Annotated in this window: 54 protein-coding genes (2 of these 54 running past the window's edge); 29 read left to right on the top strand and 25 right to left on the bottom strand. The window is 66.3% G+C overall.

Annotated features, from left to right (window positions below; genetic code table 11):
* Nucleotides 1-310: the 5' portion of a CAF17-like 4Fe-4S cluster assembly/insertion protein YgfZ gene (gene ygfZ / locus BHK69_RS27765; protein ID WP_069692929.1), read on the bottom strand. Its footprint begins 575 nt before the window's first position; only the first 310 of its 885 coding nucleotides appear in the window; its start codon is at nt 308-310; the stop codon falls past the left edge of the window.
* A gap of 151 nt (nt 311-461) precedes the next feature.
* On the opposite strand from ygfZ, the gene BHK69_RS27760 reads away from it, so the two are divergent.
* The gene (locus BHK69_RS27760) at nt 462-1796 is read left to right on the top strand and encodes a dihydroorotase (RefSeq protein ID WP_069692928.1); all 1335 of its coding nucleotides are present in this window, start codon (nt 462-464) and stop codon (nt 1794-1796) included.
* Nucleotides 1797-1867: 71 nt separating this feature from the next.
* Here the strand turns inward: BHK69_RS27760 and BHK69_RS27755 are convergent, their stop codons facing one another.
* A complete protein-coding gene (locus tag BHK69_RS27755) occupies nt 1868-2782 on the bottom strand; it encodes a LysR family transcriptional regulator (RefSeq protein WP_069692927.1) in 915 nt (304 codons plus the stop codon).
* A 112-nt stretch (nt 2783-2894) separates the two neighbouring features.
* Here BHK69_RS27755 and BHK69_RS27750 point away from each other — a divergent pair, with 112 nt between their 5' ends.
* From BHK69_RS27750 to BHK69_RS27735, 4 genes are all read left to right on the top strand, one after another.
* Nucleotides 2895-3893 carry an NAD(P)H-dependent flavin oxidoreductase gene (locus BHK69_RS27750; RefSeq protein WP_069692926.1) on the top strand — a complete coding sequence of 333 codons (999 nt, stop codon included), beginning with the start codon at nt 2895-2897 and terminating at the stop codon, nt 3891-3893.
* 132 nt (nt 3894-4025) lie between these two features.
* Complete coding sequence (locus BHK69_RS27745) at nt 4026-4454, top strand: YciI family protein (RefSeq protein ID WP_069692925.1); 429 nt, start codon at nt 4026-4028, stop codon at nt 4452-4454.
* Between the two features lie 98 nt (nt 4455-4552).
* Nucleotides 4553-4978 carry a YciI family protein gene (locus tag BHK69_RS27740; RefSeq protein ID WP_069692924.1) on the top strand — a complete coding sequence of 142 codons (426 nt, stop codon included), beginning with the start codon at nt 4553-4555 and terminating at the stop codon, nt 4976-4978.
* A gap of 66 nt (nt 4979-5044) precedes the next feature.
* Nucleotides 5045-6322 carry an RNA polymerase sigma factor gene (locus tag BHK69_RS27735; RefSeq protein WP_069692923.1) on the top strand — a complete coding sequence of 426 codons (1278 nt, stop codon included), beginning with the start codon at nt 5045-5047 and terminating at the stop codon, nt 6320-6322.
* On the opposite strand, the gene BHK69_RS27730 is transcribed toward BHK69_RS27735, so the two are convergent.
* The 3 genes from BHK69_RS27730 to BHK69_RS27720 all read right to left on the bottom strand — a co-directional run bounded on the left by BHK69_RS27730 (nt 6319) and on the right by BHK69_RS27720 (nt 8509).
* On the bottom strand, nt 6319-6909 hold the full coding sequence (locus BHK69_RS27730) for an acyloxyacyl hydrolase (protein ID WP_069692922.1): 591 nt from the start codon (nt 6907-6909) through the stop codon (nt 6319-6321). The genes BHK69_RS27735 and BHK69_RS27730 overlap by 4 nt on opposite strands.
* 259 nt (nt 6910-7168) lie before the next feature.
* Nucleotides 7169-7591 carry a GFA family protein gene (locus BHK69_RS27725; protein WP_083269723.1) on the bottom strand — a complete coding sequence of 141 codons (423 nt, stop codon included), beginning with the start codon at nt 7589-7591 and terminating at the stop codon, nt 7169-7171.
* Between the two features lie 9 nt (nt 7592-7600).
* The gene (locus tag BHK69_RS27720) at nt 7601-8509 is read right to left on the bottom strand and encodes an NAD(P)-dependent oxidoreductase (RefSeq protein ID WP_199579310.1); all 909 of its coding nucleotides are present in this window, start codon (nt 8507-8509) and stop codon (nt 7601-7603) included.
* A 121-nt stretch (nt 8510-8630) separates the two neighbouring features.
* Here BHK69_RS27720 and BHK69_RS27715 point away from each other — a divergent pair, with 121 nt between their 5' ends.
* A complete protein-coding gene (locus BHK69_RS27715; protein WP_069692921.1) occupies nt 8631-8978 on the top strand; it encodes a winged helix-turn-helix transcriptional regulator in 348 nt (115 codons plus the stop codon).
* Here BHK69_RS27715 and BHK69_RS27710 read toward each other — a convergent pair whose 3' ends face one another.
* From BHK69_RS27710 to pdxH, 5 genes are all read right to left on the bottom strand, one after another.
* Nucleotides 8979-9248 carry a hypothetical protein gene (locus BHK69_RS27710; protein ID WP_069692920.1) on the bottom strand — a complete coding sequence of 90 codons (270 nt, stop codon included), beginning with the start codon at nt 9246-9248 and terminating at the stop codon, nt 8979-8981.
* A gap of 181 nt (nt 9249-9429) precedes the next feature.
* On the bottom strand, nt 9430-9858 hold the full coding sequence (locus BHK69_RS27705; protein WP_244548346.1) for a TIGR02301 family protein: 429 nt from the start codon (nt 9856-9858) through the stop codon (nt 9430-9432).
* A complete protein-coding gene (locus BHK69_RS27700) occupies nt 9855-10352 on the bottom strand; it encodes an NUDIX hydrolase (RefSeq protein ID WP_244548345.1) in 498 nt (165 codons plus the stop codon). The genes BHK69_RS27705 and BHK69_RS27700 overlap by 4 nt, the downstream gene beginning before the upstream one ends.
* Nucleotides 10349-11071 carry an SDR family NAD(P)-dependent oxidoreductase gene (locus BHK69_RS27695; RefSeq protein WP_083269918.1) on the bottom strand — a complete coding sequence of 241 codons (723 nt, stop codon included), beginning with the start codon at nt 11069-11071 and terminating at the stop codon, nt 10349-10351. Before BHK69_RS27695 ends, BHK69_RS27700 begins: the two co-directional genes overlap by 4 nt.
* Before the next feature lie 65 nt (nt 11072-11136).
* Entirely contained in the window at nt 11137-11751 is a 615-nt protein-coding gene (pdxH, locus tag BHK69_RS27690) for a pyridoxamine 5'-phosphate oxidase (RefSeq protein ID WP_069692918.1), read from the bottom strand.
* A 126-nt stretch (nt 11752-11877) separates the two neighbouring features.
* Here pdxH and BHK69_RS27685 point away from each other — a divergent pair, with 126 nt between their 5' ends.
* The 3 genes from BHK69_RS27685 (at nt 11878) to fabI (ending at nt 14382) form a co-directional block, all read left to right on the top strand.
* Nucleotides 11878-12339 (top strand): RT0821/Lpp0805 family surface protein, encoded by a 462-nt coding sequence (locus BHK69_RS27685; protein WP_069692917.1) that lies wholly within the window; start codon nt 11878-11880, stop codon nt 12337-12339.
* A gap of 146 nt (nt 12340-12485) precedes the next feature.
* Nucleotides 12486-13400, top strand: a complete 915-nt coding sequence (locus BHK69_RS27680) for a DnaJ C-terminal domain-containing protein (RefSeq protein ID WP_069692916.1) — start codon at nt 12486-12488, stop codon at nt 13398-13400.
* Nucleotides 13401-13539: 139 nt separating this feature from the next.
* Nucleotides 13540-14382: an enoyl-ACP reductase FabI gene (gene fabI / locus BHK69_RS27675; protein WP_069692915.1), complete on the top strand. Its 843-nt coding sequence runs from the start codon at nt 13540-13542 to the stop codon at nt 14380-14382.
* Between the two features lie 100 nt (nt 14383-14482).
* On the opposite strand, the gene BHK69_RS27670 is transcribed toward fabI, so the two are convergent.
* From BHK69_RS27670 to folP, 4 genes are all read right to left on the bottom strand, one after another.
* Complete coding sequence (locus tag BHK69_RS27670; RefSeq protein WP_069692914.1) at nt 14483-14974, bottom strand: hypothetical protein; 492 nt, start codon at nt 14972-14974, stop codon at nt 14483-14485.
* Nucleotides 14975-15138: 164 nt separating this feature from the next.
* Nucleotides 15139-15651 carry a 2-amino-4-hydroxy-6-hydroxymethyldihydropteridine diphosphokinase gene (gene folK, locus BHK69_RS27665; protein WP_069692913.1) on the bottom strand — a complete coding sequence of 171 codons (513 nt, stop codon included), beginning with the start codon at nt 15649-15651 and terminating at the stop codon, nt 15139-15141.
* Nucleotides 15641-16015: a dihydroneopterin aldolase gene (folB, locus tag BHK69_RS27660; RefSeq protein ID WP_069692912.1), complete on the bottom strand. Its 375-nt coding sequence runs from the start codon at nt 16013-16015 to the stop codon at nt 15641-15643. The genes folK and folB overlap by 11 nt, the downstream gene beginning before the upstream one ends.
* Complete coding sequence (folP, locus tag BHK69_RS27655; protein WP_069692911.1) at nt 16012-16869, bottom strand: dihydropteroate synthase; 858 nt, start codon at nt 16867-16869, stop codon at nt 16012-16014. Before folP ends, folB begins: the two co-directional genes overlap by 4 nt.
* Before the next feature lie 151 nt (nt 16870-17020).
* On the opposite strand from folP, the gene BHK69_RS27650 reads away from it, so the two are divergent.
* From BHK69_RS27650 to ribB, 4 genes are all read left to right on the top strand, one after another.
* Nucleotides 17021-17617: a histidine phosphatase family protein gene (locus BHK69_RS27650; RefSeq protein WP_069692910.1), complete on the top strand. Its 597-nt coding sequence runs from the start codon at nt 17021-17023 to the stop codon at nt 17615-17617.
* Nucleotides 17618-17888: 271 nt separating this feature from the next.
* The gene (locus BHK69_RS27645) at nt 17889-21902 is read left to right on the top strand and encodes a Pls/PosA family non-ribosomal peptide synthetase (RefSeq protein WP_069692909.1); all 4014 of its coding nucleotides are present in this window, start codon (nt 17889-17891) and stop codon (nt 21900-21902) included.
* A gap of 73 nt (nt 21903-21975) precedes the next feature.
* On the top strand, nt 21976-23094 hold the full coding sequence (aroC, locus tag BHK69_RS27640) for a chorismate synthase (RefSeq protein WP_069692908.1): 1119 nt from the start codon (nt 21976-21978) through the stop codon (nt 23092-23094).
* Between the two features lie 180 nt (nt 23095-23274).
* Nucleotides 23275-24552, top strand: coding sequence for a 3,4-dihydroxy-2-butanone-4-phosphate synthase (gene ribB / locus BHK69_RS27635; protein WP_083269721.1), 1278 nt, complete (start codon nt 23275-23277; stop codon nt 24550-24552).
* A gap of 155 nt (nt 24553-24707) precedes the next feature.
* Here the strand turns inward: ribB and BHK69_RS27630 are convergent, their stop codons facing one another.
* The gene (locus BHK69_RS27630; RefSeq protein WP_069692907.1) at nt 24708-25697 is read right to left on the bottom strand and encodes a zinc-dependent alcohol dehydrogenase family protein; all 990 of its coding nucleotides are present in this window, start codon (nt 25695-25697) and stop codon (nt 24708-24710) included.
* A gap of 105 nt (nt 25698-25802) precedes the next feature.
* Between BHK69_RS27630 and BHK69_RS27625 the strand changes: the two genes are divergently transcribed.
* Nucleotides 25803-26702 (top strand): LysR family transcriptional regulator, encoded by a 900-nt coding sequence (locus BHK69_RS27625; RefSeq protein ID WP_069692906.1) that lies wholly within the window; start codon nt 25803-25805, stop codon nt 26700-26702.
* Between the two features lie 23 nt (nt 26703-26725).
* On the opposite strand, the gene BHK69_RS27620 is transcribed toward BHK69_RS27625, so the two are convergent.
* Complete coding sequence (locus tag BHK69_RS27620; protein ID WP_069692905.1) at nt 26726-27655, bottom strand: histone deacetylase family protein; 930 nt, start codon at nt 27653-27655, stop codon at nt 26726-26728.
* Nucleotides 27656-27884: 229 nt separating this feature from the next.
* On the opposite strand from BHK69_RS27620, the gene BHK69_RS27615 reads away from it, so the two are divergent.
* A complete protein-coding gene (locus BHK69_RS27615; RefSeq protein WP_069692904.1) occupies nt 27885-28481 on the top strand; it encodes a L,D-transpeptidase in 597 nt (198 codons plus the stop codon).
* Between the two features lie 312 nt (nt 28482-28793).
* Here BHK69_RS27615 and BHK69_RS27610 read toward each other — a convergent pair whose 3' ends face one another.
* The 4 genes from BHK69_RS27610 to BHK69_RS27595 all read right to left on the bottom strand — a co-directional run bounded on the left by BHK69_RS27610 (nt 28794) and on the right by BHK69_RS27595 (nt 33502).
* Nucleotides 28794-29690 (bottom strand): metallophosphoesterase, encoded by an 897-nt coding sequence (locus BHK69_RS27610; RefSeq protein ID WP_069692903.1) that lies wholly within the window; start codon nt 29688-29690, stop codon nt 28794-28796.
* 399 nt (nt 29691-30089) lie between these two features.
* Complete coding sequence (locus tag BHK69_RS27605) at nt 30090-31469, bottom strand: aspartate aminotransferase family protein (RefSeq protein WP_069692902.1); 1380 nt, start codon at nt 31467-31469, stop codon at nt 30090-30092.
* Between the two features lie 117 nt (nt 31470-31586).
* Entirely contained in the window at nt 31587-33059 is a 1473-nt protein-coding gene (locus BHK69_RS27600) for an amidase family protein (protein WP_069692901.1), read from the bottom strand.
* Between the two features lie 41 nt (nt 33060-33100).
* Nucleotides 33101-33502, bottom strand: a complete 402-nt coding sequence (locus BHK69_RS27595) for a MarR family winged helix-turn-helix transcriptional regulator (RefSeq protein WP_083269917.1) — start codon at nt 33500-33502, stop codon at nt 33101-33103.
* A 199-nt stretch (nt 33503-33701) separates the two neighbouring features.
* Here BHK69_RS27595 and BHK69_RS27590 point away from each other — a divergent pair, with 199 nt between their 5' ends.
* Both BHK69_RS27590 and BHK69_RS27585 read left to right on the top strand, forming a co-directional pair.
* Nucleotides 33702-35333, top strand: a complete 1632-nt coding sequence (locus BHK69_RS27590; RefSeq protein WP_069694017.1) for a long-chain-fatty-acid--CoA ligase — start codon at nt 33702-33704, stop codon at nt 35331-35333.
* Between the two features lie 289 nt (nt 35334-35622).
* On the top strand, nt 35623-36132 hold the full coding sequence (locus tag BHK69_RS27585) for a hypothetical protein (RefSeq protein ID WP_244548344.1): 510 nt from the start codon (nt 35623-35625) through the stop codon (nt 36130-36132).
* 252 nt (nt 36133-36384) lie between these two features.
* On the opposite strand, the gene BHK69_RS27580 is transcribed toward BHK69_RS27585, so the two are convergent.
* The gene (locus BHK69_RS27580) at nt 36385-36627 is read right to left on the bottom strand and encodes a hypothetical protein (protein ID WP_069692899.1); all 243 of its coding nucleotides are present in this window, start codon (nt 36625-36627) and stop codon (nt 36385-36387) included.
* A gap of 426 nt (nt 36628-37053) precedes the next feature.
* Between BHK69_RS27580 and BHK69_RS27575 the strand changes: the two genes are divergently transcribed.
* A complete protein-coding gene (locus BHK69_RS27575; protein WP_069694015.1) occupies nt 37054-38691 on the top strand; it encodes an alpha-D-glucose phosphate-specific phosphoglucomutase in 1638 nt (545 codons plus the stop codon).
* Nucleotides 38692-38833: 142 nt separating this feature from the next.
* Here the strand turns inward: BHK69_RS27575 and BHK69_RS27570 are convergent, their stop codons facing one another.
* Nucleotides 38834-39649 (bottom strand): GntR family transcriptional regulator, encoded by an 816-nt coding sequence (locus tag BHK69_RS27570; protein WP_083269719.1) that lies wholly within the window; start codon nt 39647-39649, stop codon nt 38834-38836.
* A gap of 199 nt (nt 39650-39848) precedes the next feature.
* On the opposite strand from BHK69_RS27570, the gene BHK69_RS27565 reads away from it, so the two are divergent.
* Genes BHK69_RS27565 through BHK69_RS27535 form a run of 7 tightly spaced genes read left to right on the top strand, consistent with a single transcriptional unit; the run spans nt 39849 to nt 48486 of the window.
* Nucleotides 39849-41123 (top strand): M20 family metallopeptidase, encoded by a 1275-nt coding sequence (locus BHK69_RS27565; RefSeq protein WP_244548343.1) that lies wholly within the window; start codon nt 39849-39851, stop codon nt 41121-41123.
* Between the two features lie 11 nt (nt 41124-41134).
* Complete coding sequence (locus tag BHK69_RS27560) at nt 41135-42694, top strand: ABC transporter substrate-binding protein (RefSeq protein WP_069692898.1); 1560 nt, start codon at nt 41135-41137, stop codon at nt 42692-42694.
* Between the two features lie 13 nt (nt 42695-42707).
* Complete coding sequence (locus BHK69_RS27555) at nt 42708-43655, top strand: ABC transporter permease (RefSeq protein WP_069692897.1); 948 nt, start codon at nt 42708-42710, stop codon at nt 43653-43655.
* On the top strand, nt 43648-44472 hold the full coding sequence (locus tag BHK69_RS27550; RefSeq protein ID WP_069692896.1) for an ABC transporter permease: 825 nt from the start codon (nt 43648-43650) through the stop codon (nt 44470-44472). Before BHK69_RS27555 ends, BHK69_RS27550 begins: the two co-directional genes overlap by 8 nt.
* A 22-nt stretch (nt 44473-44494) precedes the next feature.
* Entirely contained in the window at nt 44495-46129 is a 1635-nt protein-coding gene (locus BHK69_RS27545) for a dipeptide ABC transporter ATP-binding protein (RefSeq protein ID WP_069692895.1), read from the top strand.
* A gap of 2 nt (nt 46130-46131) precedes the next feature.
* Entirely contained in the window at nt 46132-47349 is a 1218-nt protein-coding gene (locus BHK69_RS27540) for a M20 family metallopeptidase (protein WP_069692894.1), read from the top strand.
* 3 nt (nt 47350-47352) lie between these two features.
* Nucleotides 47353-48486, top strand: coding sequence for a M24 family metallopeptidase (locus BHK69_RS27535; RefSeq protein ID WP_069692893.1), 1134 nt, complete (start codon nt 47353-47355; stop codon nt 48484-48486).
* A 12-nt stretch (nt 48487-48498) separates the two neighbouring features.
* Here BHK69_RS27535 and aptA read toward each other — a convergent pair whose 3' ends face one another.
* The gene (gene aptA, locus BHK69_RS27530; protein ID WP_069694012.1) at nt 48499-49839 is read right to left on the bottom strand and encodes an omega-aminotransferase AptA; all 1341 of its coding nucleotides are present in this window, start codon (nt 49837-49839) and stop codon (nt 48499-48501) included.
* An 85-nt stretch (nt 49840-49924) separates the two neighbouring features.
* Entirely contained in the window at nt 49925-50806 is an 882-nt protein-coding gene (locus BHK69_RS27525) for a GntR family transcriptional regulator (RefSeq protein ID WP_069692892.1), read from the bottom strand.
* 82 nt (nt 50807-50888) lie between these two features.
* Between BHK69_RS27525 and BHK69_RS27520 the strand changes: the two genes are divergently transcribed.
* The gene (locus BHK69_RS27520) at nt 50889-52031 is read left to right on the top strand and encodes a C45 family autoproteolytic acyltransferase/hydrolase (RefSeq protein ID WP_069692891.1); all 1143 of its coding nucleotides are present in this window, start codon (nt 50889-50891) and stop codon (nt 52029-52031) included.
* 48 nt (nt 52032-52079) lie between these two features.
* Entirely contained in the window at nt 52080-53672 is a 1593-nt protein-coding gene (locus BHK69_RS27515; protein ID WP_244548342.1) for an ABC transporter substrate-binding protein, read from the top strand.
* On the opposite strand, the gene BHK69_RS27510 is transcribed toward BHK69_RS27515, so the two are convergent.
* On the bottom strand, nt 53615-54316 hold the full coding sequence (locus BHK69_RS27510; protein WP_069692889.1) for a GntR family transcriptional regulator: 702 nt from the start codon (nt 54314-54316) through the stop codon (nt 53615-53617). The genes BHK69_RS27515 and BHK69_RS27510 overlap by 58 nt on opposite strands.
* Nucleotides 54317-54423: 107 nt before the next feature.
* Between BHK69_RS27510 and BHK69_RS27505 the strand changes: the two genes are divergently transcribed.
* Together BHK69_RS27505 and BHK69_RS27500 are read left to right on the top strand one after the other, a co-directional pair.
* Nucleotides 54424-55308 (top strand): alpha/beta hydrolase family protein, encoded by an 885-nt coding sequence (locus tag BHK69_RS27505; RefSeq protein ID WP_069692888.1) that lies wholly within the window; start codon nt 54424-54426, stop codon nt 55306-55308.
* 39 nt (nt 55309-55347) lie between these two features.
* On the top strand, nt 55348-55392 hold the 5' portion of the coding sequence (locus BHK69_RS27500) for an ABC transporter substrate-binding protein (RefSeq protein ID WP_069692887.1). 1497 nt of this gene lie beyond the right edge of the window; 45 of the gene's 1542 nt are visible here — the first part of the coding sequence; it begins with the start codon at nt 55348-55350; its stop codon lies off the right edge, out of view.

Below are 55392 nucleotides of genomic sequence, written 5' to 3'. Positions count from 1 at the left end.
CGGCGCTGGCCTCGCTCAGATCGTCGAGCGCGACCTTGGCACGCAGCTTGTAGAGTTTCAGGCGTTTCATCAGATCAGTGGCCTGGAGCAGCGGAACGTCGAGCAGGAAGCCGCCGCCATCCTCATGTGACAGCGCGACGATGAAGAAGTCGCAGATGATCTTGCCTTGCGGTGTCAGCAGCGCGCCGTAGCCGGCTCGCTCCGGCGTGACCGGATCGAGATCGTTGGTCACGAGGTTCTGCAGGAAATCGCGGGCATCCTCGCCGCTGACGCGGATGACGCCGCGATCGACCAATCGGGTTGCGGACATGGGCAGCCGTTCCAGTTCTGAATTCCCTACCGGGGCTCGTCCGCCGAAAGGGATCATTGTGCCACCCGAAAGCTGTTTCCGCTTCCGAGATGGCGAGTCTGTGGATAGGTAGGCCGCATCCGCCCTTTGCTCAACTGCCCGGAGACAAGCCATGCCGCAGACCTACGATGTCATCCTCAAGGGCGGCACTGTGGTGAACCAGGATGGCCGCGTCGCGCGCGACCTCGGCATCACCGGCGGCAAGATCGTCGCGCTCGGCGATCTCTCCCGCGCCTCTGCGGCTGAGATCGTCGATTGCACCGGCCTGCATATCCTGCCCGGCGTGATCGACTCGCAGGTGCATTTCCGCGAGCCGGGGCTCGACCACAAGGAGGATCTGGAGACCGGTTCGCGTGCCGCCGTGCTGGGCGGCGTCACCACCGTCTTCGAGATGCCCAACACCATTCCCCAGACCACGGACGAGGCGGCGCTCGCCGACAAGATCCGGCGCGGGCGCCACCGCATGCATTGCGACTTCGCCTTCTGGGTCGGCGGCACGCATGAGAACGCCAAGCATGTCGCCGAGCTGGAGCGCTTGCCCGGCGCCGCCGGTATCAAGGTGTTCATGGGTTCCTCGACCGGCGACCTCCTGGTCGAGGACGACAACGGCGTCGCCGAGATCCTGAAGCGCACGCGCCGGCGCGCCGCCTTCCACTCCGAGGACGAGACCATGCTGCGCGAGCGCATGGGCCTGCGCGTCGCGGGCGATCCGTCGAGCCACCCGGTCTGGCGCTCGCCGGAGGTGGCGCTGACCTGCACGCAGCGGCTGGTGCGGATTGCGCGCGAGACCGGCGCGCGCGTCCACATCCTGCACATCTCGACCGCCGAGGAGATGGTCTTCCTGAAAGACCACAAGGATGTCGCCACCGTCGAGGTGCTGCCGAATCACCTGACGCTGGTCGCGCCCGATTGCTATGAGCGGCTCGGTACCTATGCCCAGATGAACCCGCCGATCCGCGACGACAGCCATCGCCAGCGCATCTGGTGGGGCGTGGAGCAGGGCATTGTCGATGTGCTCGGCTCCGACCATGCGCCCCATACCCATGAGGAGAAGCACCACGCCTATCCCGCCAGCCATTCCGGCATGCCGGGCGTGCAGACGCTGGTTCCGATCATGCTCGACCATGTCAATGCCGGCAGGCTCACGCTCGAGCGCTTCGTCGATCTCTCGAGCCATGGCCCGCAGCGCATCTTCGGGCTCGAAGGCAAGGGCCGGATCGCCGCCGGCTACGACGCCGATCTCACCATCGTCGATCTCAAGCGCCGGGAGACGATCACCAATGAGTGGGCCGCCTCGAAATGTGGCTGGACGCCCTATGACGGCGTTACCGTCACCGGCTGGCCGGTCGGCACCTATGTGCGCGGGCAGAAGGTGATGTGGGAGAGCGAGATCGTCACACCAGCTCAGGGTGAGCCGGCGCGCTTCCTGGAGGCGCTGCCGCGCTAGAGCAGGATGCGAAAAAGTGGGAACCGGTTTTTCGCATTGATCCTGCTGTCACTCTTTGATGAGAGGCGGATTCAGATTTCAGACCGGATCACTTTATGATCCGGTCTGAAATCATCCGGCTCTCGTCGCATGAGGCCGAGGAAGCGCTGCAAGGCGCGGCTCTCATAGGCGTCGCGGCGGCGGATGAAGAGCGTCGTCACGGCGCCTTCATCGCCGTCGATGGCGTGCCAGCGCAGAGCGTCGCGCTGGGCCGACTGCATGAACACCGCCTTGGGCAGCAAGGTGATGCCGACGCCGGCGGCGACGCAGCCGAGAATGCCGTCCAGCGTGCCGAATTCGAGCCGGGCATAGGAGGGCAGCCCGAGGCGCGCCAGCACCTGTTCCAGGCGCTGGCGATAGGAGCAGCCGGGGCGGAAGGTCAGTACGCTCAGCCCGGTCGAGGCGCTGCGCCTGAGGGCGTCGAGATCGTCGATCGCCGCCGGCGTCACCAGCCCCAGCATCTCCTCGAAGACCGGCAGGGCCGCGATCTCGTCATGCTGGATCGGGCCGGCCACGAAGGCGCCGTCGATCTCGCGGCGCAGGACGCCCTCGACGAGCTGTGCGGTCGGCCCGGTCTGGAGGCTCAGGCGCACGGCGGGGCAGGCCTGGTGGAACGCCGCCAGCAGCGGCGGCAGGCGGATCGCGGCGGTCGTCTCCATCGAGCCGAGCTGCAGCACGCCCTGCTCGGCGGCATTGTCGCGCGCCGCGACCTTCGCCTCCCGCAGCAGCGAGAGCACGCGCTCGGCATAGGGCAGCAGGCGCTGGCCGGCTTCCGTCAGCGCCATGCCACGGCTGTGGCGCTCGAACAGTGCAAGACCGATCTCGTCCTCGAGCGCCTTGATCCGCATCGTGACATTGGACTGGACCGTATGGATTTCCCGCGCTGCCGCGGAGATGCCGCCGGAGCGCGCCACGGCGGTGAAAGTGGTCAGTTCGTTGAGATCCATCGATCGGCGTTCTTATTTCCAGATGCCTACAATCTTGATAATTCATTTAAACAGAACGATAGGATGATCTAGCGTCGCTGTCGACCGGAAGCCTGCGGCGAGGACCAATATCATGACGATCACGACTCTTCTGACCCGGATGCTAGGCGTCAGGCATCCCATCCTGCTCGCAGCTATGGATCTCGTAGCTGATGCTGGGCTGACGCGCGTGGTCTCGGAGGCCGGTGGTTTCGGCATATTGGGCGGCGGTTATGGCGATGCCGCCTGGCTAGGCAGGGAGCTTCCCAAGCTGGTGGAGGCCCGCGAGGCGTCGCCCTTTCGTTTCGGCGTCGGCTTCATCACCTGGGGCCTGGCCAGGCAGCCGGAACTGCTCGACCTCACGCTCGCTGCCAAGCCCGACGCGGTCTGGCTCTCCTTCGGTGATCCTGAACCTTTTGCCGACAAGATCAAGGCTGCCGGAGCGCGCCTGATCTGCCAGGTGCAGTCGGTCGAGATGGCGCGCGACGCGGTGGCGAAGGGGGCCGACATCATCGTGGCGCAAGGGTCGGAAGCCGGCGGGCACGGCGCATCGCGCGGCACCTTCGCGCTGGTGCCGGCGGTCGTCGATGCGGTCGCTGACCGCGCGATCGTGGTCGCGGCGGGTGGCGTGGCCGATGGGCGCGGGCTCGCGGCGGCCTTGATGCTGGGCGCCCAGGGCGTCGTCCTCGGCACGCGGCTCTATGCCAGCCTGGAGGCAGCAGGCCATGCGGCGGCGAAGGAGCGCATCGTCGCGGCCTCCGGTGACGACACGGTTCGCGGGCTGATCTTCGACATCTCGCGCCAGAATGTCTGGCCTGCGCCCTTCACCGGCCGCTGCCTGGTGAATGCGCATGTCGAGCGCTGGAGCGGGCGCGAGGTCGCATTGATGCAGAATATCCGGACCGAGGCGCCGCGCTATCAGGCGGCGCGCGAGGCGGGCGATTTCGACATCGCCGCCGTCATCGCCGGTGAAGGGGCAGGGCTGGTGCGCGAGGTTTTGCCCGCCGCGACGATCGTCACCGAGATCGTCGAGACTGCCGAAGCGCTGCTGGCGAACGGGCAGGGCGGTTCGTTCAGCCTCGGGGCCGTGTAGGGCGCGTCAAAATATTTTCGCCGGGGTTGTCGATCCTGCCCGTGCCCGTTCGACGTGAGGGCAGGGAGCGGATGGACGGTGGCGTCACCGGCGCACATCTGCTCTCCTCATCGAAAACCGAGAGGAGACAACATGCGTTTCATGATCATCGTCAAGGCTACCAAGGACAGCGAAGCCGGTCTCATGCCGAGCACGGAGCTGCTTGCCGCGATGGGCGCCTATAATGAGGAGCTGGTGAAGGCCGGCATCATGCTGGCGGGCGACGGGCTGCATCCGAGCACCAAGGGCGCGCGCATCCGGTTCGATGGCGAGAAGCGCGCCGTCGTCGACGGGCCCTTCGCCGAGACCAAGGAACTGATCGCCGGCTTCTGGATCTGGCAGTGCAAGTCCTGGGACGAGGCGATCGAATGGGTCAAGCGCTGCCCCAACCCGATGACGGGACCGTCCGAGATCGAGATCCGCCAGATCTTCGAGGCGGAGGATTTCGGTGCGGAATTCACGCCCGAGCTGCGCGCGCAGGAAGAGCGCGTCTGGGCCGAGGCCAAGAAAAACGCGGGCTGAGAAACCTCTCTGCTGACCTGTCGAAAACCCAAAATCCCATTCAATCCGGATGGCGGGAGGCATCGCCTCCGCCGCTTCCGCCCCAAAGGAGAAAACCGATGCGTTTCATGGTGATGGTCAAGGCGACGACCGACAGCGAAGCCGGCGCGCAGCCGACCCAGGAGCTGCTCGACGCGATGATGGCTTATAACGAGGAACTCGTGAAAGCCGGCATCATGAAGGGAGGCGATGGCCTGCAGCCGAGCTCGAAGGGCGCACGCGTGCAGTTCGACGGCGCCAAGCGGTCCGTCGTCGACGGCCCCTTCGCCGAGACCAAGGAGCTGGTCGCGGGCTTCTGGCTCTGGGAATGCAAGTCGCTCGACGAGGCGATCGCATGGGTCAAGCGCTGCCCCAATCCGATGCCCGGTCCCTCCGAAATCGAAATCCGCCCGCTCTACGAGCTGGCTGATTTCGGCGAGATCGTGACCCCGGAGACCGCGGCGACGTGGGATCGCCTCAAGACCGAGATCGGCGACAAGAGCTGAATCCTCTCCTGCCGGCGGCTGACGCCGCTTGCCAGAGGAGCCCGCTGATGGTGTGTATCGCCCGTCATGTCGGCGAGCGATGCACACCGCGCTATCGAGACGGTCTTCAGGATCGAGGCCCCCAAGCTGATCGGGGGTCTGGTGCGCCTGACCCGCGATATCGGGCGCGCCGAGGAGCTGGCGCAGGACGCGCTGGTCGCGGCGCTGGCGCAATGGCCGCAGGACGGTGTTCCGCGCAATCCCGGTGCCTGGCTGATGCAGGCGGCCAAGCATCGCGCCATCGATGCCCTGCGCCGCGACAAGCTGCTTCAGCGCAAGCATGAGGAACTCGGCCACGACAGCGAGACCGACGCGCTGGCGATGCCGGACCTCGACGCCGCGCTCGACGACGAGGTCGGCGACGACCTGCTGCGCCTGATCTTCATCGCCTGCCATCCCGTGCTCTCGACGGAAGCCAGGCTTGCCTTGACGCTGAGGCTGCTCGGCGGGCTGACGACGGAGGAGATCGCACGCGCCTTCCTCGTGCCGGAGCCGACCATGGCGCAGCGCCTGGTGCGCGCCAAGAAGGCACTGGCCGATGCGCGCGTGCCTTTCGAGGTTCCCCATGGCGTGGAACTGGCGCAGCGCCTCGCGTCGGTTCTGGAGGTGGTCTATCTGATCTTCAACGAGGGCTATGCCGCGACCGCCGGCCATGACTGGGTCCGGCCGGCGCTGTGCGAGGAGGCGATGCGGCTCGGCCGCATCCTGGCGGAGCGCGCGCCGCTGGAGCCGGAGGTGCATGGTCTCGTCGCCCTGATGGAATTGCAGGCCTCGCGATTGCGGGCGCGCCTCGGTCCCGATGGCGAGCCGATCCTGCTGCTCGACCAGAATCGCGCCCGCTGGGACCAGCTCTTGATCGGGCGTGGGCTCAAGGCGCTGGAGCGGGCGCAGAGGCTCGCCGGTGCTGCGCCCGGCCCTTACCTGCTGCAGGCTGCGTTGGCGGCCTGCCATGCCCGGGCGCGCACGGCCGAGGAAACGGATTGGCGCCGGATCGCTGCGCTCTATGCCGTGCTCGCCGCGATAAACCCGTCGCCGATCGTCGAGCTCAACCGGGCCGTCGCGGTCTCGATGGCGGAGGGGCCGGCGGCGGGGCTGGTGCTGGTCGAGGCGCTGGCCGACGAGCCGGCGCTGCGGGGGTACCATCTGCTGCCGAGCGTGCACGGGGATCTGCTGGCCAAGCTCGGCCGGCATGGCGAAGCGGCGGCGGCCTTCGACCGCGCGGCCTCCTTGACGCGCAACGCCAAGGAACGCGCGCTGCTGGAGGAGCGCGCCGCGACGGCGCGGGGCGCAGCGGCAACGGGCTAGAAAATATAACCGAGCTTCAGGCCGTAATTGGTGAGGCCGCGATTGGCGTTGCAGAGGCCGGCATTGGACATATGCTCGACCGTCGCCATCACCGTCCAATTGGCGTCGAGGCGATAGCCGAGCGAGCCGGCCTCGCGCAGGAGCGGTGTGCAGCCGAGCGCGGCGTGGCCCACCGGCACATAGCGGCCGGTGTCGCCATGATGGAAGGCAAGGCCGAAGGCGCCCTCGACGAAGAGTTTCGGGGTGATGTCGAAGGCCCAGGTCAGGCCGCCATAGACATGGCTGGTCTTGCCGGCCGTGTTGAGCGAGCCGCCGAGATGGAAGCGCGGAACCAGCAGCGCCAGAACCGGATCGGCCGGCAGGAACGGCTTTATCGAGAGGACTTCGAGATTGAGGTCGACGGAGCCGCTTTCGGGGCTGGTCGGATCATGCAGATAGGCGCCGCCGCGAATCTCGGAAATCCACACATCCCGCGCCAGAGCGGGCAAGGCGGGTGCCAGCGCGACTGCGTCGGCTGCCTGGACTTCCATGGTCAGGCCGGACAACAGGCAAAAGAGCGACAATAGGCAAAGCGTAGCGATACGCATGCTGAGTTACCCTGATCGAATCAGCCCCTGTCTCCCTTCTTTAGACAACGGCGATTCGCGGGCAAACACGCATGTGGCGGCCCAGTTTCAACTTTTCGGCAGAGTTGCACTTGGGCCGCAGTCGCAGCAAAGGCTTGCCGCAGGGCAATGCAGATCGCCAGGCAGCGCTTCGGCGCAGACGGCCGTGGCCTCCTCGTCATAGGTCTCGACCAGCGTGCGGAAGGCGGCAGGCACAAGCGGCGGGCTGAAGCCGAGGGCTTCAGTTCTTGGCGACATTGTCGGCAAGGCAATACCAATCGGGCTGGTGCGACTGGTTATGGATCGCGGCCGGCGGCGGAAAGCCGGGATCAGCGAAGCTGCCGACCGAGACCGAGATCGCGCCCGGCATTGCTTGTGCCCGCATGAAGACCAGGCCGCCGCAGCCCGGGCAGAAGACCTGCTCGATCCAGCGGCCGGCATCGCTGCGACGCCGCCAGACGGAGCTCTCGCCGCGAGTCGCGACGATCGCGCTCTCCGGGAAGATGGCGCGATGGGCGAAGACCGAGCCGGTAGCGCGCCGGCATTCGCTGCAGGCGCAGAGATAGACGCGGCGCGGTTCGCCCGAGAGAGTGAGCCTGAGGCGTCGGCAACCGCAGCTCGCTGTGCGCTGCAGGTCTGGTCCTCGCTGGTTGTTCGAATTCACGCGCAGCCTTCAGCGTGTGAACTGAGCGATGGCGGCGAAGTCGTCCTGGCGCTGCCCGTCAGCGATCGCCCTGCGGAACAGGCTGTCCTGAGCCTTTGGGACAAGATCGTTCAGGCCGCGCTCACTGCAGAGCTGCAGCAGCAGGCTGAAGGCGCCGTAATGAACGTCGATCGAGGCGAGCGTCGTCGCGTCGCCGGCAAAGCGCTTGTCGCGGATGCGGGTGATCAGGTCGACCAGTGCGCCCTCGACCACGGGAAAGAAGGCCTGGCGATGCCCCTCGAACAGGTCGAGCGTAATGCCCTCGGCCTGGCAGATCGCTGCCGCCTGCAACTGGCCGAAGAGGGCACCCCACATCTGGCCGAGCAAGGCGAGGTCCAGCGCCGAGGCATGGCCGACATCCTCTCCGATGAATTGCGAGTTGCCGCCGAGTGCGGCGAAGACGGGCCGGTTCGCCTCGAACAGGGCTTGCGGTCCGGAATAGAGGATCGTGCCGCCGGGCTCGCCGATGAAGTTCGGCGTCGCCATGATCGCTCCGTCGAGATAGGCGGTGTCGTTGTGGGCCGCCCACTGCGCCTGCTCGCGGGCCTGGTTCGGCGAGCCGGAGGAGAGCTGGACGATCAGCTTGCCGCGCAGGGCGGCTGCAACCTCGGGCGACCGAAGCAGCCTGTCCGAATCGGCATAGGTGCTGACGCAGACGACGGCGATGTCGGCTACCGCGGCGGCGGCAGACACCGACGGTGCGACGCTCGCACCCTGGTCGGCGAGCGCAGCCGCCTTGTCGGGCGAGCGATTCCAGACATGCGTGGCGAAGCCGCGGCAAGGAAGGCGCGGGCAAGGGCCGAGCCCATGCGGCCGAGGCCGATGACGGTGATCGTAGGTTTCACAGTTTGCTCTCCTGACAGGTGCATGCGCGCAGATGCGATAGAAGGTCCGCCTTCGATCGCGGTTCCGGGCGCGTCGGCGTAGCAGGAGATTTCATAGATTTTCTTTTTATTTCAATTACTTACTTGTAAGTAAGTGGTCTCTTGGAGAGAACTGGATGTCGGTCAGGATCAACTTGCCGGAGACATGCGGCCTCGGACTGGCGCTGACGGTGATCGGCGGCCGCTGGAAGTCGGCAATCCTGTGGGAGCTGCATGAGCGGCCGCTACGCTTCGGCGTGTTGCGCCGGCGTCTGCCGGGGATCAGCGAGAAGGTGCTTTACGAGCAGCTGCGCGAAATGGAGCGCGACGGTGTCGTCAGGCGTGAGGCCTTCGAGGAAGCGGTGCTGCGGGTTGAATACTCACTGACGCCGGCCGGGACGGCGCTCAACGATGCGGCCCATGTGCTGGCGCAGTGGGGCCTCGCCCATGGCGAGCGGGCCAAGCTCCCGGTCGCGGCCGAATGATCAGTGCCGGGTGCCGCTGGTGAAGGCGCCGCCGCGCACTTTGCCGGGCAGCGCTTCGGCGAAGACGGCGGTGGCTTCCTCGCCATAGGTCTCGACCAGCGTGCGGAAGGCGGCGAAAAGGGCGGCATGGGCCAGTGCGTCGCTGTCGAGCCCGTCCTGCTGCGCTTCGTTGAAGGCGTCCTCGACATAGCCATAGGCGACGCGTCTTGCGTCACTACGGTCCTCGCCCAGGGTGGGATCGAGCGGCAGATCGTCTGGAAAAGTCGACATCGAGGCGGAGACTCTGCGGCTTGGACCTGAACATGCGGCGCGAAGTCTCCCGCGGGAGAATCCGTGCCATCGACAGACCTATAGTCATACGCAAAGCCGGCTCGCCGGGCCACCATCCCCTTTAAGAAAGGTTAACGCAGCCGTGAGAGTTTGTGGTTAACTCCGGCCGGAGGGCGGCCCGCTAGCCGCCATAGCGGCCGGCGAGAAGCCGGGCGAGGCGTTCGCCTTCGCTTGCCAGACGCGCCGAGGCCTCCTGGCTGCCGTCGGTACAGCTGCGATGCGTCGCCGAATAGGCACGGAAGCCGCGATTATAGGCGCTGGTCAGGCGTTCGCGGCGCTGCGGCGTGCGGCCTTCGGCGTCGAGCAGCGCGGTCATGCGCGCGCGCCAATCCTCGGCCTCCTTGCCGGCGCAAAGGGTGCGCAGATAGGCGAGCGAACCCATGATCTCGGCCAGGCTCAGGAGCTGCGGTTCGTAAGGCGGGGGTGGCGGCTCGCCCGGCTCAGTCGCGGGCTTGGGCGGGTTTGCGGCAGGGCGTTGCGTCTGCGCGGCAGCCTCGCCAAGCGAAAGCGCGACCATCAGCGCCATGGCCAGGATCGCGGCCCGCTTCACGGGCCGTGCCCGGCATCGCGCCGCAAGGTATCGTGCAGCAAGGCCTGGGCGCGCCTGAGTACGTCGCCGAGTTCGCGCGTCGTCGGCAAGCCGCCAAGGCGCAGCGGATCGGCCCACATCACGGCGCCGGCCTCCGGCCCGGTCGTCGGCTCGCCCGAGAGCCACTCGCCGACGAAGGAGGCGACGACGAAATGATGCGTGACGCCACCCTTGGCGTCGCGGCCGAAGATCTCGACATGGCGGTTGAAGCCGAGGATGCGCGCCTTGACGCCGACCTCCTCTTCGAGCTCGCGCAAGGCGGCTTCTTCCAAGGTCTCGCCGGGCTCGACCTTACCGCCCGGCAGCGACCAGAGCTGGTCGGCCGGCGGCTTGGTCCGTGTCGCCAGCAGGACCTTGCCGTCGCGGAATACGGCGACGGAGGCCGCCAGAACCGGCCTTGCCGGCGCCTTGCCGACTGCAGGAAACCGGATGACCTGGCCACTATCGCCCGTCACACGTGCTGCCCGCCATTGATGTGGAGCTCGGAGCCCGTGACATAGCTCGAGGAGTCGGTGCAGAGGAAATAGATCGCCTTGGCGACCTCGTCGGTCTTGCCGAGGCGCTGCAGCGGCAGGGTCGCGACGATCTTCTCCGTGCCGGGCGAAAGGATGGCGGTGTCGATTTCACCCGGTGAGATCGAGTTCACGCGGATGCCGAGCGGCCCGAAATCGGCGGCCATCTCGCGGGTCAGGCTGGCGAGCGCGGCCTTGGAGGTGGCGTAAGCCGCACCCGCGAAGGGGTGGACGCGTGAGCCGGCAATCGAGGTCACGTTGACGATCGCGCCCTTGGCCGTCGTCAATTCGTCGAGCAGGCCGCGTGCCAGCATGATCGGCGCGAAGAAATTGACCTGGAAGACCTTGTGCCAGTCGTTGAAGGAGGTCGTCGCGGCGCCGAGCCGGCCGCCCTGCGGCCCCTTGGGCGAAATACCGGCATTGTTGACCAGCGCGTTGAGCTTGCCGCCCTCGGCGGCCAAGCGCTTCTTGATCTCGGCGATGCCGCGCATCGTGTCTTCGGGGTCGCCGAGATCGATCTGGACGTGATCAGCGGCGCCCGAGGGCCAGGGGCATTTGTCGGAAAAGGCCTGGCGCGAGCAGGACAGGATGCGCCAGCCCGCCATGGCGAACTGCATCACGGTCGCATGGCCGATGCCACGGCTGGCGCCCGTCAGCAGCATGACCGGGCGGTTGCCGGCCTCGGTCTTGGGAAAATCGAATTTTGGCATCGCCATGGAGATTATCCTCAGGGGTAGAGGCGCGTGCGCGACCAGGGCTCGGCTGCCGAGGGGCGGCGGAACACGACGCGATCATGCAGACGGAATGCGCCGTCGCGCCAGAACTCGATATAGACGGGCTCGATCCGGAAGCCGGTCCAATGCGGCGGCCGCGGGATCGTGCCCAGGCCGAATTTCGCAGCATAGCTCGCGACCGCCTTCTCCAGCGCAAAGCGGCTTTCCAGGGGGCGGGACTGCTGCGAGGCCCAGGCGCCGATGCGGCTGTCGCGCGGGCGCGACTGGAAATAGGCGTCGGCCTCGGCCTCCGTCACCAGCGAAACCGGGCCGCGAATCCGGACCTGCCGGCGCAGGCTCTTCCAGTGGAAGAGCGCCGCCGCCTTGCCCTGGCCGAGCAGCTCCTGCCCCTTCTGGCTTTCGGTGTTGGTGTAGAAGACGAAGCCGTCCGCATCATAGCCCTTCAGCAGCACCATGCGGCTATTGGGCATGCCGTCGGCGTCGACCGTCGACAGCGCCATGCCGGTGGGATCGTTCGGTTCGGACTTCGTCGCCTCCTGCAGCCAGTCATGGAACAGAGCGAATGGCTCATCCGCCTGGGTAAAGTCACCGGTCGTTAACCGTTCCACGTGCTTAATCCTTGCTGGTTCTAGGTAGGCGTCGGGCGAGCGCGATCTGTGATTTGGGGTGTGAGAGCAAGTCTGTATAGGGCAGCGGCGGGGGCGATCCAAAGCCCTCCTGCGCGCTATGCATCCATGCGTTCGGTCATGGTCGGCGGGGCAATCGGGCTGGCCTTGTTCAGCGGCGGCTGCTCGGTCTCGTTCCCGATCCTGGGATTGTCCTCCAAGAGCGAGGACGAGGTCGCCACGACATCCTCGATCCCGCCGATACAGAGCCCCGCCAAGGGCGGAGCGCTCGCCTCGCTCGCCTCCGATCTGGGACCTGAGGACATGCGCCGGGCCGATGGCGCGATGGCGGTGGCGCTCGACCCGCAAGGCAATGGCGCGGCGGTGTCCTGGGACAATCCCCAGAGTGGCATCAAGGGCTCCTTTATCCCCGTCGGTAGCCCGTTCCTGCGTTCCGACGAGATTTGCCGCGCCTTCATCGCCAGCGTCCAGATGCAGGCCAAGCCGGCCAAGCTGCAAGGCACGGCCTGTCGTCCCTCGGGCGGCGACTGGGCGGTCAAGGACGTCCAGCCCTGGAAAGGCCTGACCTGAGCGGCGGGTCGACGATCGTCGATCGCGATCTTTGCGCGGGATGTTGCGTTCAGGCCACACCGTTCCCAGATATCGGGTTGTTGGCGGAAGGCTGCTGGCGGCACGCGGCCGCCTGGCAGCGTCCGCTATGCGAATGGGGTCTATGAATGCGCGATCCGTATCAGGTTCTGGGCGTCGCCCGGTCGGCCAAAGAGGACGAGATCAAGAAGGCTTACCGGAAGCGGGCCAAGGATCTGCATCCCGATCGCAACCGGGACGATCCCAAGGCGCAGGACCGCTTCGCCGAGCTCAACGGCGCCTATGAGATCCTCGGCGACGAGGCCAAGCGCAAGCAGTTCGACCGCGGCGAGATCGATGCCGATGGCAAGCCCAAATTCGCTGGCTTCGAGGGAATGGGCGCCGGGCGCGGCGGCCGCGCCGGGGGCTTCGAATTCAATTTCGGCCAGGGCGGAGGCCAGCCCTTCGGCCGCGGCGGGCATGATGCCGGCTTCGATCCGGCCGATATCTTTGGCTCGCTCTTCGGCGATGCGGCGCGGCGTGGCGCCCGGGCCAAGCCGGAGGCGCAGAAGCCGCCGGAGCAGAGTTTTACGCTGGAGGTGACGCTGGCGCAGGCGGTTGCGGGCGCGTCGCGTCGCGTCCGGCTGCCGGGCGGGCGCGAGGTCGAGGTCACGATCCCCGAGGGCGTCGCCGACGGCAAGGTCATGCGGCTGCGCGGTCTCGGCCAGGTCGACCCGCATTCGGGCGAGGCCGGCGACGTGATGATGACGATCAAGATCAAGCCCGATCCACGCTTCACGGTCGAGGGTAATGATCTGCGTACCCGCGTGCCGGTGGCGCTGGCCAAGGCGGTGCTTGGCGGCCCGCTGCATGTGCCGACGCTGACGGGCGCGGTCGAGATGACGATTCCACCCCTGACCGGGACGGCCCGGCAATTCCGCCTGCGCGGCAAGGGGCTGAAGGGGGAGAAGGGCGCGGTCGGCGACCTCTTCGTCGCCATCGACATCGAGATGCCCGCGAGCGATGACGAGCTGACCGCCCTGATGAAGGCGCGCACGACGTAAGCGGTTGCGCTCGCGCTCTTGACCAGAGCGCGCGGGCTTGCCCCGGCCATCGAAGCGCCGCAACTGTCGAAAACTGGTTTCCACTTTCCTGCGTCCTGTTCTATGAGACCCCTCCTTTTGTTTCGTTCCAGGGTCTCCGATGCCTGACGCCATCACCGCCGCCCTTCCGACCGCCAATCTGCTCAAGGGCAAGCGCGGCCTCGTGATGGGTGTCGCCAACAACCGTTCGATCGCCTGGGGCATTGCCAAGGCCGCCGCCGACGCCGGCGCGGAACTCGCCTTCACCTATCAGGGCGATGCGCTGAAGAAGCGCGTCGAGCCTCTGGCGAAAGAGCTCGGCGGCCATGTCGTCGGCCATTGCGACGTCACCGATTCGGCCTCGATCGATGCCGTCTTCGCCGAGATCGAGAAGCTCTGGGGCAAGCTCGATTTCGTCGTCCACTGCATCGCCTTTTCCGACAAGGACGAATTGACCGGCCGCTATGTCGAGACCAGCGAGGCGAACTTCACCAAGTCGCTGCTGATCTCCTGCTACTCCTTCACCGCTGTGACACAGCGCGCGGAGAAGCTGATGAGCGATGGCGGCGCCATGCTGACGCTGACCTATTACGGCGCCGAGAAGTGGATGCCGCATTATAACGTCATGGGCGTCGCCAAGGCCGCGCTCGAGGCGAGCGTGCAATATCTCGCCGCCGATCTCGGCCCCTCGAAGATCCGCGTCAACGCGATCTCGGCTGGACCGATCAAGACGCTGGCGGCGTCGGGCATCGGCGATTTCCGCTACATCCTGCGCTGGAACGAATATAACTCGCCGCTGCGCCGCACCGTGACGATCGAGGAGGTCGGCGAGACCGCCGTCTTCCTGGTCTCCGACATGTCGCGCGGCATCACCGGCGAGATCCTGCATGTCGATGCGGGCTATCACGTCGTCGGCATGAAGGTGCCGACCGCGCCTGATATCTCGCTCGAACGCAGCGAGTGAGCGGGCGGCCGTCCAGCCCTAAAATTTCCCCGTCGATCGTATCGCGGACCGCTACCGGCTCAGGGCTTGCCCTGGGCCGGTAGCGCTTGGGGCATGGCGTTCAGTTGATCGCCGTGATGCTTCCGAATATCGCATCGAGCTCCCGGCCATGCGTCTCGCGCTCCTCATCGGAGCCCCAGACGGTCAGCATGATCATGCGGTTTTCGCCGGCGGGCAGCAGGATGAAGTCGACCTTGGTCGGGCCGTTGCCGTCGGTGGTGCGGTACTGGAAGATCGTGGCCGGGATGCCGTTCAAGGGCGCTTCGGCCTTGATCGGCTCGACCTTCTTGATCTTGTTGTCCTTCATCCAAGCATCGTTGTTGGCGAGCATCTTGTCGATGTTGCGCGCATCGGCAAACTCGACCGAGAAGAACACCGCCTCATCCTGCGGGCGGGCGGAATAGCCGTGGTCGATCTCCTGGGTCTTCCAGTCGTTGGGAACGGTGATGGTGACGGCCGGGTTCTTGGTCGGGACCGCGAAGTTCTTCGCGAAGGCCGGCGCGATCATGAGAAGCGCGGCGATGACCGCAGCGAGAGGACGAGCGACTGTCATAGTGGGGTTCTTTCAGGCCAGGCTCTGTCTTGTCGCCTGCAGCGCTGTTCTCCTGCGCCTATGATCGGGATGACGCAACGTCGGTCACGCGCGAGCGTTGGATGACGGTTAATCGTCGCAAGGGCTGCCAAGCGCGCCGAGCACTGCATTGTTCCTCGCAACCTCTAGTCCAGCGCGCTGCGCAAGCGCTCGGTCGCTTCCGCGTCCCGCCGGACGGTGGGGTCGGCGAGCCTGTCGCGGAGCTCGGCCGCGGTCTGGCCGCCGATTGCCAGCATGGGCGCGATCTCCGCCAGCGGCGCCAGGGCGAAGGCGCGCTCGGCCAGGCGCGGATGCGGCACCTGCAGGCCGGGCTGGTCGATCTCGACATCGCCATAGCTCAGAATGTCGATGTCGAGCGTGCGCGGTCCCCAGCGCTCGCTGCGCTCGCGGCCGTTCTCGCGCTCTACGGACAGGCACAGCGCCAGCAGTTCATCCGCCGGGAGATCCGTCTCGATCAGCACCGCCATGTTGAGGAATTCGGGCTGGTCGAGCTTGCCCCAAGGCGCGGTGCGCCAGACCGAGGACAGGCGCATCAGCCTGATCGTCGGTTGGTGTTCCAGTGCCTCCAGCGCCGCCGCGAAGGCTGCGACCGGGTCGCCGAGATTGCCGCCGAGCCCGAGTGCGGCCTCAATCGCCACGCTGGTAGCTCAGCTTGATGCCGACGCTGGCGAGCGTGGCATGGATCGGCGGGGCGGGCTTGCGCAGGGTGACCTCGACGCGGCTCACCGGGGGAAAGCCGTCGAGCACTGCCATCGCCACGGCGCGCGCCGCTGCTTCCAGGAGGTTGAAGCGCTTGGCGGTGAAGGCTTCCGTCACCACACCGACGACCTTGCCGTAATTCACCGTGTCGGCGAGGCTGTCGCTGATCGCCGAGGAGCGCAGATCGGTCTCCAGCAGGAGGTCGAGCGTGAAGCGCTGCCCGAGCCGCTCTTCCTCCGAGAAGAAGCCGTGATAGGCGTAGATATCGAGCTTCTCGATCAGAATGCTGCCGGTTTCGCTCACGGGGCGCCCTTTGCGGAGTTCAGGCTGGCGGAATTGGCGATGGCGGCCCAGACTTGGAGCGCCTCGTTATGGGCGCGCACGTCATGGGCGCGGATGATGGCCGCGCCCTGCGAGACGCCATAGAGATGGCTGCTGATGCTGCCGGCGACGCGCTCGGCGGCGATCTTCTGGCCGGTGATCTGGCCGATCATCGATTTACGCGAGGCCCCGAGCAGGATCGGGCAGCCCAGTTCCTTCAGGCGGCCGAGATCGCGGATCAAGGCGAGGTTCTGCGCTGGGGCCTTGCCGAAGCCGATGCCGGGATCGACGACGATCTGGCTGTGCGGCACTCCCGCCGAGGTGGCGATGGCGATGGAGCGCTCCAGGAAGCGCAGCACGTCGTCGAAGATGTCGATGTCGGGATCGACCGTGTCGCGGTTGTGCATCAGGACCATGGGCGCGCCGTAGCGCGCCGCGACCTCGGCGATGGCGGGCTCGCGCTGAGCGCCCCAGACATCGTTGACGATGGCAGCACCCGCGCTCAGCGCGGCCTCGGCGACTTCGGCCTTCCAGGTGTCGATCGAGACCGGTAGCGAAAGCGCGTTGGCGAGACCCGCGACCACGGGCCGCACCCGCGCGATCTCGGTCGCGGCGTCGATGGCGGCATGGCCCGGCCGGGTCGATTCCCCGCCGACATCGATGATGGCAGCCCCCTCCATCGCCAAAGTGAGGCCATGGGCGATCGCCTCCTCCGCATTGGCGAGCAGGCCGCCATCGGAGAAGGAATCGGGCGTGATGTTGACGACGCCCATGATCAGCGGCCTCGCATCGAGGGCGAGGCTATGGCCATCGGGCAAGATGAGAGCCAGGGACATTCAAACCTGCTGCAGCAGCGAAGAGCCGCCTATATACGGCGCATCGGGCCGCGGCCAACAGAAAGCGACGGCGCTTGCCATGGCTGCGACGCATGACCGCCGCCCGCGAGGGACTTTGACGGGCAAAGCGCCAGCGTGCATGAGCGCCCACATGGTCCCGATCACGCTCCCGCAACGGCTCATTCTCATTCGCCACGGCGAAACCGAGTGGAATCGCGAAGGCCGCCTGCAGGGCGCCCAGGACATCCCGCTCAACGCTCTGGGGCGGACGCAGGCCGCAGAAGCGGCCGAGCGGCTGAAGGCCCTGGCACCGGATTTCGCGGCGTTCGACTATGTTGCCTCGCCGATGGAGCGTGCGCGCGAGACCATGGACATCCTGCGCGGCCAGTTGCAGCTGGAGCCTGGGGCCTACCGTATCGACGGACGCTTGCGCGAGCTGACCTTCGGCGATTGGGAAGGCTTCACCTGGCGCGAGATCCGCAAGAGCGAGCGCGAACAGGCGCAGATGCGCGAGCGCGACAAATGGGGCTTCGTCCCGCCAGGCGGCGAGAGCTACCGGATGCTCGCCGAGCGCATCAGGCCCGTGCTGGAGGAGCTGCAGCGCGAGACGGTTATCGTCAGCCATGGCGGCATCGCGCGCGCCGTCCTGGCGCTGGTTGGGGCGGTGTCTTCGCAGAAAGCCGCGCTCGTCGATATCTGGCAGGGCAAGATCCTTGTCGTGTCGGGCAATCAGGCCGACTGGCTCTAAAAGCGCTGCGGGATTAGGCTGCTGCAACGGCCGCGTGGTGGAACCGAGGCGTTCATCACGGGTTCAGTCATGGTTTGGCAAGGTCGTTCTGCTAAGGCAGTTTCGTGCGGCGACGGCATGTTCGGCCGGAAGGCACAGCGGGAAAAGCGCATCGGGGGGTGTGGCTCACCCGTGTTTTTATGAAGGTGCGTCGCAGGGGTGCGAGTGCCTGGTTCGAGGGTGCTTTCCGCCTCGCTCCGGGATGTCGTGGTTCTGAGCGCAGCGGGGCGCGATGAACGACATCAGCAATTTGTCGGCAAAGACGGCCGTGATGGGCGCGCAGCCGCTCGCGACCCTGGCGGGCGAGAAGCGCCCGGATCTGATCCGAGACGAGGTGCTGGGCGACATCTTCGCCGCGACCGTCGCAGCGCGCGGCGGCGAGACGGCCTTGCGCGATGGCGCGCGACGTTTGAGCTATGCCGAGGTCTGGGCCGCCGCAGGGCGGCAGGCGCGGGGCCTGGCCCTGGCGGGCGTCGGTCCCGGCGACATGGTCGGCCTGTGGATGCCGCGCGGCATCGATCTCCTGATCACGCAGATCGCGATCACGCGTTCAGGCGCGGCCTGGGTGCCGTTCGACGCCGAGGCGCCGGTGGAGCGGATCGCCGTTTGCCTGAAGGACGCCGAGGCCAAGGGCCTCGTCACCTCCGCGGATTGGCAGAGCAGGGCAGCGGGCACGGGCCGCACGGTCTGGAGCCCCGAGGATCTGGCGGCTCGCGACGACGGCGCCGAGATGCCGGCGCGGGCAGTCGGCCTGAGCAAGGACCACCCCGCCTATCTGATCTACACCTCCGGCTCGACGGGTACGCCCAAGGCGATCGTCATCAGCCATCGCAATATCTGCCATTTCCTGCGCTCGGGGAACGCCTTCTACGGCTTCGGTCCCGACGACGTCGTGTTCCAGGGCGCTTCGGTCGCCTTCGACCTGTCGATGGAGGAGATCTGGACGCCCTATCTGGTCGGCGCGGCTCTCTATGTTGCGAGCCCCGAGACCATGGGCGATGCGGAAAAACTCCCGGCTCTGCTGACCGAGGCCGGCGTGACCGTGATCGACACGGTGCCGACCCTGCTCGGCATCCTGTCCTCGGACGTGCCTTCGCTCAGGCTGATCCTGCTCGGCGGCGAGGCCCTGCCGCCGGCGATCGTCCAGAAATGGTCGCAGCCGGGACGGCGCATCCTCAACACCTATGGCCCGACCGAGGCGACCGTGGTCGCGACCGCGGCCGAGGTCAGGCCGGGCGAGGTCGTGACGATCGGGCAGCCGATCGCCAACTACACCGCCTATATCGTCAATGAGGCGATGCAGCTGGTCGGCCCCGGCGAGCAGGGCGAATTGCTGATCGGCGGCCCCGGCGTCGCCAAGGGCTATCATGGTCGCCCCGAGCTGACGGCCGAGAAGTTCATCGCCAATCCCTTCGGCGGGATCGACGACCCGGTGCTCTATCGCTCCGGCGATGCGGTCAGCCTTGATGCCGACAGCAATATCGTCTTCCACGGCCGCATCGACGATCAGATCAAGATCCGCGGCTTCCGGGTCGAGCTCGGCGAGATCGAGTCGAAGCTCGCCGATGAGCCGGGCGTCAATCAGGCCGCCGTGGTGCTGCGCAGCGATGACGAGATCGAGCGGCTCGTCGCCTTCGTCGTAGCCGAGCCAGGCGTGGCGGTTGACGGCGCGGCCTTGCGCGCAGCGCTGCGAGACAAGCTGCCGCCCTATATGGTGCCGGCGCATTTCGAGGCTGTGGGCTCGCTGCCGCGCATGGTCTCCGGCAAGGTCGATCGCAAGATGCTCAAGGCGGCGCCGCTGACGGCGCCGAGCGCGGCCGGCGAGCAGGAGCCGCCGCGCAATGCGACGGAAGCGGCGCTGCTGGACGCCGCCAAGCGCGTGCTGGGCGCGGCCAGCCTGCCGCTCGACGCCGATTTCTTCTTGGATCTCGGCGGTCACTCGCTGCTGGCCGCGCGCTTCATCTCGATCGTGCGCGAGACGCCGGCCTATGCCGGCATCACGCTGCAGGACGTCTATGGCGCGCGCACCCTGCGCGGCATGGCGGCGCTGCTCGACGGGCGCGGCATCGCGGAGGTCCAGGACCTCTCCTTCACGCCACCGCCGTTCCTGCGCCGTTTCCTCTGCGGCCTCGCCCAGGCCGTGGTGCTGCCGATCATCATCGGCCTGTCGACCGCGCAATGGCTCGGCATCTTCGTCACCTACATGATCATGTCGGGCGAGGATTTGTCGCTGACCGGCCAGGTTTTCGCGCTGCTCGGCGTCTATGTCGCGATCACCATCGTGACCGGGCTGATCGCGATCGCGCTGAAATGGATCGTCCTCGGCCGGACCAAGCCGGGCGTCTATCCGCTTTGGGGCGTCTATTATTTCCGCTGGTGGTTCGCGGCGCGCGTCGCCGGACTCGTGCACATCAAATGGCTCCAGGGCACGCCGGTGATGCGGTTCTACTGGCGCCTGCTTGGCGCCAAGGTCGGCCGCGACGTCATCATCTCGGATTACGAGGCCGGCGCGATCGACCTGATCGAGATCGGCGAAGGCACAGCACTCGGCTCCAAGACCACCTTCGCCAATGGCGAGGCGATAGGCGACAAGCTGATCCTCGGCAAGATCAGCATCGGCAAGGACGTCTCGGCTGGCGCCTCCGTCGTGTTCGGACATGGCAGCGTCATCGGCGACCATGCCGAGATCTGCGATTTGAGCGCGATCCCGCCCGGGACCCATGTCGGCGAGGCCGAGATCTGGGACGGCACGCCCGCGCGCAAGACCGGCATGGTCGATCTCGCCTCGCTGCCGCCGCAGGCGCAGGCCAGCACTCGCCGGCGCGCCGCGATGACGGCCTTCTACATCGCCATGCTGATCGTGCTGCCGCCGGTCAGCCTGCTGCCGATCTTCCCGGCCTTCTGGCTGTTCGACCAGATCGACGACTGGGTCGCGAGCTGGTCGGAGATCAGCTATCTCTGGTACCTGCCGATCCTGACCTGGCCGACGGCGATCGGTTTGATCGCCTTCACGGTCTTGCTGATGGCGGGGCTGCGCTGGGTCATCCTGCCGCGCGTGACCTCGGGCTCGTACTCGATCCATTCGGGCTTCTACGCCCGCAAATGGACCGTGGCGCTGGCGACCGAGGTGACGCTGGAGACGCTGTCCTCGCTGTTTGCGACGATCTATATGCGGGCCTGGTACCGCATCATGGGTGCGCGCATCGGCCAGGGTGCCGAAATCTCGACCAACCTCTCGGGTCGCTACGATCTCACCGGCATCGGCGCCGGCAATTTCATCGCCGACGAGGTCGTCTTCGGCGACGAGGACATGCGGCGCGGCTATATGCGGCTCGACATGACCCGGACGGGCGATCAGGTCTTCGTCGGCAACGACGCCGTCGTGCCGCCGGGCGCCGTCATTCCCGACCGCGTGCTGATCGGCATCAAGTCGAAGCCGCCCGCCAACGAGTTGATGCAAGCAGGCGACACCTGGTTCGGCTCGCCGCCGATCCGCCTGCCGACGCGCCAGAAGGTCGATCTCGGCGCCGACTGGACCTATAAGCCGTCATTGCGCAAGCAGTTCGCGCGCGGCGCCTTCGAGGCGCTCCACACCTCGTTCCCGGCGATGCTGTTCATCACCTTCGGTACGATCGCGGTCGATCTCGTGCTGCAGCGTGAGATCAACCATCAGGACTGGCTCGGCCTTGCGGTCTCCTTCACCGCTGTCGCCATGGTCATCGCGATCACGCAGGCGCTGATCTGCGCCGCGATCAAATGGCTGATGATGGGCGTCTACAGGCCGGTGATGAAGCCGATGTGGTCGTGGTGGGCGATGCGCACCGAGGCCGTGGCGGTGCTGTATTGGGGGTTGGGCGGCAAGGTGCTGTTCGACTATCTGCGCGGCACGCCGTTCCTGCCCTGGTTCCTGATGCTGTTCGGCGCCAAGTTCGGCAAGGGCTGCTGGCTCGACACCACCGACATCACCGAGTTCGACTGCGTCAAGATGGGTGATTTCTGCACCATCAACGCCCATTCCGCCCTGCAGACGCATCTCTACGAGGATCGCGTCATGAAGGTCGGCCGGGTCCATCTCGGCAAGGGCGTCTGCGTCGGCGCGGGCGCGACCGTGCTCTACGACACCCATGTCGGCGACTACGCCCAGATCGGCCTGCTGACCGTGATCATGAAGGGCGAGAACCTGCCGGCGCATACGCGCTGGGAGGGGGCGCCTGCAGTGCCGGCGAAGGCACCGGCGGGGCATTGAGGCAGCCGGGCGGGTTTGACCGCTCTCCGGCTGTGGGACTAAGAGCCTGACACGAACCCGCGTCAGGCTGCCCATGTCACACAACACCTTCGGCCATCTTTTCCGCGTCACGACCTTCGGCGAGAGCCATGGGCCGGCGATCGGCTGCGTCGTGGATGGCTGCCCGCCGCTGCTGCCGCTGACCGAGGCGGACATCCAGGTCGAGCTCGATCGCCGCCGGCCCGGCCAGTCGCGCTTCACCACCCAGCGCCAGGAGCCGGACCAGGTGCGGATCGTCTCGGGCGTCTTCGCGCGGGAGAGCGATGCCGTTCAGGTCACGACCGGGACCTCGATCGGGCTGATGATCGACAATGTCGACCAGCGCTCGAAGGATTATTCGGACATCAAGGACAAGTACCGGCCCGGCCATGCCGATTTCACCTATGACGTGAAATACGGCATTCGCGACTATCGTGGCGGCGGGCGCTCCTCGGCGCGCGAGACCGCGATGCGGGTCGCGGCCGGCGCGATCGCGCGCAAGGTCGTGCCCGGCATGGTGGTGCGCGGCGCGCTGGTGCAGATGGGTCCGCACAAGATCGACCGCAACAACTGGGATTGGGACGAGATCGGCAACAACCCGTTCTTCTGCCCCGACGCCAAGGCGGCCAAGCTGTTCGAGAGCTATCTCGACGGTATCAGAAAATCCGGCTCCTCGATCGGCGCGGTGCTGGAGATCGTCGCCGAGGGCGTGCCGGCAGGGCTGGGCGCGCCGATCTATGGCAAGCTCGATGCGGAGATCGCTGCCGCCTTGATGAGCATCAACGCGGTCAAGGGCGTCGAGATCGGCGACGGTTTCGGTGCTGCCGAGCTGTCGGGGGAAGAGAATGCCGACGAGATGCGCGCCGGCAATGACGGCCGGCCGTTGTTCCTGTCGAACCATGCCGGCGGCGTGCTGGGCGGTATCTCGACCGGGCAGCCGATCGTGGCGCGCTTCGCGGTGAAGCCGACCTCCTCGATCCTGGCGACGCGGGCGACCGTGACGCGGACCGGCGGCGAGGCCGAGATGTTCACCAAGGGCCGCCACGACCCCTGCGTCGGCATCCGTGCCGTGCCGGTCGGCGAGGCGATGGTCGCCTGCGTGCTGGCGGACCAGTATCTGCGCCACCGCGCGCAGGTCGGCGTGGTGGAACCGCGCTGGCCGTTTCAGCCGTAGCGGCCGTCATTCTCGGGCCGCGCAGCGGACCCGAGAACCTCTGGCAGAGGAGGGTGCTTGTTCCGGCAAGAGATGCTCGGGTCAAGCCCGAGCATGACGGCGGGGGTATGCATTTCAGCAATACTGAAAATATCTCGCAGCTTCATTGTAACTGAAGCTGTCGCGCATTAGCTTGCGCTCATGAAACTCGACGCCTGGCTCCAGCAGAACAAGATCGGCCGCAGCGCCTTTGCGCGGCAGGTCGGGCTGTCGCCGGCGAGCGTCACCGCGCTCTGCAACGATCAGAGCGCCTGGATCTCGCGCGAAAGCGCCGAGCGTATCGCCGCCGCCACGGGCGGTTCCGTCACCCCCAATGATTTTCTCGGCCTTGTCGGGCCGCGGGAGGCTGTCATGTCCAGCAATGTCACCCAGGCCATCGAGGCTTTCGCGCGCGGCGACATCGTCATCGTCACCGATGACGACGACCGCGAGAACGAGGGCGATCTCATCGTTGCCGCCTCGCTCTGCACGCCGGAGAAGATGGCCTTCATCATCCGCAACACCTGCGGCATCGTTTGCGCGCCGCTGACATCGAGCGAGGCGCGCCGCCTACGGCTCGACCCGATGGTGTCGTCGAACGATGCCCCGCTCGGCACCGCCTTCACCGTCACGGTCGACGTCAAGCATGGGCTGACCACCGGCATCTCGGCCGAGCAGCGCTGCAATACGGTGCGTGCGCTCGCCAACGGCAATATGGGCGCAGCCGATTTCGTGCGGCCGGGCCATGTCTTCCCGCTGATCGCCAAGGATGGCGGCGTGCTGATGCGCTCGGGCCATACCGAAGCCGCCGTCGATCTCTGCAAGCTCGCGAGCCTGCCGCCGGTCGGCGTGATCTGCGAGCTCGCCAATGACGACGGCACGGTGATGAAGGGGCCGCAGATCACGGCCTTTGCCCAGAAGCACGGATTGCAGCAGATCACGGTCGCGGATCTGATCGCCTATCGCCAGTCGCGCGAGAAGCTGGTCGAGCGGGTGCACAGCTTTCCCGTGAAGACCGCCTTCGGCGAGATGACCGGGCATGTCTACATCACGCCTTTCGAGGACACGCAGCATTTCGCCTTCGTGATGGGCAAGATCGGCGATGGCGAGAAGGTGCCGGCGCTGTTGCACAGGGCCAATGTCGTCGCCGATGTGCTCGGCGGCGCGCCCTCGATCCAGTGTGCGCTGAAGCGCTTCGCGCAGGATGGCCGCGGCGTGCTGATCTATCTGCGCGACGGCTCGGCCGGCGTGCCGATCAAGAGCGTCGAGGATGGGTCCGACGCGCAGCGCACGCAGCAATGGCGCGAGGTTGGGCTGGGCGCACAGATCCTGCGCGACATCGGCGTCGCCTCGATCGTCAACCTCGCCTCCTCGCCGCGTTCCTTCGTGGGGTTGAGCGGCTTCGGGATCGAGATTGCGGATACGCAGCCGCTGGAGTGAGCGCGTCTGCGGCCGCTCGAGCCGGATGATTTCAGATCTGATCACCAAGTGATCCGATCTGAAATCTGAATCCGTCTCTCATCAAAGAATTAGAGCAGGATCGGTGCGAAAACCGGTTCCCACTTTTTCGCATCCTGCTCTACGCCGCGCGATGCTCAGACCGTCACGACGACCTTGCCGAACTGCTCGTTCGACTCCAGGAAGCGATGCGCTTCGACGATCTGGTCGAACGGAAAAGTCCTGGCAATGATGGGGTGGAACAAGCCCGAGGTCAGTCCGTCGAGGATGAATGCTTTGGCGGCCTCCAGCTTGACCGGGTCACCCGTGATCTCGTGGACAAGGTAGCCGCGCAGCGTCAGGCACTTGCTGAGCACCGTCGACAGGGGGAAGGGGGTCGGGTCGGGACTTAGACCGCCATATTCGATCAGCATGCCACCCGGCGACATCACAGCCGTCAAGGGCCAAAACGACGGGCCACCGACCGCGTCGAAGACGATCCGCACCCCCTTTGCGCCGGCGATCTCGTTTAACCGGCCTTCCAGGTCTTCCTCTGCTGAGGCGACCACATGGGCGGCCCCGGCTCCGATCAGAGCCTGCTTCTTCGCTGAGGTTCGCGTCACTGCGATTGTGGTTGCACCGACCCTGTTGGCTATCTGGATTGCCGCAAGCCCAACGCCGCTCGATGCAGCGGTGATCACGACGACGTCTTCCCGGCGGAGTGCCGCGAGGTCGATCAGCGCGCCATAAGCAGTGAGATATGGCATCCAAACGGCCGCCGCTGCTTCCCAGCCAAGCGACTGCGGGTGCTTGACGATGAACTCCGCGGGAAAGGTCGCAAGCTCGCCATAAGTAGGCCAGCGGACCATCGAGATGGGGGGAATGACGCTGACGGCATCGCCCGGGGCAAAGTCCGCCACGCCCTCCCCGACAGTCTCGATGACGCCCGCGGCCTCAAGCCCGAGCCCTGATGGCAAGGTCGGCATCTCGATATAGGCGCCGGCTCGGAGCAGCGCCTCGGCCCGGTTGAGGCCGAGCGCCTTGATCTGGATCCGGACCTCGCCCTGGCCGGGTGGTGGGACATCGAGCGCCTCGATGCGCAATACCTCCGGTCCACCGTGCTCATGAAAACGAACGACACGTGCCATGTGACGACAACTCCATATAATTGGGGATCAATCAGCTATGGCGGCGGCGTGAATCGCGATAAATCGTCAGATTGTTAGATCAGTCGAAACCAAAGGTTTTGAAAGATGGACCGACTTACAAGCATGGCGGTGTTCGTCAAGGCGGTCGACCTTGGGTCGTTCGCTGCAGCGGCCGAGGCGCTTGACCTGTCGGGGCCGATGGTCGGCAAGCATGTTCGGTCTCTCGAGGAGCGTCTTGGCGTGCGGCTCATCAACCGGACCACACGCCGGCAGAGCCTGTCGGATTTCGGGCGGGCCTATTACGATCGGTGCCGCGTCGTGCTCGCTGAGGCCGATGCTGCCGATGCGCTCGCCGCCGATCAGTTCTCGCAGCCGCGCGGCAAGCTGCGCGTCTCCATGCCGGTGCATTTCGGCCGATGTTGTGTTGCCCCTGTCCTGCTGGAACTCGCGCAGCTCCACGCGACGCTTGAGCTCGATCTGTCGCTCAGCGACGCGCTCCATGACATCTCGGATGGGAGCTACGATCTGGCGATTCGAACCGGGATTCTGGAGGACAGGGCCGGTGTGACGGCGCGGCGTGTCGCGCGCCAACGCATGATCGTCTGCGCGTCACCAGGCTACCTGGCATCTCATGGTGAGTTGCTGCGGATCGAGGATATCGGCAGCCACCAGGCTATCCTCTACAGCCGTGGGGGCCGTACTGGACCGTGGCTGTTCCCGCGCAAGGACGAGCCAGCGCTGGAGATCACACCGGCCAGCCGCCTGCGCCTCGACGATCTCGACGCGATCGCCGAGGCCGCTGCCCTCGGCATGGGGCTGGCCTGGCTTCCGCGCTGGCTCGTCCGCGAGCGTATGCAGAGCGGGACGCTCGTCCCGGTTCTGCCGGAGCAGCCGGAGTTTCTGTATGACTGCCATGCGCTGTGGCTGCAGACGCCTCACCTGCCACTGAAGGTTCGCCTCGCTGTCGATGCATTGGCGGCTACCCTGCCGAAGCTCATGACGTAACCTGCAATGGAGCGGGCGTCGCTCTAACCCCGCATCAGCGCCATGACATGCGCGGCGGCCGAGCGCGACAGGGCCTGGAGATCGTAGCCGCCTTCCAGGACCGAGACGACGCGCCCCTTGGCGCGGCGGTCGGCGATCTCCATCAGCTTCTGCGTCGCCCAGGTGAAGTCGGCTTCCTTCAGATTGATATTGGCGAGCGGGTCGCGCCAATGCGCGTCGAAGCCGGCCGAGATGATGATGAGGTCGGGCACGAAGGCTTCGATCCGCGGCAGCAGCGCTGCCTCGAAGGCCTCGCGGAACTCCTCGGAGGCGTCGCCGGCCCGCAAGGGGGCGTTGACGACGGTGCCGTGCTGGCCGCGCTCGGAGGGGGCGCCGGTCCCGGGATAGAGCGGCATCTCGTGGGTCGAGGCGTAGAGCACGCTCGGATCATCCCAGAAGATCTCCTGCGTGCCGTTACCGTGATGCACGTCCCAATCGACGATGGCGACGCGCTCGAGGCCATGGGCCTTCTGGGCGTGGCGGGCGGCGATCGCGGCGCTGTTGAAGAAGCAGAAGCCCATCGCCTTTTCGCTCTCGGCATGGTGGCCGGGCGGGCGCGTGGCACAGAACGCGTTGGCGACGGCGCCGCGCATGACCTCGTCGACGGCGAAGGTCGCGGCGCCGACGCCGCGTAGCGCCGCCTCGACCGTTCCCGGCGACATCAGCGTATCCGCGTCGATTTGGACGAGGCCGGTTTCGGGGCTGGCCGCGATCACGGCCTGCGCGAAGGCGGGCGGGTGGCAAAGCGTGACCTGCTCCAGCAGGCCCAGCGGTGCGGTCGCGCGAATCAGGCCCGCGAAGCGCTCATCCTCCAGCGCCTGCTCGACGGCGCGAATGCGCTCGATGCGCTCGGGATGGCCGGGCGGCATCTCATGCTGGAGGCTGGCCGGATGCGTGATCAGGAGGGTCGTCACGGAAAAGGCGCCTCGTATCGCGGGTTACCAGGGATCAGCGTGGCCGCTTTGCAACGGTCCGCCGGGAAGAGTGGGATCGGGCAACCATGGCGGGAACCAGATTGCGCCATCCATGTTAGGAGCCTAGTTCTTCGCTCGTTTTTCCGTGCCGCGGCCTGTGTTTGGCGTCACAAAACGTTAACCTTCGATTCATCATAAAAGTCGCCGCAGGGCCGCTTGGATGGAATGCATGAAACAGACCGTGATCCTATCTCTGGCGCTGGCGACCCTTCTAGGAGCTTGCCAGTACAAGAGTGTGAATGCGCCGGCCCTGTCCGCACGCGACGTCGAATATATCGCGCTGGTGCCGAAGTTCGAGCACTACGTCACACAGCTTCCTTATGAGATCACCGATCCGACCGGGCTCGCGCCGGGCACGATCCTGATCGATACGACCGAGAAATATCTCTATTATGTCGAGCCGAACAAGAAGGCGATCCGCTATGCGGTCGCCACCGGCGACGAGGCCTTCGGCTGGACCGGCGAAGCGGTGATCCAGCGCAAGGCCGAGTGGCCGCGCTGGACGCCGCCATCCGAGATGCTGGTGCGCTGGCCGCATCTGAAGCCTTTCGCCGGCGGCATGGAAGGCGGGCCGGAAAACCCGTTGGGCGCGCGCGCGCTGTATCTCTACCAGAACGGGCGCGACACGCTTTACCGCATCCACGGCACCAACGAGCCCGAGACGATCGGTCATTCCGCCTCGTCGGGCTGCATCCGCATGCGCAATATCGATGTGGTCGATCTGTTCAACCGCGTGCCGGTCGGCACCAAGGTGATCGTTCGCTGAGGGCGCGGCGGCGCCTCGATCACGTCGCATTCGGACAGAATGGTCCGAATGCGAAAAACGTGATCGATTCTAAAAGTTTAGAGCATTGCTCCCGCGAAAAACCGGTACCCACTTTTTCGCGCAATGCTCTAAGCGCGCCGCCTTGACTCGGAACCACCGCGTCATCCTGGACAAGCCGCGTAAGCGGCGCAGCTCCGGGATTCATCGTAGAGCGCCATAGCCCTTCGATGGATCCCGGGACGACCTTCGGTCGCCCAGGATGACGGCGCGGTTCCCAGCATGAACAGCAAACCTAAGCGCCATAGCTCGGCGCTAGCCTAGCTCCACCAGGACGATCTCCGGCGGCATGCCGAGTCTGACCGGCAGGATGCTGGTGCCGATTCCCCCCGAAACGATCAGGTCGCGTCCGTCACTCTCGCGGATATGGCCATAGGCGTAACGCCCACCATAGCGCGAAGGCACGACCGGCGCCCAGCCGAACAGCCTGACCTGGCCGCCATGAGTGTGGCCCGACAAGGTCAGCGCGATGCGCGGCGGCATGCGCACGAAGGCGTCGGGCTCATGCGCCATCATGATCACGGGTGTGCCGTCGTCATCGATCTGCGCCAATGTCCCAGTGAGGTCGTCGACGCCATGGGGCAGGCCCTGGACGCGCGGCAGGAAGGCGATCTGGTCGCCGAGGCCGGCGAGCCAGAGCGGGCCCGCCGCCGTGTCGAGCTTCAAGGCGCGATTTTGCAGCACGGCGATGCCGTTGGCCTCCAGCGCCGCGCCCACCTGGGTCGGGCCGGAGCGGGCGGTTTGCGTCGGCGCATCATGCCACCAGTCATGGTTGCCCAGCACGGCGTAGACGCCGTCCTTGGCCTGAAGCCGTGCGAGCTCCCCTGCCCAGGCCTGCATGGGCGGGTCCGAGGCGCGGCGCGCGCGGCTCGCGACGAAATCGCCGAGCAGGAGCGTCAGGTCCGGTTTCAGGGCATTGGTCCGCGTCACGATGTCGGCGACTCGCGCGAGCGGGACGTGCAACCCGCCGATATGCAGGTCGGAAATCACGGCCAGGCGCAGGCGCCGCCCGCTGGGCCAGCCACGCGGCGTCAGGCCATAGCGCGTCACGCGCAGCTGCTCGGGCTCCCATACCGCGGCATAGCCGGTCGTGCCGAGGCCGGCGAAAAAAAGACCGGCGAGAGCTTGGAGAACTCGGCGCCGGTCAATCATCGAGGGTCTCGAAGAAGTATCTACGACGATCGGTCGTCGAAGCCATCGCGAAGGACACCGGCAAGCCGGGATGGTTGATCCTTCGCGTCGTCATCCAACGCGGCTGATATGCATCTCGTTCCATCGGCAATTGCGCGAACGGCGATCGGACGGAAACGAAAAGCATCGACTTCCCTAGCGGAGGTAACGTGGAAGCCCGCGCTCGCTTGTGTGGTTGCACGAGATATTGGGTGAAATCATGGCCGTGGATGGTGTCGACTTCAGCAGGCCGATGGTTCCTGGCCACCGGTCGACATCATATTGGCAATGGATCCCGCCGCTGGCGCGGCGTGATCGTGATCTCTCCGTGTCGAATTGTATGCGGCCGTAACCGGCCGCCACAATGATGAATGAGGAGGCTCAGGCCGCCAGCAGGCCCTCGGCCTTGGCCCAGTTGAGCGTCTTGTTCAGGGCGCGCTCATAGCGGTTGAACATCTCCTCGATCTCGGCCTCGGTGATGATCAACGGCGGGCAGAAAGCGACGCGGTCGCCCATGGCGCGGGTGATCAGGCCTTCTTCCTGCGCGAAGACCACCGATTTGGCGCCGACGCCCTTCTTGGCCTCGAACGGGGCCTTGGTCTGCTTGTCCTTGACCAGCTCCACGCCTCCGATCAGGCCGACGCCGCGCGCTTCGCCGACGAGGGGATGCTCGCCGAGCTTCTCCAATCGCTTGACGAAGGTCGGGGAGACCTTGCGGACATGCTCAACGATCTTCTCGCGCTGGTAGATCTCCAGCGTCTTGACCGCGATCGCGCAGCCGACGGGATGGCCGGCATAGGTGTTGCCATGGCCGAAGACGCCGATCTTGCGGCTCTGGTCGACGAGCACGTCATAGACCTGCTCGCTCAGCATCACCGCGCTGAGCGGGAAATAGGCCGAGGTGATCTGCTTGGCGAGCGAGATCGTGTCGGCCTTCATGCCATAGGTCGTGGTGCCGAACATGTTGCCGGTGCGGCCAAAGCCGGTGATGACCTCGTCCGAGATGAAGAGGATGTCGTATTTCGCCAGGATCGCGTTGATCTTCTCGAAATAACCTTCCGGCGGCAGGATCGCACCGCCGGCGCCCATCACCGGCTCGGCGATGAAGGCGGCGACCGTGTCGGGCCCCTCGCGCAGAATCATGTCCTCGAGCTCGGCGGCAAGCCGCGACGAGAAATCCTGCTCGCTCTCGCCGGGCTCGGCGAAGCGGTAGTGATGCGGGCAGGAGGTGTGCATGATGCCCGGCAGCGGCAGGTCGAAGTCGATATGGTTGTTGGGCAGGCCGGTCAGCGAGGCCGAGGCGACGGTGACGCCGTGATAGCCCTTCAGCCGCGAGATGATCTTCTTCTTCTGCGGCCGGCCGAGCGCATTGTTCATGTACCAGACGATCTTCACCTGGGTGTCGTTGGCGTCTGAGCCGGACGCGCCATAGAAGACCTTCGAGATCGGAACCGGAGCGATTTCCTTCAGCTTCTCGGCCAGCTCGATCGCCGGATCATGGCTGCGGCCGCCGAAGATATGGGTGAAGGGCAGCTTCTTCATCTGCTCGGTGGCGGTCTCGATCAGCTCCTGATTGGAGTAGCCGAGCGAGGTGCACCACAGCCCCGCCATACCCTCGATATATTCCTTGCCGGCGGTGTCGTAGACATAGACGCCCTTGCCGCTCTCGAGCACGAGCGGGCCGACCTCGCGATGCGTCGCGAGGTTCGTATAGGGATGGACGAGGGTCTCGATATCGCGGACGGCGAGGTTGGACAGCATCGTGCGGTTCCCGATCTTTATGGATTACTTATGCGAGCATAGACCGGGTGCGGCGCAAAAGCTGAGCGATTTTCACGCAGGCCTGCGCAGACTCTGGCGCGGGGCGGCATGGCTGCGTCAGGATATTGAGCGGGTCCCGGGCGGAGTGCGATAGCCGGCGCCGGAGCGCTCCAGCATGGCGCCGACGGCGATCGCCATGCGGTCCTCGCCGGCTGCCGCGATGACCTGCACGCCGAGCGGCAATCCCGCCTGCGAGAGACGCACCGGCGCGCTCAAAGCGGGCAGGTCCGCGCCTGTGGCGAGCGAGGCCCAGAGCAGGAAATCGAGATAGGGGCGCGGCTCGCCGTTCACGCTCAACCGCCTGGCATGGATGTCGGGCGCATGGTCGTGTGGGATCGCGGCCACGGGCGCGGGCGGGCAGAGCAGCACGTCGTAACGTGCGAAGAAGCTGGCCCAGCGCCGCTTCAGCGCCAGCCTGCGCTGGGAGAGTTGCTGATAGAGGTCCGGCGTCATCCGCGCGCCGCGCGCCTGCAGGGATTGATGCGAGAGATCATTGGGGCTGAAGCCTGAGGCCTGCGCCTGGATGCGGGCGCGTATCTTTGGCGGCAGGCCATAGGCGACGACGGCGTGGTTGAGCAGCGCATAGACTTCGAAGGCCTCGGCGAAGCGCAGCGAGGGCCGGGCGGTCTCGTCGATGGTCGCACCTCCAACCTGCAATTGCCGCGCTGCCTCGCGCACGGCGTCGGAGACTTCGCGATCGACCGGGGCGAAGGGGTCCTCGGCCCAGAGCGCCACCCGCAGGCCCTGCGCCGTTTCGCGCCGGGGCGGTGTCAGCGCGGGGCCGGGCGTGGTCGCATCGCGCGGGCCGGCCAGCACCGGCAGGATCATATCGAGATCCCCGGCCGCCCGCGTGATCGGCCCGGCGACAAGGAGGTCGGCATTGCGCAGCGTGCGCCGCTCGGGCGGCGGGGGAATGGCGCCCCAGGTTGAGACCAGCCCCCAGCTCGTCTTGAGACCGAAGACCCCGCTGGCATGGGCCGGCCAGCGGATCGAGCCGCCGAGATCCGAGCCGAGCTCGAAGGCGCACATGCCGGTCGCGACTGCTGTCGTTGCACCGCCCGATGAGCCGCCGGGCGAACAGGCCGCGTCCCAGGGATTGTTGGTCACGCCATGGGCCGGGTTGTAGCTCTGGAAATCGCCGGAGAAGACCGGGACATTGCTCTTGCCGATGATGACGACGCCGGCTGCGCGAAGCCTTGCGACGGCGGTCGCATCCTCCGCCGGGATGCGCTCGCGATAGGCCGGCAAGCCGCCGGAGGAGGGCAGGCCGGCGACGTCGAAGGCGTCCTTGATCGTGACGGGCAGCCCTTCCAAGGGGCGGGCCGCGCCGGAGACGATGCGCCTGTCGGATTCGCGCGCCGCGGCGCGGGCGAGATCGCGATCCTGCGCGATGATGGCGTTGAGGCCGGGATTGAGCGCGTCGATGCGGGCGAGGCTGGCTTCGAGCAGGTCACTCGCGGTGAAACGGCGCGCGAGAAGCGCTTCCCTCAGGCTCATTGCGGAGGCTGTGAGATCGATCGTCGCGCTCATCTCGCGGTCTTCTCCATGCCGTGCTTGCGCGCCCGGCGGCGTCAGTTGGCGTCGACGGCGCGGGCCAGGTCGCGCCAGGCCTTAACCAGGCGGTCGAGCTCGGTGAGGTCGTCGCCTGGAAGCTTGCCCAGCGTGTTGGCGACGAAATCGCGCTGCGCGGCAATGCCGGCCTCAGCCAGCCTGCGGCCTTCCGGGGTCAGGTGCATCGCATAGGAGCGCCGGTCGCCCGCGATCGCCCGGCGCTCGACGAGGCCTGCCTGGACGAGGCGGTCGGCGAGGCCCGAGACATTGCCCTTGGTAACATAGAGCCGCTCGGCGAGTTCGCTCTGGCTGATGCCCTCGCGCTCGGTCAGCGTCGAGAGCAGATCGAATTGCGGAATCGAGAGCCCGAGCGCCCGGATACGCGCGGTCATCTGGATGAGCATGCGCTGGTGCAGCCGCATGAAACGGAACCAGACGCGATCGGGCTCGGCAGGCTCAAGGCTCGGGGCGAGGTTGGAGGCGGACACGGGCTTCGGGCTCTCCGGACGGAATAGATACGACCTAAACCATCTCGCTCCCGGGCGCGAGCCCCGCTTTCATATCCGCGTGGCTTGGGCCTATTCTGCCCGCAACAACAAACAAGATTTCGGGGAGGCGCCGATGCTCGGCTTGATGCAGGACTGGCCGCTGCTGCTGCACCGGATCATCGACCATGCCGCGATCCAGCACGGCACGCGCGAGGTCGTCAGCCGGGCGGTGGAGGATGGCTCCATAAGGCGCACGACCTATGCGCAATTGCGCCAGCGCGCCTTGCAGGTCGCCAAGCGGCTCGGCCGCGAAGGCATGGTGCCGGGCGACAGGGTGGCGACGCTGGCCTGGAACACGGACCGCCATCTCGAGCTCTGGTATGGCATCAGCGGCATGGGCGCGATCACGCATACGGTGAATCCGCGCCTGTTCCCGGAGCAGATCGCAGGGATCATCGACCATGCCGGCGACAGGATGCTGTTCCTCGACCTGACCTTCGTAGCCCTGGTCGAGCAGTTGCAGGCAAAGATTCCGAGCGTCGAACGTTTCGTCATCCTGACCGATGCCGCCCATATGCCTGAGACCGCGCTCAAGGGCGCGGTCGCCTATGAAGACTGGCTCTCCGAGGCCGATGACGACTTCGCCTGGGCAAAGCTCGGCGAGAACACGGCCGCCGGGCTCTGCTACACCTCGGGCACCACGGGCGGACCCAAGGGCGTGCTCTATTCGCACCGCTCCAACGTGCTGCACGCGATGGCCTGCGCCGCGCCGGACTATCTGGCGCTCTCCTCGCGCGACACGGTGCTGCCGGTGGTACCATTGTTCCACGCCAATAGCTGGTCGCTGGCCTATTCCGCGCCGATGACCGGAGCCAAGCTCGTGCTGCCGGGCGCCAAGCTCGACGGCGCCTCGCTGCTGGAGTTGCTCGAAGGGGAGGGCGTGACGGTCACCGCGGCGGTGCCCACGGTCTGGCTCGGGCTGCTCCAGCATCTGGAGGCGACGGGCGCGGGCCTGACCTCGCTGAAGCGCGTCATGATCGGCGGCTCTGCCTGTCCGCGCGCGATGACGGAAGCCTTCGAGCGCAAATACGGCGTCACCGTCGCCCATGCCTGGGGCATGACCGAGATGAGCCCGATCGGGTCGTTCTGCTCGGTCAAGCCGGTCTATGCCGATCTCGAAGGCGAGGCGCTGCTCGATCTCAAGATGAAGCAGGGCCATCCACCCTTCACCGTCGAGTTTCGCATCACCGACGATGCCGGCATGGATCAGCCCTGGGACGGCGCGACCTTCGGCCGGCTCAAGGTGCGCGGCCCCGCTGTGGCTGGCGCCTATTTCCGCCGCGAGGACGAGCCGATCCTCGACGAGCAGGGCTTTTTCGACACCGGCGATGTCGGCACCATCGACGCCGCCGGCTACATGCAGATCACCGACCGCTCCAAGGACGTGATCAAGTCGGGCGGTGAGTGGATCTCCTCGATCGATCTCGAAAACCTCGCTGTCGGCCATCCCGATGTGCTCGAAGCCGCGGTCATCGGCGTCACCCACCCGAAATGGGACGAGCGGCCGCTGCTGGTGATCGTGCCCAAGCCGGGCCGCACGCCGGGCAAGGACGAGATGCTCGCCTTCATGACCGGCAAGATCGCGAAATGGTGGCTGCCCGACGATGTCGTGCTGGTCGAGGCGATCCCCCATACCGCGACGGGCAAGATCCAGAAGACGGCACTGCGCGAGCAGTTCAAGGATTATCGCCTGCCGGGGGTGTAACGGGGAGGGGTTGCGCCGCGGTTCGCAGCGGGTTCCGCCGATTTCCAACGCAAGGGTCCGCAGCGGAGCGGCGCGCGGCCTCCTCATGGCTGCCGGGCTGACGCCGGAGATTGGCGGCATTCGCGCGGGGAAGCATTTGCCCAAGAGAGGCCTGGAACGAGCGGTCACCGAGATGTGATCGCGACGACAGCCTCCAAGGCCGGAGCCATGGTTGATGTTCATTGTATGTTCATGCGGGAAGGCCGAGATTTCAGTCTAGGGCGAGGCTCATTGTGATGGGGGAACCGTCATGATCTCGAGATTCGGCACCAACAAGACCTGCGGCACCAACAAGACCTGCAGCACCAACAAGGCCTTCAGCATCAGCAAGGCCTTCAGCATCAGCAAGGCCTTCAGCATCAGCAAGGCCTTCAGCATCAGCAAGGCCTTCAGCATCAGCAAGACGACTACTGCGGCTCTCGCCGCGGCAGTGATGTCCGCAGGCGTCATCGCATGGTCGGCACCCGCCGAGGCGCGTCCCCATGGTGGTGGCTTCCATCGTGGTGGCATGGCCTTCCATGGCGGCAGCTTTCATCGCGGCTTTGCGCGACCGGCCTTTGCCGGCCGAGCGGCTTTCTTCCACGGCCGGCATGTCCAGCGCGGCCGCTTCTTCTGGGGCGGGCCGGCCTTCGCGTTCGCGTTGGGGGCGCCCTATTACTACAACAACCACTATTACAACGGCGGCTGCTACCCGGTGTGGCGGCGCTATTACAACCCTTGGGGTTATGTCGTGACGCGCCGGGTCATGGTCTGTAACTGACGGCCGGCTCTGCTGCGTCCGATACACTATAGTGCAGCCGGGTGATCGCGCCTGTCAGATCAGGCGCGGTCCTCTTGTGTTGGGCGGTATGGTCAGGACTCTTTTCGCTTCGCTATGACGACGCGGATATGCCGATTCCTGCTTCGCTGGCTGTCCGCGATAGGACCCTGCGTCTCTACACATCTGCCAATCGAACGCGTTATGGGCAGGAAATCCTGCCTGTATCTGCGCTGCAGGCGTTCTGCGGCAAGGTTAGAATTGGCGGTTGCGCTGGTCGACGACGCTGATGTTACGAGACATGGCGTGAATTTGCTTGGGCGCCCGATGAAAAAGAGCAAATGCGCCAAGCGAAGCGAGGATGAGCGGCCATCCAGCGCTGACGAATGCGATCGTGATCGCATCGCTCCAAGTGACGCGGCGCGTCGGCAACTCCACGATTGAGTTCAGGCCGAACCACGCACCGCCAGCTCCATAGATCAGCGTCAGCCAGATCATGAGAACGCTTCCGATATACCGCATTTCAACGGTAACATTAAATCCTTGGTAATCATAGTGTTCGATTCCGCGCCGGCAAGAAACCAGCCAAGACCGCATCTGCTTTCCGAGGCATATGCTGACGTTCGGGCATTTGAGCGCCGAACGGCGGCCTCCAGGCGCCGAATTCTTGGCTTGGGCGTAACAGGCGCCCCTTGCCAGCTTGTGGGCGACAGAGAATTCCGCAGGCCGACGCTTGGGTCGCGGGTGCGGTTGGCCCGCAGATTTTCGCCTTGTTCCGCGCCTAGCCTTCGACGAGCCTGGGCTGCCAGCGGCATGAGCTTCGTGCTAGTCAGCCCAGATCGTTCCTGCCCCAGATCGTTCTTATCCCCAGATCGTTCCTGCCCATAGTGTTCCCGCCTATCCGGAGTCAGCATGTCGAACGCGTTGCGGGTTCTCCGCATTGAGACGAGCCCCTTTCCCGACCAGGAGCCCGGCACGTCGGGCCTGCGCAAGGCGGTCCCGGTTTTCCAGCAGCCGCATTATCTTGAGAACTTCGTTCAATCGATCTTCGACGCCGTTCCGGAATTGCGCGGCGGCACGCTGATCCTGGGCGGTGACGGCCGCTTCCATAATGCCGAGGCCGTCCGGGTCATCGTCGCCATGGCGCTCGCCAATGGCGTCGCGCGCATCGTCGTGGGCCAAAGCGGGCTTTTGTCCACGCCCGCCGTCTCGGCGATCATTCGCAAGCGCGGCGCGCAAGGCGGCATCGTGCTGTCGGCGAGCCATAATCCAGGCGGGCCGGACGGCGATTTCGGCATCAAGTTCAATGCCGATAATGGCGGGCCGGCCGCGCCTGCAGTGACCACGGCGATCTTCGCCCGCACGCGTGAGATCACGGCATACCAGATTGCGGACGGTCTCGAGCTCGCGCTGGGAACGATCGGGATGACCACGCTCGGTTCGGGCCAGGTCGTCGAGGTGATCGATCCGGTCACCGATTATGTCGCCTTGATGCAGACCCTGTTCGATTTCGACAGACTCAGTGCCCTGTTGCGCTCGGGCTTCCGGATGCGCTTCGACGCCATGAACGCGGTCACCGGTCCCTATGGCCGGCGCATCTTCGAGGAGCGCCTGGGCGCGCCGGCGGGCAGCGTCATGAACGCGGTGCCGCTGCCCGATTTCGGCGGGCTGCACCCGGATCCGAACCCGGTCTATGCGGCCGAATTGATCGCGGCGATGGCCGGGGCGGAGAAGCTCGATTTCGGCGCGGCCTCCGACGGCGACGGCGACCGCAACCTGATCGTGGGTCCCGGCGGCCAGGTCGTGGCGCCAAGCGACAGCGTCGCGATCCTCGCCGCCAACGCCCATCTCGCGCCGGGCTATGCCGCCGGCCTCAAGGGTGTCGCCCGCTCGATGCCGACGAGCCGCGCGCTCGACCGCGTCGCAAAGGGGCTCAACCTGCCGCTCTACGAGACGCCGACAGGCTGGAAGTTCTTCGGCTCGCTGCTCGACGCGGGAATGATCTCGCTCTGCGGTGAGGAAAGCGCGGGGACGGGGTCAAGCCATATCCGCGAGAAGGATGGCGTCTGGGCGGTCTTGCTCTGGCTCTCCATCGTCGCGGCGCGCAAGCAATCCGTGACCGAGATCGTCGCCGATCACTGGCGCCGCTATGGCCGCGACTACTACCAGCGCCATGACTATGAGGAGATCGACAGCAAGGTCGCCAACGACCTCGTCGCCGCGCTCAGGGGCAGGCTCGCGACCCTGCCGGGGCAAAGCTTTGCCGGCATGACCGTCACTGCTGCTGACGAGTTCAGCTACACCGATCCGGTCGACGGCTCGGTGACCGAGCGCCAGGGCCTCCGCATCCTGTTCGACAATGACGCCCGCATCGTCTTCCGGCTCTCGGGGACGGGCACCAAGGGGGCGACGCTCAGGATCTATCTGGAGCGCTTCGAGCCGGATCCGGCGCGGCATGGGCTCGATCCCGCGGTTGTGCTGGAGCCCCTCGCGAAGGCTGCCGCGGCGATCACGGAACTGGCGGAACGTACCGGCCGGACGGAGCCGACGGTCGTCGCCTAGGGTTGAGTGGAGTTCGCAGGAACCACGCCGTGCTGGCCGCAGTGAAGCGGGGTGCCCGGATCCATCGGAGGCCACCGCACTCTACGATGGATCCCGGGTCGACCTTTGGTCGCCCAGGATGACGGCGTGGCTCCGTGTGAGGCTAACGCACCTCGTTGACGTAGATATGGGCTCGGGTGGTCGCGCGGTGCTGGCCCAGGATGGTCGGCACGCCGGCCTGGTCATAGGCCACTTCCTCGATCGTCAGCACCGCCTCGCGCCCGGTGAGATCGAGCAGGGCGATGTCCTCGTCCTTGGCGAGATCGGCCGCGATCTGCTCGCGCACGGCCGAGATGCGGACGCCGTAGCGCTCCAGCAGATGTAAGTAGAGCAGCTCGGGCAGGGCGGCGGGATCGCGCGGCAGGCCGGGCACGCGCTCCGCCGCGAGGACCAAACGGTCATGCATCACCGGCTTGCCGTCGGCATGGCGGATGCGATGCAGCTTCACCACTTCGGCATCCGGCTTGATCTGCAGCAGGGCGGCCTGCTCGGGCGTCGCCTGTGCATGCTCCACGCTGAGCATCTGGCTGGTCGAGCGGGTCAGGCTGCCATCGGCGCGGTGCAGCCGAAAATACTGGAAGAAGAAGCGCAGGCTGTGATGCGGGCTGCGGCCGGTCACCACCGTGCCGGTCTTGCGCCGGCGCGAGAGCAGGCCTTCCGCGACGAGATCGCTCATCGCCCGGCGCACCGTGCCGACCGCGATGCCGAAACCTTGGGCAAGCGCCGTCTCGTTGGGAAGCACCATGCCCGGCTGCCATTCGCCGACCAGAATGGCCTCCGACATATGGCGCTTCACCTTCTCGTAAAGCGGGGCCGCATCGCTATTGGCCAGGTTGGGAAGCCTGGGCTGGGCGTTTGCCCGTTGCGTGGCGGGTTCTGAGGCAGCGGCCGTCGTTTTTTTGGCATTGACAGCAGGCATGCGCTCGTTCCTATTTCTATATAGTTTATATGAATGCGAGGTTCTTGCAAATGGCGACGCCAGTTCGGCCCGCACAGCGTCTCCATCGCAGATCGCGGCTGCGCGCGACAAGCGCCGTCTCGGCGCGCTGATCGCGATGACCTCCGCTTCCGCCCCGAGACAGGATGCTTCCGCCTCAGTGCGGTGCTTGGCGCAGGCCATGGCGTGGATCACTGATGCGGTTGAAAGTGCTGCCAACGATCTCGGCGCGATGATCGCAGTCGACACTTCCTTTCCGCCGGGGCGGGGCTACGACGCCTTCGCCGATCTGATGGAGGGGCTGGTCGCGCCGCTTAGCTTCGCGCATGAGCGCGTCGCGGTGCCGGACATACTCTGGCAGGTGCCGGGCGGGCCGGCCTTCGGCCCCCGGACCAATCTGATCGCGACGCGGCGCAGCGGCAAACCGGTCTGCGGTCTGTACTTCCATGTCGACACCGTGCCGGCCGCGCCCGGTTGGCAGGGCGATCCGCTGCGCATGACGCGGGATGGCGACAGGCTGATCGGGCTCGGCGCCGCCGACATGAAGGGCTGCATTGCAGCCGTGCTGCTGGCGCTGCGCGCGGCGGAAGCCTGCAATGTCGCGCTTGCCTATGATCCGATGCTGCTGTTCTGCACCGATGAGGAAGGCGGGCTCTATCCCGGCATCCGCTATCTCGCCGAGCAGGGCCGTCTCGAAGGCCATGTCCTGAATTTCAATGGCAGCGCGGATGCCCGCATCTGGGCCGGCTGCTTTGGTCTTTTCAACCTGCTGGTCCGGGTGCGCGGCCAGGCGGTGCATGCCGGCGAGGGCAATCGCTCCGGCTCCGGCCTCAACGCGATCGAGGGTGCGCTGCCGTTGCTCGATGCGCTGGCGCTGCTGAAGGCGCGCGTAGCGACGCGTATCTCGGCCCTCCCGCCGCCGCCGGGCAAGCCGGCGCTGGCGGCGCAGCTCAACATCGCGACGATCAAGGGCGGTACGGCCGGCGGACAGGTGCCGGCGCTGCTCGAACTGACGCTCAACCGCCGTTACGCGCCCGAGGAGCCTTTCGAGGAGGCTTTGGCGGAGATCGAGGCCGTGGTCCGCAAGGCGGTCGCGAAGACGCCGGGCCTGTCGGTCGAAACCGCCCTGGTCGGTCATCTCGCTCCGACCTCCGATCCAACCGGGCCGCATTGGCCGCGCTGGCAGCGCGCCATGGGGCAGGGCTTCGGCTACGCGCCTGAGGAGTTCCGCAAATGGGGCGCTGCGAGCTGCTCCGATTTCGGCTGGGTCCAGCGCACTACTGGCATGCAGGAGGTCCTGCTCGGCGGGCTTGGTCGCCCGAGCCGCAGCATCCATGCGCCGGGCGAACACACCACGACAACCGATCTGGTCGCCCTGGCGCGCAGTGTCCTCGCTTACCTCGCCGCCGATTTCGCGCCTGAATTGATCCCCGAAAACACCTCATCCCAAAGCTGAAGGAGCGCCTCATGCCGAGCGTCAATCGTCGCCATTTTCTCGCCGCCTCCGCTGCACTCAGCGGTTTTGCCATGACCGGCTTCGATGCCGTGGCGCAGGCCCAGGCTCCCCGCCGGGGCGGCACGCTGCGCGTCAGCGTCGACCAGGCCGTGGCCAAGCTGAACCCGCTCGTGACCCGGGTGAACCCGGAATATCTGGTCTCGGAGCTGCTCTATTCCGCGCTGACACGCCTCAAGGTCGATATGAGCGTCGAACCGGACCTGGCCGAATCCTGGAGCAACTCCGCCGACCTGCTCGAATGGACCTTTGTCCTGCGCAAGGGCGTGACCTTCCATGACGGCAGCGCCTTCACGGCCGCCGACGTGGTCGCGACCTTCGAGGCGATCCTCGACGCCAAGACCGCCTCGCCGGCGCGCCAGAATGTCGGCCCTATCAGCAAGGTCGCCGCGAAGGACGACGCCACCGTCGTCTTCACGCTCTCGGCGCCCTATGCCGATCTGCCGGTCGCGCTGGCCTATACCAACGCCAAGATCGTGCCCGCGGCGGTGATCAAGGCCGGGCTTGGCCGTCTCGACCGCGAAGCTGTCGGCACCGGCCCGTTCAAACTGGTCTCCTTCGAGCCGGAGCGGCTTATCGTGGTCGCCCGCAACGACGCCTATTACGACAAGGCGCGGCCTTATCTCGATCGCATCGATGTCGTGGTCTACCCCGACATCAGCGCCGAAAGCTCGGCCCTGATCGCGGGCGACACCGACCTGATCTCGACCGCCCAGCCGACCGAGTACGGCCGGCTGGAGAAGGCCGCCGGCGTCAAGGGGCTGCGCGTGCCGTCCGGCCAGTTCTGCAACGTGAATTTCGGCTGCGACACCAAGCCCTTCAACGATGTGCGCGTGCGCCAGGCGCTGGCCCTGACGGTGGACCGCACCGCGATGGTCGACTTCGTCACCGAGGGTTACGGCACGCCGGGCAACGACACCCCGCTCAACGCCGCCTATCGCTTCTATTCCGAGCAGGCGCTGAAGAAGCCCGACATCGCCAAGGCCAAGGCGCTGCTGGCCGAGGCCGGCTATCCCAACGGCCTCGAGGCGACGCTGATCGCCTCCGACCGTCCCTCGCTGCGCACCCAGATGGCGGTGGCGCTGCGCGAGATGGCCAAGCCCGCCGGCTTCCGCATCAATGTCGAGACGATGCCGCACGCGACCTATCTCGATCAGGTCTGGAAGAAGGGCTCGTTCTATGTCGGCTTCTACAATATGCAGCCGACGGCCGATGCCATCTTCGCTCTGCTCTACACCTCCAACGCCGCCTGGAACGAGACGCGCTGGAACAACGCCGCCTTCGACAAGGTGGTGAACGAGGCGCGCGCGACGGTCGACGAGGCCAAGCGCCGCGAGCTTTATAAGCAGGCGCAGGCGCTGATGAATGCCGAGGTGCCGTCGATCATCCCGACCTTCTTCGACCTGCTCGCCGCCCGGCGTGACTGGGTGCAGGGCTATGAATTGCATCCGCGCGGCGCGGTGTTCAGGCTCGATCATGCCTCGCTGGGCGCCAATGCGCCCAAGCGCGCCTGAGGGGTCAGCGCGCGTGTCGCCGGCCTATATCCTCAAGCGTATCGTGCTGGTCGGCTACACGCTGCTCGTCGTGTCGCTCATCGTCTTCGCGATCACCCAGATCCTGCCGGCCGACGCGGCCGTCATGATGCTGGGCGAGAATGCGACGACTGAAGCGCTCAGCGCGCTACGCGCCAAGATGGGTCTCGATGCGTCGATCTGGGCGCAATACGGCCATTGGCTGGCCGGCGTGCTGCGAGGTGATTTCGGCGTCTCGATGCGCACCGGCCAGCCAGTCGGACCGGTGATGATCGAGGCGCTCGGCCGCTCGCTGCTGCTCGCCTTGTTCTCGATCGTGCTGATGCTGGTGCTGGCCTTGCCACTGGGCATCATCGCGGCCGTCAGGCGTGGCCGCATCGCTGATCTTCTGGTCAGCGTGATCTCCTATATCGGGGTCTCGCTGCCGGAATTCGTCACCGCCACGCTGGTCGTGCTGGTGCTGGCCGATTGGCTGCAATGGCTGCCGGCAACGGGCTATGTGCCGCTGACCGAGAACCCGCTGCAGGGCCTCAGGCATCTCGTCCTGCCGGTCCTGACCATCTCGGTCATCCTGATCGCGCATGTCTCGCGCATGGTGCGCTCGGAACTGGTCGATGTGCTGCACACCGACTATGTCCGCGCCGCCCGCCTCAAGGGGCTGCCGAAGCGCACGGTTCTCTACAAGCACGCGCTGCGCAACGCGCTGCTGCCGACGATCACGATCGTGGCGCTCGATGTCGGCTATCTGCTCGGCGGCGTCATCGTGGTCGAGGAGATTTTTGCGCTGCCCGGCATCGGCCGCCAGCTCATCGTCGCGATCCAGAGTCGCGACCTGCCCTCGATCCAGGCCGGCGCGCTGATCATGGCTGCGACCTACGCCATCGCCAGTTTCCTCGCCGACATCGCCTATGCCCGGCTCGACCGGAGAATCCAGTATGATTGAGCTGTTGCGCCGCGTGCTGCGCTCGCCGCAGGGCGCTCTCGGGCTCGTCCTGGTCGGGCTGATCCTGCTCGTGGTCATCCTGGGCCCGTGGATCGCGCCCTATGACCCCGAAAGCCTCGCGCCCCTGCAGCGCTACAAGCCGCCGAGCGCGCTGTTCTGGCTCGGCACCGATCAATATGGCCGCGACATCCTGAGCCGCCTGCTGCATGGCGCGCGCGCCACCGTGGTGATGGCGGTGTTCGCGACCGCGCTCGGCACGCTGGCTGGGGCCGTGATCGGCACGATCTCGGCCTTTCTCGGCGGCCGCAGCGACGAGGCGATCATGCGCACCGTCGATGCGGTGATGGCGATCCCGAGCCTGCTGCTGGCGCTGCTGATCGTCAACCTGCTCGGCAAGAGCAGCCTGAACGCGCTGCTTGCCATCGCCATCGCCTTCACGCCCGGCATGGCGCGGGTGACGCGTTCTGTCGCGCTCGCGGTGCGCAAGCAGGATTATGTCAACGCCGCGATCGCGCGCGGCGAGAGCGCGCGCTTCATCGTCTGGCGCGAGATGCTGCCCAATGTCGTGGCGCCGATCATCGTCGAGATGACGATCCGCGTCGCCTTTGCCGTGATGCTGTTTGCGACCTTGAGCTTCCTTGGGCTGGGCGCACAGCCGCCGGCCTCGGAATGGGGGCTGATGGTCGCCGAGGCCAGGCGCTTCATGCATCTGAGCCCGTGGATGATCCTCTGGCCGAGCCTGGCGGTCGCTTTTGTGGCGATCGGCTTCAACCTGCTCGGCGACGGCCTGCGCGACGCGCTCAACCCGCGCACATGAGGCAAGCCAAGATGGTGCACGCATGACGCCGATCCTCGACATCGCCGATTACTGCCTCGACTACGCCACGCCTGCCGGCTTCACCCGCGCGCTCGACGCGGTCACGTTGAGCGTCGCCAAGGGCGAGGTGCTCGGTCTCGTCGGCGAATCCGGCTCCGGCAAGACCTCGCTCGCCTGGGCGATCATGCGCCATCTGCCGGAGCGCGCGCGGGAGGCCGGCCGCATCCGCTTGATCGACAAGGAGTTGACCACGACCAGCGAGGCCGAGATCGAGGCCATTCGCGGCCGGCGCATCGGCATGGTCTTCCAGGATCCGAGCACTTCGCTCAACCCGACCTTGCCGCTGGGCGAGCAATTGGCCGAGGTGCTGGAACATCATCGCGGCCTGACGCGCAAGCAGGCCTGGGCCGAGGGCGAGGCGATGCTCGCCCGCGTTGGCCTGAAGGTCCCGGCAGAGATGATGCGGCGCTATCCGCATGAGGCCTCGGGCGGCGAGAAGCAGCGCGTGGTCATCGCCACCGCCTTCGCCTGCCAGCCCGAATGCATCATCTTCGACGAGCCGACGACGGCGCTCGACGTCATCACCGCCCGCCAGATCCTCGATCTGTTCGGCGAGTTGCAGGCGCAGACCGGCGTCGCCTCGCTCTACATCTCGCATGATCTGGCTCTGGTCTCGCGCGTCGCCAATCGTGTCGCCGTGATCCATCGCGGCCGCATCGTCGAGCAGGGCAAGGTGGAGGAGGTTTTTGCCTCGCCGCAGGACGCCTATACCCGAAAGCTGCTCGCCGCCGTGCCGCGCCCGGATCATCGCCTGATCGAGGCGGGGCCGGGCTCCGAAGCGAAGGCGCTGGTCGAGGTCGACAAGGTCAGCGTGCGCTATGGCCGGAAACCCTTCCTTGCGAAGCTGCTCGGCCGTGAGAACACTCAGTTCACCGGCAATCGCGAGGTCAGCCTGTCCGTGCGCGAGGGCGAGATCCTCGGCATCGTCGGCGAATCCGGCTCAGGCAAATCGACGCTCGCCAGGGCGCTGACGGGGCTGAACCCGTTCGAGGGCGAAATCCGTTTCGCCGGCCGTCCGATCAGCGGATTGAAGGACATGGACCGGGCCTATCGCCGCGATGTCCAGATCATCTTCCAGCACCCCGATTCCTCGCTCAATCCACGCCAGCGCATCCGCGAGATCCTGTCGCGGCCGCTGGCGCTCTACGGCACGGTCGCGCAACGCAAGGACGCAAATGCGATCGGAGAGCTGCTCGAACAGGTGCGCCTGCCGGCGGCTTACGCCGAGCGCTATCCCCACCAGCTTTCCGGCGGCGAGAAGCAGCGCGTGGCGATCGCGCGCGCCTTCGCGTCCCGGCCGAAGCTGGTGATCTGCGACGAGATCACCTCGGCGCTCGACGTTTCCGTGCAGGCCTCGGTGGTGGAGCTTCTGGTCGATCTGCAGAAGCGCTTCGGCACCGCCTATCTCTTCATCACCCATGATCTCAACCTGGTGCGCCAGATCGCGCATCGCATCGCGGTGATGTATCGCGGCGACCTCGTCGATCTCGTCGATGTCGCCGATCTCTCGGGCGGGCAGGTCCATGCCTATACCCGCTCGCTGATCGAGGCCGTACCGGCCCCTGCCGCTCCCGTATCTGAGCTTCCAAGGATTTGACGATGGATCGCGCCGCCCTCCTGGCTCGTCTCGACGAGAAAGCCGCCCTCGATTTCCTCAGCGCGATGGCGCGCCACAAGAGCTATTCGGAGACGGAAGGCGAGCGCGTGCTCGCCGCCTTCATGGCCGAGAGGATGCGCGAAATTGGCATCGAGGCCGAATTGCAGCCGGTCGTCGGCGAGCGCGTCAACGCCATCGGCCGCTGGAAGGGAACAGGTGGGGGCAAGAGCCTGCTGTTCAACGGCCATCTCGACACCAACCCGGCGACCGAGGGCTGGACGGTCGATCCCTGGGGTGGGCTGGTCGACAAGGAGTTCATCTACGGCATCGGCGTCTCCAACATGAAGGCGGGGGATGCTGCCTATTTCTGCGCGGTCAAGACGCTGATCGACGCCGGTGTGAAGCTGAAGGGCGATGTCGTGCTGACCTATGTCGTCGGCGAATTGCAGGGCGGTGTCGGCACGGTCGCGGCGATCAGGAGCGGGGTGAAGGCCGACTACTTCATCAACTCCGAACCGAGCGACCTGCAGGCCATCACCATGCATGCCTGTGCCTTCACCTTCGTGATCGAGCTGACCGGCAACACCCGCCATCTCTCCAAGCGCGAGCAGGCGGTCGATGCCATCGTGGCGGCCTGCGACCTGATCCCGCGCCTCAACGCGATGACCTTCTCCGGCGCGAACTCCGACGAGCACCGTTCGATCAACCGCGTCCATGTCGGCGTGGTTCGCGGTGCGCTCGGCAAGGAGCTGCATGAATGGCGCGCGCCGCAGGTCGCCGACTTCGCCCGGATCAAGGGCTCGGGGCGCTATGCGCCGGGCCAGACCGAGGCCGGCGCCATCGCCGACATGCGCCGCGAGCTCGATGCGCTGGAGGCGCGCTTCCCCGGTCTGAAGGCGACGATCCGCACCGAGAAGGAAGAGGGCCACAGGTCGATGCCGGCCTTCGAGGTCGCCAGGGACGCCCGCATCGTCAAGACGATCAATGCCGCCTATCAGGAGGTGCGCGGCGAGGCGCAGCCGACCGGGGCGATCGCGCCTCCCGGCTTCTTCGGCACCGATGCCGGCCATTTCTATGCGGAGCTCGGCATGGAAGGCATCGTCTGCGGTCCGGGCGGGCGCTACAACACCATGCCCGATGAGCGCGTCGAGATCGTCGACTACCTCGCCATGATCCGGATCTACATGCTCTGCATCCTCGATATCTGCGAGATCGCCTGAGCGATGTTCGCGCGCGAGGAGTTCGCGCGGCGCGGGGCCAGGGCGCGGGCCGCGATGGTCGAGGCCGGTGTCGATCTCTTCCTGATCGACCATGCCGAATGCCTGGCCTGGCTGACCGGCTACACCGTCTCCGAGACGATGTATCGCGCGGCTTTCCTGCCGCTCACGGGAGAACCCTGGTTCGTGCTGCGCGCGCTCGATGCACAGCCCTGCCGCAACGCCTGCTGGTTTTCCGATATCCAGGGCTTTGCCGACACGGCCGAGCCGCATGCGGTGATGGCCGAGGCGATCCGCACCCGGGGCCATGCCGCCGCACGAATCGGGGCCGACCACAACTCCTATGGCTTCACGGCCGCAACGCGCGACCGGCTCCAGGCGCTTCTGCCGGAGGCGCGGTTCATCGACATGCCGGGCGCGAGCGATCTGCTGCGCCAGGTCAAATCCGAGGCCGAGATCGCGCTGCTGGCGCAGGCCGCCGGGATCGCCGACAAGGCCATGGCGGCCATCACGGCACGGGCGCAGCCGGGGTTGTCTCCGCGTGCGGCCGCTGCCATCGCGGCTGCAAGCTTCCTGGAGAATGGCGCCGATACCGGCGAGACGGGGCCGATCGTGCCCGGCCTCGGTGATCACGAATTCCTGCATGGCGTGATGACCGCGCTGCCGCTCGATGACGGCGACGTGCTGCATGTCGAATTGATCCCGAAAGTCGCAAACTATGGCGCAAGGCTGATGCGGCCGGTGCTGATCGGCTCGGACCGGCGCGGGCTTGCGCCGCTTGCCGAGCGGCTCGTCGCTTTGCAGGACCGGCAATTCGCGGCGATGCGGCCGGGCGCGCTCGCTGGCGAGGTCGACGCCGTCCTGCGCGAGGCGGTGCTCGCTGAGCGCCTGCGGCCGGCTTACGACAATGTCAGCGGCTATACGCTTGGGCTTTACGCACGGACGCCGCGCCCGAGCGATTTTTCACGCGTCTTCCTGCCCAATGCGACATGGCGACTGGAGGAGGGCATGGTCTTCCACATGTATGTCTCGGCCGGTGGACTCGGTTTCAGCGAAACCGTCGTCGTTCGCGCGGGCGGCGGGGAACGATTGACGGGGACGGCGAGGGAGTTGCTGCGGGCCGGCGGCCCGCAGCTCTGACCGGAAGCCCTCTCAATCGATCCGCGACAAGGCAGCCTCGATCGTCGCGAAGATCGTCTCGATCTCGTCGGGCGCGATGACCAGCGGCGGCGACAGCACGAGCGTGTCGCCGGCATTGCGGATCAAGAGGTCGGCCTCGTAGCAGAGCCTGGCGCAGGCGCCGCCGCGCGCGCCCTCGGCACCGGGGCGTGGCGAGAGATCGATGGCGCAGAGCAGCCCGGCCGTGCGGATATCCGCGACATGCGGCGCGCCCTTCAGGCGGTGGGCGCGATCCTGCCAGAGTGGCAGCACGCCGCGCAGGCGTCCGAGCAGATCCTGCTCGGCGAAGATATCGAGCGTCGCCAGGCCCGCCGCGCAGGCGAGCGGATGGGCCGAATAGGTGTAGCCGTGGAAGAGCTCGACCGCCTCCGGCGGTCCGGCCATGAAGGCCTCATAGACATGGCTGGCGACGAGCACGCCGCCCATCGGCACGGCGCCGTTGGTCATGCCCTTGGCGCAGCTCATCAGATCGGGCTTGACGCCATAGGCCTGGGCCGCGAAGGGCGTGCCCAACCGGCCGAAGCCGGTGATGACCTCGTCGAAGATCAAGAGGATGCCATGCTTGTCGCAGATCGCGCGCAGGCGTTCGAGATAGCCCTTCGGCGGCGGGTAGACGCCGCCCGAGCCGGTGACGGGCTCGACGATGACGGCGGCGACCGTCGAGGGATCATGGATCTGCAGCAAGGTCTCCAGCGCCTCGGACGCGCTCGCCCCGCCCTCAGGCTGGCCGCGCGAAAAGGCCATGCTGGCGCGGTCATAGGGCAGCGGCAGATGGGCGACATCGGCGAGCAGCGGACCGAAGGCGGCCTTGTGGCGGCCGATGCCGGCGACAGAGAGGCCGCCAAAGCCGACGCCGTGATAGCTCTTGTGGCGTCCGATCAGCTTGGTGCGGCCGGCCTGGCCCCTGGCATGGTGATAGGCGCGGGCGATCTTCAGTGCCGTGTCGACGGCCTCTGAGCCCGAATTGACGAAGAAGACATGGTCGATGCCCTCGGGCGCGAACTCGCAAAGCCGCTGCGCATAGGCTTCCGCGGCCGGGTGGCTCATCTTGAAGGAGGAGACGAAATCGAGCCGGCCGGCGGCCTCGCGAATGGCCTCGACGATGCGCGGCTGGCCGTGGCCGGCGTTGACGCACCAGAGCCCCGCCATGCCGTCGAGGATGCGCCGGCCCTCCGGCGTGACGTAATGCATGCCCTGCGCGCTTTCGAACAGCATCGGCTCGCTTTGAAAGCCGCGCATCGGCGTGAACGGCATCCAGAAGGCATCGCGCCGGTTGGCGAGACGGGGCTGGGGTGGGGCGGCATGGGCGGTCATGAGCGGTCCTCGGCGAAGCAAGGTGCCCATGATGTCTTTGTTGGTCACGAAAGACAATATCTGTTCGATGGTGTCGTTTCGCGATTCAGTCGAACCCGTTGGCGCGGCGGAGTTGGCTGGCCCGCTGGAGATGGCTGCGCATCAGGGCGGAGGCGAGTTCGCGGTCGCCGGCTTCGAGACAGTCCAACATCTGCAAATGTTCGCGGCAGTTCACCACGACGCGCTCGAGGCCGAAGACCCAGTCGTAATTGGACAGGCGGCGCAGCTGGTTCTGCCGCCTGATTGCCGAGTGGATGTAGCGATTGCCCGAGGCTGCCGCCAATCCCTCATGGAAATCGGCGTTCATCTCGTAGAAGCCGATGCTGGAGGCCTCGCGCCAGGGGCGTTCGAGCGTCTCGCGATGGCGCGCGCGCATCTCATCGATCCAGCCCTGTTCGAGCGAGAAACCAGGTTCCAGCAGCGCCATGGGTTCGATCAGCAGCCGGAAGCGGTAGCGCTCGTCATGGGCTGAAGGGTCGCGCAGATCGTGCAGGAAGCGCCAGCCATAGCCGGGCTTGCGCTCGACCATGTCGAGGTCGGCGAGGCGGGCGAGGAGGCGTTGAACCTCGGGCCGGCTGAGCTCGTAGCGCCGCATCACCTCCAGCTCGGAGATGTCGTCGGGAAGCTGCCCGGTCTCGCGGTCATGGGCGATCTTGACCATGGCGAGTTCGGTGGTGTCGGGATTTCCGCCATTGCCCGCGGTCGTCGCCGGCGTGCTCAGCAACTCGACGCCCTTGTTGGGATGGCGTCGCACGACGCCCTGTCCAGCGAGATAGTCCAGGGCGGCGCGGACCGGCGTGCGCGAGACGTTCAGGCGGCGCGCGGCGCTGTTCTCGTTCAGCCAGGCGCCGGCTTCCAGGCCATCCTCGCGCACCATCTGGAGGATGCGCTCGGCGATGTCCTGCTGCAGCCGGGTGGGGGTCGTCATTGAAAAACTCTTGATTGTCTTAGTTGGCAATGAAATACATCATGGATTGACGGTACGCCAGAGCGCTATGAGGAGCCCGACCATGGTTGAACCTTGCCCCTTCGTCGATGTTTCGGGTTCGCCCTATGAGCGCGGCCGCCAGCATGGCGCCGCGGTGCCGCAGCGCGTCAAGCGCTCGATCGAGCTCTATGGCAGCCAGCTGGGGGATCTCGGCTATGACGCCGCCGCGAAATCGGCCCTGATCGCCGAATTCTCCCGCGAGATCGAAGCCTTCGGCGCGCATTACATCGAGGAGATGCGCGGCATCGCCGACGGCGCCAAGGTGCCGCTCGAAGACGTCGTCATGATCAATGCCCGCACCGAGGTGATCGCCAAGGCCAAGCTCATCAAGGGCACGCCGATCGCCGAGACCGAGGAGCTCGACGATGGCTGCACCGGCGCGGTGATCCTGCCCGAGCGCAGCGCCAGCGGCGACTTGATCCATGGCCAGAACTGGGACTGGAAGGCCGAATGCGCGGAGACCGCGATCGTGCTGCGGGTGCGCCGCGAGGACGGGCCGGATTTCCTGACCTTCGTCGAGGCCGGCGGGCTTGCCCGCTGCGGCACCAACGCCGCCGGCATCAGCATCACCGCGAACTATCTCGAATCCGAGCGGGATTTCACGCAAGTGGGCGTGCCGCTCGCCCTGATCCGCCGCAAGGTGCTGGAGCAGGAGCATCTCGCCTACGCGATCAAGGCGGTCGCGACGACGCCCAAGGCCTGCTCGAACAACATGATGCTCTCGACGGTGAAGGGCTTCGCGATCGACTTCGAATGCGCGCCGGACGAGGCCTTTCCGATCTATCCGAGCGAGGGGCTGATCGTGCATGCCAATCACTGGGTCGGGCAGGTGGCGCTGACGAAGCTGAAGGACACCGGCATTCCGCGCGTCCCCGAAAGCTTCTACCGCGACTGGCGCGTGAAGAAGCTGCTCGACGAGGCCGGCGGGAAGCTGACGGTCGCTGACCTCAAGCACGCCTTCTTCGACGATTTTCTTACCCCCCATTCGGTCTGCCGGCCGCCGCGCCTCAACGACGCCGGCAATCTGTCGGCCACCGTCGCGATGGTGATCATGGAGCCGGCCAAGGGGAGCATGGAGGTCGCTCTGCTGCCGGCGCTGAACCGGGTCTTCACGCGCTACAGCCTGACGGACGAGCCGGTCACGCTCGCGCAGGCCGCCGAATAGCGGAATCCACCTGCCGGCCGAACAGCTCGTCATAAAAAAGAGGGGAACATGCCGATGCGTCGATGGAATTCGTGGTTCGCAAGTCCTGTTGCAAGTCCCGCCGCAAGTCTCGTCGCCGGCCTCATGCTGGGCGTGACGATCACCGCTTCGGCGCAGGCGAGCAGCCTGCGCGTTCAATTGCCCTTCGACATCCGTTCGATCAATCCCGGCGTCAACCGCGACCACAACACCGACGGCGTCGTGCTCCATATGGTCGAGGGGCTGGTCGCCTATGGCGAGGACGCCTTGCCCAAGCCGCTGCTGGCCGAAAAGGTCGAGATTTCCGGCGACGGCAAGACCTACAGCTTCACGCTGCGCCAGGGCGTGAAGTTCCACAACGGCGCCAGCCTGAGCTCGGAGGACGTGCTCTGGAGCTGGAACCGCTACATGGATCCGAAGACGGATTGGCGCTGCCTGTCCGAATTCGACGGGCGTGGCACGGTCAAGGTCGAGAGCGTGACGGCGCCTGATACGCGCACTGTCGTGTTCACGCTGGACAAGCCGAGCGCTCTGTTCCTGACCTCATTGGCGCGCACCGACTGCGCCATGACGGGCATCCTGCACAAGGATTCCGTTAAGGCCGATGGCAGCTTCGACAAGCCGATCGGAACCGGCCCGTTCAAGCTCGGCGAGTGGAAGCGCGGCGAATACATCAAGCTGGAGCGCTTCGCCGACTACGCGTCCCTGCCCGGCAAGATCGACGGTTTGACCGGGGCGAAGCGGCCGCTCGTCGACGAGCTTCGCTTCGTCATCATCCCCGACAGCGCCACCGCCAAGGCTGCGTTGACGCGCGGCGATGTCGATGTCGTCCCCGACGTCGCCAATGCCGATATCGCCGAGCTCAAGAAGAGCGACAAGGTATCGCTGTCCGTCGTCTCCAGCATGGGGCTTGTCGGGCTGATCATCCAGACGCGCGACCCGGTGATGGGCAACGTCAAGCTGCGCCGTGCCATCGCGGCCGCGATCGATACCGACGAGCTCGTCGGCGCGGTGACCGACGGCATCGGCAAGCCCAATCAGTCGATCGTTCCGGCGCTTTCGGCCTATCACGGCCCGGTCGAGCAGCAGGGCGTGAAATACGATCCCGCAGCGGCGAAGAAGCTGCTCGCCGAGGCCGGCTACAAGGGCGAGAAGATCGTCATGCTGGCGAACAAGCGCTACTCCCAGAGCTTCGACTCTGCCGTCATCGCCCAGCAGATGCTGAAGGCGGCCGGGATCAATATCGAGATCGAAGTACTGGAATGGGCGACGCAGCTCGACCGCTACAACAAGGGCAATTACCAGATCCAGGCCTTCCCCTATTCGGGGCGGCTCGATCCGTCGCTGTCCTTCGAATCGATGACCGGCCCGAAGGACAAGCAGCCGCGCAAGCTCTGGGACGATCCGCAGGTGCAGGCGCTGCTTGAAAAGTCGATGGTCGTTGCCGGCAAGGCCGAACGCCAGGCGATCTTCGACGAGCTGCACAAGCGCTTCATCGCCGATGTGCCGATGGTGATGCTCTATAACGGCACCGTCGGCGGCGCCTTCTCGAAGCGGGTCAAGGGTTACACCTCGTCTCCGACCTCGCTGCCCCGGCTCTGGGAGGTTTCGGTCGATGGCTGAGCGTGCGCCTGGGCCTCGATCATGTCCTTGACGATATGATGGGCGATCAGCCCGGCGAGGCGCGTCGCATCGCCTGCACGCAGCGCCTCGACCATGGCGTGGTGGTCGCGGTCGCTGTTGAGCAGCGCCTGATGCGAACTCCAGACGGTGACGGAGGAGCCGCGCGAGCGGTCCCTCAGCCCCCAGATCGTCTCTTCGAGCACGGGGTTGCCGCAGGCCGCATACATCAGATGGTGGAAGGCGCTGTTGATTTCGCTCTGCTCGATGCGCGTGCCGCTCAGAACCGCCTGGCTGAAGCGCTCGGCGAGCTCGCTCAATCGCGCGATCGTCGCGGCGTCGATGCCGGCGACGATGCCGGGCGCGGCGGCGGTCTCCAGGATGACGCGGGTGTCCCGGATCGCGTGCTGGGTCTTCAGGTCGATCTCGGCGACGCGGTAGCCGCGATTGGGGACATGCTCGATCGTCTTGCGCACCGCCAGCTCGTCGAGCGCGCTGCGCACGTCGAAACGCGTCGCCTTGAAGGCCTCCTCGAGGTCGATCTGGCGCAGCCACTCGCCCGGCCGGTAGGCGCGCATATGGATCGCTTGCGCGATCTCGCTGGCCAGCGCGCGCTTCTCTCTCTGGCGGATCGGACGAGTCGTCATCGGGTGTCTTTAGCAGATTCCGGATTTGTCGCATCGGGGCGTTGCGAGCCCTGCAGTAACATGCAACATAATTGGCGCCAATTATTACGCCAATTGAAAGGCGCGCCATGACCGCTCCCGCAACCGCCTCCTCCCAGCCGGAAGACGCCGCCGCGATCGCTCGCGCGCTCTACGACCTCGGCCCGACTCCGGTGATCGCCTGCAAGGCCGATCCGCGCTTCAGCTACTGCCTCTATGTGCCCAAGACGCTGGGGCAGGGCGGCGAGCCACCGGAACTCGTCGTCGCCATGCATGGAACCGGGCGCGGCTTCACCGGCTATCGCGACGCCTTCGAGGAATTCGCACGCTGGAACAATTGCGTCGTGCTGGCGCCGCTGTTTCCGATCGGCGTGCTCGGCGACGACAATCGCGACGGCTTCAAATATATGCGCGAGGGCGCGATCCGTTATGACCATGTCCTGCTCGCCATGGTCGACGAGGTGGCGCAGCGCTATGGCGTGAGCATCGATCGCTTCGCCCTGTTCGGCTATTCCGGTGGCGGCCATTTCGCCCATCGCTTCCTGATGCTGCAGCCGCAGAAGCTCTGGGCCTGCTCGATCGGCGCGCCGGGCTCGGTGACCTTGCTCGACCCGACGCGTGACTGGTGGGTCGGCACCCGCAATATGGCGCAGCTCTTCGGAGTGGCTCCCGATATCGAGGCGATGCGCCAGGTTCCGGTGCAGATGATCGTCGGCGCGGCCGATCTCGAGACCTGGGAGATCACCCACAAGCAGGGCGGCCGCAACTGGATGCCGGACGCCAACCATGCCGGCGCGACGCGCCCCGAGCGGCTGGCGAGCCTGCAGAAATCCTTCGAGGCCGCGGGCGTGTCGGTGCGCTTCGATCTCGTGCCCAACATGGCCCATGACGGCCTGAGGGCCGTGCCGCGCGTACAGGATTTCTTCGCCGATGTGCTCGCCCGCCGACGCGGTGGCGCGGCCAAGGCCGCCTGAGCGCCAGCACAGCATTCAAGAACAACAAGGGGAATGGTTATGAACCGTGTACTCGCTTCCGCCTTCATGCTCGCCGCAATGGCT

The organism is Bosea vaviloviae (assembly GCF_001741865.1).
GTDB lineage: Bacteria > Pseudomonadota > Alphaproteobacteria > Rhizobiales > Beijerinckiaceae > Allobosea > Allobosea vaviloviae.
The sequence above is the reverse complement of the archived record's forward strand: the minus strand, read 5'-3'. Positions and strand labels throughout refer to the sequence as shown.

Excerpts from the sequence above, each read along its gene's own strand:
- BHK69_RS27760 (WP_069692928.1), top strand. The coding sequence starts at position 462 with ATGCCGCAGACCTACGATGTCATCCTCAAGGGCGGCACTGTGGTGAAC.
- BHK69_RS27755 (WP_069692927.1), bottom strand. The coding sequence starts at position 2,782 with ATGGATCTCAACGAACTGACCACTTTCACCGCCGTGGCGCGCTCCGGC.
- BHK69_RS27750 (WP_069692926.1), top strand. The coding sequence starts at position 2,895 with ATGACGATCACGACTCTTCTGACCCGGATGCTAGGCGTCAGGCATCCC.
- BHK69_RS27745 (WP_069692925.1), top strand. The coding sequence starts at position 4,026 with ATGCGTTTCATGATCATCGTCAAGGCTACCAAGGACAGCGAAGCCGGT.
- BHK69_RS27740 (WP_069692924.1), top strand. The coding sequence starts at position 4,553 with ATGCGTTTCATGGTGATGGTCAAGGCGACGACCGACAGCGAAGCCGGC.
- BHK69_RS27735 (WP_069692923.1), top strand. The coding sequence starts at position 5,045 with ATGTCGGCGAGCGATGCACACCGCGCTATCGAGACGGTCTTCAGGATC.
- BHK69_RS27730 (WP_069692922.1), bottom strand. The coding sequence starts at position 6,909 with ATGCGTATCGCTACGCTTTGCCTATTGTCGCTCTTTTGCCTGTTGTCC.
- BHK69_RS27715 (WP_069692921.1), top strand. The coding sequence starts at position 8,631 with ATGTCGGTCAGGATCAACTTGCCGGAGACATGCGGCCTCGGACTGGCG.
- BHK69_RS27710 (WP_069692920.1), bottom strand. The coding sequence starts at position 9,248 with ATGTCGACTTTTCCAGACGATCTGCCGCTCGATCCCACCCTGGGCGAG.
- BHK69_RS27695 (WP_083269918.1), bottom strand. The coding sequence starts at position 11,071 with ATGCTGCTGACGGGCGCCAGCCGTGGCATCGGCCATGCGACCGTGATG.
- BHK69_RS27685 (WP_069692917.1), top strand. The coding sequence starts at position 11,878 with ATGCGTTCGGTCATGGTCGGCGGGGCAATCGGGCTGGCCTTGTTCAGC.
- BHK69_RS27680 (WP_069692916.1), top strand. The coding sequence starts at position 12,486 with ATGCGCGATCCGTATCAGGTTCTGGGCGTCGCCCGGTCGGCCAAAGAG.
- fabI (WP_069692915.1), top strand. The coding sequence starts at position 13,540 with ATGCCTGACGCCATCACCGCCGCCCTTCCGACCGCCAATCTGCTCAAG.
- BHK69_RS27670 (WP_069692914.1), bottom strand. The coding sequence starts at position 14,974 with ATGACAGTCGCTCGTCCTCTCGCTGCGGTCATCGCCGCGCTTCTCATG.
- folP (WP_069692911.1), bottom strand. The coding sequence starts at position 16,869 with ATGTCCCTGGCTCTCATCTTGCCCGATGGCCATAGCCTCGCCCTCGAT.
- BHK69_RS27650 (WP_069692910.1), top strand. The coding sequence starts at position 17,021 with ATGGTCCCGATCACGCTCCCGCAACGGCTCATTCTCATTCGCCACGGC.
- BHK69_RS27645 (WP_069692909.1), top strand. The coding sequence starts at position 17,889 with ATGAACGACATCAGCAATTTGTCGGCAAAGACGGCCGTGATGGGCGCG.
- aroC (WP_069692908.1), top strand. The coding sequence starts at position 21,976 with ATGTCACACAACACCTTCGGCCATCTTTTCCGCGTCACGACCTTCGGC.
- ribB (WP_083269721.1), top strand. The coding sequence starts at position 23,275 with ATGAAACTCGACGCCTGGCTCCAGCAGAACAAGATCGGCCGCAGCGCC.
- BHK69_RS27630 (WP_069692907.1), bottom strand. The coding sequence starts at position 25,697 with ATGGCACGTGTCGTTCGTTTTCATGAGCACGGTGGACCGGAGGTATTG.
- BHK69_RS27625 (WP_069692906.1), top strand. The coding sequence starts at position 25,803 with ATGGACCGACTTACAAGCATGGCGGTGTTCGTCAAGGCGGTCGACCTT.
- BHK69_RS27615 (WP_069692904.1), top strand. The coding sequence starts at position 27,885 with ATGAAACAGACCGTGATCCTATCTCTGGCGCTGGCGACCCTTCTAGGA.
- BHK69_RS27610 (WP_069692903.1), bottom strand. The coding sequence starts at position 29,690 with ATGATTGACCGGCGCCGAGTTCTCCAAGCTCTCGCCGGTCTTTTTTTC.
- BHK69_RS27605 (WP_069692902.1), bottom strand. The coding sequence starts at position 31,469 with ATGCTGTCCAACCTCGCCGTCCGCGATATCGAGACCCTCGTCCATCCC.
- BHK69_RS27600 (WP_069692901.1), bottom strand. The coding sequence starts at position 33,059 with ATGAGCGCGACGATCGATCTCACAGCCTCCGCAATGAGCCTGAGGGAA.
- BHK69_RS27595 (WP_083269917.1), bottom strand. The coding sequence starts at position 33,502 with ATGCGGCTGCACCAGCGCATGCTCATCCAGATGACCGCGCGTATCCGG.
- BHK69_RS27590 (WP_069694017.1), top strand. The coding sequence starts at position 33,702 with ATGCTCGGCTTGATGCAGGACTGGCCGCTGCTGCTGCACCGGATCATC.
- BHK69_RS27585 (WP_244548344.1), top strand. The coding sequence starts at position 35,623 with ATGATCTCGAGATTCGGCACCAACAAGACCTGCGGCACCAACAAGACC.
- BHK69_RS27580 (WP_069692899.1), bottom strand. The coding sequence starts at position 36,627 with ATGATCTGGCTGACGCTGATCTATGGAGCTGGCGGTGCGTGGTTCGGC.
- BHK69_RS27570 (WP_083269719.1), bottom strand. The coding sequence starts at position 39,649 with ATGCCTGCTGTCAATGCCAAAAAAACGACGGCCGCTGCCTCAGAACCC.
- BHK69_RS27565 (WP_244548343.1), top strand. The coding sequence starts at position 39,849 with ATGGCGTGGATCACTGATGCGGTTGAAAGTGCTGCCAACGATCTCGGC.
- BHK69_RS27560 (WP_069692898.1), top strand. The coding sequence starts at position 41,135 with ATGCCGAGCGTCAATCGTCGCCATTTTCTCGCCGCCTCCGCTGCACTC.
- BHK69_RS27550 (WP_069692896.1), top strand. The coding sequence starts at position 43,648 with ATGATTGAGCTGTTGCGCCGCGTGCTGCGCTCGCCGCAGGGCGCTCTC.
- BHK69_RS27545 (WP_069692895.1), top strand. The coding sequence starts at position 44,495 with ATGACGCCGATCCTCGACATCGCCGATTACTGCCTCGACTACGCCACG.
- BHK69_RS27540 (WP_069692894.1), top strand. The coding sequence starts at position 46,132 with ATGGATCGCGCCGCCCTCCTGGCTCGTCTCGACGAGAAAGCCGCCCTC.
- BHK69_RS27535 (WP_069692893.1), top strand. The coding sequence starts at position 47,353 with ATGTTCGCGCGCGAGGAGTTCGCGCGGCGCGGGGCCAGGGCGCGGGCC.
- aptA (WP_069694012.1), bottom strand. The coding sequence starts at position 49,839 with ATGACCGCCCATGCCGCCCCACCCCAGCCCCGTCTCGCCAACCGGCGC.
- BHK69_RS27525 (WP_069692892.1), bottom strand. The coding sequence starts at position 50,806 with ATGACGACCCCCACCCGGCTGCAGCAGGACATCGCCGAGCGCATCCTC.
- BHK69_RS27520 (WP_069692891.1), top strand. The coding sequence starts at position 50,889 with ATGGTTGAACCTTGCCCCTTCGTCGATGTTTCGGGTTCGCCCTATGAG.
- BHK69_RS27515 (WP_244548342.1), top strand. The coding sequence starts at position 52,080 with ATGCCGATGCGTCGATGGAATTCGTGGTTCGCAAGTCCTGTTGCAAGT.
- BHK69_RS27510 (WP_069692889.1), bottom strand. The coding sequence starts at position 54,316 with ATGACGACTCGTCCGATCCGCCAGAGAGAGAAGCGCGCGCTGGCCAGC.
- BHK69_RS27505 (WP_069692888.1), top strand. The coding sequence starts at position 54,424 with ATGACCGCTCCCGCAACCGCCTCCTCCCAGCCGGAAGACGCCGCCGCG.